The following is a 47,804-nucleotide window of genomic DNA, read 5'->3' on the forward strand; positions in this document are numbered from 1 at the left end:
CGCGAGGGTGACGGCGACCAGGCCGCCGACCAGCAGCACCAGCAGCGGCACCACCCACAGCAGCGCCCGTCGGCGTCGGGCTCGGGCCTCGTCCGGCGTCTCATCGATCACCCGTCGACTGTACGGGACGGCGGAGGGCGTGCCCCCGGCGCCCCCGGGGCGCCCGATAAACTCGACCCCATGACCCTGGACTCCGCTACCTCCGGCGCGCCCGAGAACTCCCCCGGCCCCGACTCCGAGGCCGAGCACCGCCGGGGAGCCGAGTGGTGGCGCACCGCCGTCATCTACCAGATCTACCCGCGCTCCTTCGCGGACGCGGACGGCGACGGCATCGGCGACCTGCCCGGCATCGCCTCGCGCCTCGAGAGCCTCGCCGAGCTCGGCGTCGACGCGATCTGGCTCTCGCCCTTCATGACCTCGCCGCAGAAGGACGCGGGCTACGACGTCGCCGACTACTGCGACGTCGATCCGCTCTTCGGCACCCTCGCCGACTTCGACGCGATGCTCGCCCGCGCTCACGCCCTGGGCATCCGCATCATCGTCGACCTCGTCCCCAACCACTCCTCCAGCGCCCACCGCTGGTTCCAGGAGGCGCTCGCCGCTCCCGCGGGCAGCGCCGAGCGGGCGCGCTACCTGTTCCGCGACGGCCGGGGCGAGTCGGGCGAGCTGCCCCCGAACAACTGGGAATCGGTCTTCGGCGGCCCCGCGTGGACCCGCGTCATGGAGCCCGACGGCTCGGCCGGCCAGTGGTACCTGCACCTCTTCGACACCTCGCAGCCCGACTTCGACTGGACGAACGAGTGGGTGCGCGAGCGCTTCCGGGAGGTCCTCCGATTCTGGCTCGACCGCGGCGTCGACGGCTTCCGCGTCGACGTGGCGCACGGGATGATCAAGGCCGAGGGGCTGCCCGACTACACGCCGCCCGCCGACAGCGGGTCGATGGGCGGAGTCGCTCCCGCCGACGGCGAGGAGCCCGCCACCGCCCCCTACTGGGCGCAGGACGGCGTGCACGAGATCTACCGCGACTGGCACTCCCTGCTCGCCGAGTACCCGGACGACCGCGTGCTCTGCGCCGAGGCGTGGGTGCAGCCGCTCTCCAAGCTCGCCCGCTGGGTCCGCCCCGACGAGATGCACCAGGCCTTCAACTTCGCCTACCTCGAGACCCCGTGGAGCGCACCCGCCCTCCGCGACATCATCGACTCCTCCGTCGAGGCCTTCGCCGCCGTCGGCGCCCCGTCGACCTGGGTGCTGTCGAACCACGACGTCGTGCGCCACGCGAGCCGCCTGGCACTGACGTCCGACAACCCGCAGGGCTACGGCATCGGCCCGCGCACGCCGGGACTCCCCGACCCCGTCCTGGGGCTGCGCCGCGCTCGTGCCGCGACCGCCCTCATGCTCGCGCTCCCCGGCTCCGCCTACGTCTACCAGGGCGAGGAGCTCGGGCTCCCCGAGGCGATCGACCTGCCGGACTCGGCGCGTCAGGACCCGACCTGGTTCCGCACGGGCGGCGAGCGCTACGGCCGTGACGGCTGCCGGGTGCCGATCCCGTGGGAGGCGGACGCACCCGCGTACGGCTTCAGCGGCACCGGCGACTCCTGGCTGCCGCAGCCCGGCGACTGGGCGCCGCTCGCGCGCGACCGCCAGCGCGGTGTCGCGGGCTCGACGCTCGAGCTGTACCGGTCCCTGCTCGCGGTGCGCCGCGCCGAGGACCTGGGCTCCGGCGCCGTCGAATGGCTCGAGGGCTACCCGGAGGACGTCGTGGCGTTCCGCAGCGGAGCCGTCACGGTGATCGCGAACCTCGGCGAGGCTCCGGTCGAGCTGCCCGTCGGCTCCGTGGTGCTGTCCTCGGAGGAGCTGCACGAGCCGGCGCTGCCCGCCGACACCACGGTCTGGCTGCGCGCGGAGTAGCGGGCCGCTGGGTCCGCCCGGCGGCGCCCGCGTCCCGCCGCCGGTTCAGCGCCCGGCGTTGGCCTTGAGCCAGAGGTAGGAGTCGACCTTCGTCACGCCGTCGAGGCGGATCTCGAAGTGCAGGTGCGGGCCGGTCGACATGCCGGTCGTGCCCACCAGGCCGAGGATCTGACCGACCTTCACCGGGTCGCCCTCGGACACGGCCGCCGAGCCGTGCTGCATGTGCGCGTACACGCTCGAGACGAGCTGCCCGTCGATCTCGTGGTCGACGATCACGTGCACGCCGAGCGAGCCCTCGCCGTCGATGACCGTGCGCACGATGCCGTCGGCGATCGCCTGGATGGGCGAGCCGTCGCCCGGGTTGAAGTCGGTGCCGCCGTGGTTCACCGAGCAGCCCGCGCAGTTGCGGTAGCCGAAGCGGTCGCCCACCGGCACGCCGACGGCGAAGGGCCACTGGATGGACGCGTTCGGGTCGTTCGTGAAACCGGTGTCGGAGGTGCGGACGATGTCGGCGACGTTGGTCTGCGTCTTGCGCTCCTGCACGCCGAACCCGTCGCGGGCGACCGTCTCGGCGCTGACCTCGCCGGCGACGAACGACTGCGCGCCGCGGCGGGCGTCGGCGCCGAAGGGGGTCGAGAGGCTCTGCGCCTGCACGTCCTCCGCGGTCAGGAGCGATGTGGCCGGCAGAGAGGTCGCCGCCACGATGGCCGCGACGAAGGAGAGGGCGACGAGTCCGCCGACCCGGGCCCGGCGCACGGGCCGGAGCGGCGTCGCGCGCGGTGCGGGGACGGGGGCCGGGGCGCTGCGGATCGAGGCGACGCGGCGCTCCGCTTCGCGCAGCTGCTCCGCCGTCGGAGCCGCGAGGAGGTCGTCGGAGCCGCTCGCCAGCGAGACGTCGGAGGCGAGGGCCAGAGCGCGCTCGCGCTCGCGGAGCTCGCGACGGGAGAGGGGTGGAGTCGATTCGCCGGGGGTCGATGCAGGGGCAGCGGGGGCGGGCGAATCGGGGCTCACGAAATCGATGTCTTCCGTCGGGGGCAGGGGACGAGCGGGCCTCCAGGGAGAGGCACCGCTCGGCTCCGTGAGCGCAGCCTGTGCGAACATCACGAATTCATAAAGGATAACCACGGCCGGCGGGATCCGGCCAGAGGCCGCCGCGCACAGGCGCGATCGGGGCACGACGCGCGGCGAGCCCCGGCGGGATCCTGCGCCGATCCGCCTCTCGGCGCACGGAATCCGTGTCGGCTCGGCCTGGGAGAGCGGTTACACCTCGTCCGCGCGCAGGCGGCGCAGCAGATCCTCCAGCTCGGCGAAGAGAGGATCCGGTGCCGCGATGAGCAGCCCGGAGCCGAAGGATGCGCCGTCGAGTCCCGCGACCCGCGCACCCGCCTCCTCGGCGATGAGGGCGCCCGCAGCGAGGTCCCACGGGTTCAAGCCCCGCTCGTAGTACGCGTTCAGCTGCCCGGTGGCCACCGAGCACAGGTCGAGCGCCGCCGAGCCGATGCGGCGGATGTCGCGGACCGAGCCCAGGAGCTCCTGCACCACGGCGCCCTGACGCATCCGGCGGCCCGCGTCGTAGCCGAAGCCGGTGCCGACCAGCGCGAGCGAGAGGGAGGAGGGAGCCGAGACCTGCAGCGCGACTCCGTCCCGCTCGGCTCCCCCGCCTCGGCTGGCCGTGGTCACCTCACCCGTCGCTCCGTTCACGACCGCGCCGGCGAGCGCGGTCCAGGTCGCGGGATCCGGCTCCCCCTCCACCACAGCGATGCTGACCGCGTAGGAGGGGATGCCGTAGAGGTAGTTGACGGTCCCGTCGATCGGATCGACGACCCAGGTCAGCCCGCTCGTGCCGCCCCCCGACCCCGACTCCTCGCCGAGGAAGCCGTCGTCCGGACGCGCCTCGGCCAGGCGCCTGCGGATCAGCTCCTCGACCTCCCGGTCCGCGGCCGTCACCACGTCCTCCGGGGACGACTTCGACGCGGCGATCTCGACACCGTCCTGCCGCCGCTGGCGGGCGAGGTGCGCCGCCTCGACGGCGATCGAGCGGGCGATGGCGAGGAGGGGGGCGTTGTCGCTCATGGCCCCAGCCTAGGGATCGGGCCCATCATGGGGGGATGAGCACCCCTATCGCCCTCACGGGAGCCACCGGAGCCGTGGGCGGTCGCGTCGCGCGCGAGCTCGCCGACGCCGGTCACGCCCTCCGCCTGCTGGTCCGCGACCCGTCCCGCGCGCCCGAGCTCCCCGGGGCCGAGGTGGTGCGCTCCTCCTTCGCCGACGCGGGCGACTCGCTCGAGGGCGTGCGCCTCCTCCTGATGGTCTCCGCCTCCGAGAACGAGGAGCGCCGCGCCGAGCACCTCGCGTTCGTCGGCGCAGCCGCCGCCGCGGGTGTCGAGCACGTCGTCTACACCTCCTTCGCCGGAGCCGCACCCGACGCGGTCTTCACCCTCGCCCGAGACCACGCGGCCACCGAGGACGCGATCCGCCGCTCGGGCATGGGCTGGACGTTCCTCCGCGACAACCTCTACCTCGACTTCCTGCCCGCGATGCTCGGCGACGACGGCGCGATCCGCGGACCCGCGGGATCGGGCCGTGCCGCCGTCGTCGCGCGCGAGGACGTGGCCCGCGCCGCCGCCGCGGTCCTCCGCTCCCCCTCCGAGCACCGCGGAGCCGCCTACGAGCTGACCGGGCCCGAGGCCCTCACCCTCGACGAGGTCGCGGCGACCCTGACGGCGGCGGGCCGCCCCGCCGTGTACGTCGACGAGACCCTCGAGGAGGCGTACGCGTCACGCCGCCGCTGGAACGCACCGGACTGGCAGCTGGACGCCTGGGTCAGCACCTACTCCGCGATCGCCGCCGGACAGCTGGAGCACGTCTCGTCCGACGTCGAGCGGCTGACCGGACGGCCGCCGCTCTCCCTCGCAGCGTTCCTGGAGCAGGAGGCGCGGGGCTGAGGCGACGGCGCGGGCCGGGCCGACGGCGCGCGAGGTGCGACGGGACGAAGAGGCCGGGTCCGGCGATCCGCCGGACCGGTGCTCCCCCGGAAAGGCACTCCCCCGGAAAGGCACTCCGCCGAAAGGGCGATCCCCCGACATGCGGAACGCCCCGCGCATCTCGTGATGCCGGGGCGTCTGCTGGATGTTCCTGCTCGGTGGCGAGTGAGGGATTCGAACCCCCGAAGGCTACGCCGTCTGATTTACAGTCAGATCCCTTTGGCCGCTAGGGTAACTCGCCGTGGCGCACCCGACCGCGTGTTCACAACCGGAGGCGCTCAGCAAGGATACCCACGCGACCGGCGGATCGGAAATCGGTGCCGCGCGGCCTCAGTCCGCCTCCGCCGCGTAGCGGGACGCCGCCTCCGCGACCTTCCCCGCGTAGCTCCCGGCCGGGTTGTAGGCCGCGATCGCCGCCCGCCATCCCGACTCCGTCGAGAGGTCGCCGCCGGCGTCGCAGAGGTACCGGGCGGCGGTCACCGCCTGCTGGTCCACGTTCTGCGGATCCCATCCGCTCGACGCCCACGCCATCCACGTCGCCGGGATGATCTGCAGCGGACCCATCGCCCGGTCGACCTCGGCGTCGCCGTCCAGAGCCCCGCCGTCGTTGTCGGGGACCCGGTCGAAGCGCGTTCCGTCCAGGCGCGGACCGTAGATCGGCTCCGTCGGCCGCCCGTCCTCGCCCAGCTCGCCGCCGTCGATCGTGCCGTGCCTGCTCTCGACGTAGCCGATGCCGGCCAGGGTCGCCCAGTCCAACCGGCAGTCGGGGTCGACCGACGCCGTGAGGAGGGCCGTGCCCGCGTAGGCGGTGAGCGCACGCAGCGGGATGCCGCTCCCCTCGGACGCCGTGCCCAGCCACGCCTCGTCGGCGAGCAGTCGCACCGGCGTCGCCGCGGCCTGCTCGGGATCCTCCAGCACGACGGGGTCGGCCGCGACGGGAGCGGTCGCCGCGGGAGGGACGGTGGACAGGCCCTCCTCGACCGTCAGCGCGGGCGGCCGCTGGCCGCAGCCGGCCAGGAGGAGGCCGGCGAGCGGGACGAGGACGAGAACGGGGAGGCGGCGCACCCCTCAGAGGTACCAGCCGCGCCTGGGGCCGGGCTCCGCCACGCCTGAAAGCTAAACTCGGAGCCATGGCAGATTCAACGTTCGACGTCGTCAGCAAGATCGACAAGATGGAGGCGGACAACGCCCTGAACCAGGCCCACAAGGAGGTCGAGCAGCGCTACGACTTCAAGAACGTCGGCGCCTCGATCGCCTGGAGCGGCGAGAAGATCCTGATCAAGGCCAACACCGAGGAGCGGGCGAACGCCATCCTCGACGTCTTCCAGTCGAAGCTGATCAAGCGCGGCATCAGCCTCAAGAGCCTCGACGCGGGCGAGCCCTTCGCGTCCGGCAAGGAGTACCGGATCGAGGCCACCCTCAAGGAGGGCATCGACCAGGAGCACGCGAAGAAGATCAACAAGCTCATCCGCGACGAGGCGCCGAAGTCGGTCAAGTCGCAGATCCAGGGCGACGAGCTCCGCGTCTCCTCGAAGAGCCGCGACGACCTCCAGGCGACCATGGCGCTCCTGCGCGGGGCCGACCTCGAGCTCGACCTCCAGTTCGTCAACTTCCGCTGAGGAATGACGCACACGGGAGCACGCGCGTGATCGCCGGCATCGACGAGCCCGACCGGCGGGGCCGCACCGGACTCGACCGGGAGGGCCTCGACCTCGTCGGGAACCCCGACGTGGTCGTGAAGGAGGTCACCCTCCTCTCGAGCGACTGGTACGTCCTCCGCACCACCCGCTTCGACTACCGGCACCGCGACGGCAGCTGGACCAGCGAGCAGCGCGAGACGTACGACCGGGGGAACGGCGCGGCGGTCCTGCTCTACGACGCCGACGCGCGCACCGTCGTCCTGATCCGGCAGTTCCGCTACCCCGCGTACGTGAACGGCGACCTCGACGGGATGCTCCTCGAAGTGCCCGCCGGTCTCCTGGACGAGGACGGGCCCGAGGAGGGCGCCCGCCGCGAGGCGTCCGAGGAGACCGGACTCGAGGTCGGCCGGCTCGAGCACGTGTTCGACGCGTTCATGAGCCCCGGCTCGGTCACCGAGAAGCTGCACTTCTACGCCGGGCGCTACCGTGCGGGCACCCGCAGCGGAGCATTCGCGGGACTCGCCGACGAGGGCGAGGACATCGAGGTCCTCGAGCTCTCGTTCGACGAGGCGCTGACCCAGATCGGCGTGCAGATCGTCGACGCGAAGACGATCATGCTCCTGCAGTGGGCGGCCTTGTCCGGCCCGTTCTCGCGCTGACGCGCGAGCGTCGCGGCTGCGGACGCATCAGCGCGCGTACTCGGCGAGGGCGCGTCCGGTCAGCGTGTCCGCCGCCGCGAGCCCGACCGGAGTCCCCTCGAAGACGATCGTCCCTCCGTCGTGCCCGGCTCCGGGCCCCACGTCGATGATCCAGTCCGCGTGCGCCATCAGGGCGCGGTGGTGCTCGATCACCACGACCGAGTTCCCGGAGTCGACCAGCCGGTCGAGCAGTCCGAGCAGCGTGTCGACGTCCGCGAGGTGCAGGCCCGTGGTCGGCTCGTCGAGCAGGTAGACGGATCCGGACGAGGCCATGTTGATCGCGAGCTTGAGGCGCTGACGCTCGCCCCCGGACAGCGTGTTCAGCGGCTGTCCGAGCGTGAGGTAGCCGAGACCGACGTCGACGAGACGGGCGAGCACCGTGTGCGCCGGTCCGCTCGCGAAGAACTCCGCGGCGTCGACGATCGGCATCGAGAGCACCTCGTGGATGTTCCTCCCGCGGAGGCGGTACTCGAGCACCTCAGCGGTGAACCGCTTGCCGTCGCACTCCTCGCAGACCGACGAGACCGTCGCGGCGGGGCCCAGCTCGGTGAAGATCATCCCGGCCCCCTTGCAGACGGGGCAGGCGCCTGCCGAGTTCGCGCTGAAGAGCGCCGGTCTCACACCGTTCGCCTTCGCGAAGGCCGCCCGGATCGCGTCGAGGACCCCGGTGTAGGTCGCCGGATTGCTGCGCCGCGAGCCGCGGATCGGCGACTGGTCGGCCACCACCACGCCCGGCCGACCCGCGAGCGAGCCGTGCAGGAGCGACGACTTGCCCGAGCCGGCGACTCCGGTGACGACGGTCAGCACGCCCAGCGGGACGTCCACGTCGACGCCGCGGAGGTTGTGCGTGGAGGCCCCGCGGATCTCCACCGCCCCGGTCGGACGGCGCACGGCCTCCTTCAGCGGGACGCGGTGACCGAGATGACGGCCCGTCAGGGTGTCGGACGTGCGCAGCTGCGCCACCGTCCCCTCGAACCGCAGCTCGCCGCCGTGCGCACCGGCCCTCGGACCGAGGTCGACCACGTGATCGGCGATCTCGATGATCTCCGGCTTGTGCTCGACCACCAGGACGGTGTTGCCCTTGTCCCGCAGGCGGCGCAGCAGCTCGATCATCCGCGAGACGTCGTGCGGATGCAGACCCGCCGTCGGCTCGTCGAAGACGTACGTGACGTCCGTGAGGCTCGATCCCAGATGCCGCACCATCTTGACCCGCTGCGCCTCACCGCCCGAGAGGGTGCTCGACTCCCGATCGAGCGACAGGTAGCCCAGCCCGACCTGGACGAGGGCGTCGAGCGTCCCGAGGAGGGTCTCGACGATAGGAGCGACGGACGGCGCCTGCAGCCCGCGGAGCCACGCGGCGAGGTCGGTCGCCTGCAGCGCGGCGCACTCGGCGATGTTCCGGCCCCCGATGCGCGACTCCAGTGCCGCGCGGGTGAGCCGGCCGCCTCCGCACTCGGGACAGGCGGCGAAGGTGGCCACCCGCTCGGCGAAGGCGCGGATGTGCGGCTGCGCCGCCTCCTTCGCCAGGTAGAGGCGGGTGACCTTCACCAGGAGGCCCTCGTAGGTCATCGTCATCCCGGCGATGGCCATCTTCGTGGCCGGACGGTGGAGGAACGCGTCCATCTGCTCGGGCGTGAAGTCGGCGATCGGCACATCGGCCGGATAGAGGCCCGACTCGGCGAGGCCCTTCCAGTACCAGCCGCCGACGACGAAGTTGGGGATCGCGTCGAGAGCGCCGCCCTCGAGCGACTTCGAGCGGTCGATCAGCGCGTCGAGGTCGATGCTCGACACCCGGCCCGTCCCCTCGCACCGCGGGCACATCCCCTCCGGCAGGTTGAAGGAGAACGCACCGCTCGTGCCCGCGTGCGGATCGCCGATCCGGCTGAAGAGGATCCGCAGCATCGTGTACGCGTCGGTCGCCGTGCCGACCGTGGACCGGCCGTTCGACCCCATCCGCTCCTGGTCGACGACGATCGTGGCCGACAGTCCGTCGAGCGACTCCACGTCCGGGCGGGCCGGCGACCCCATGAACTGCTGCACGAAGGCGGAGTAGGTCTCGTTGATGAGGCGCTGGGACTCGGCCGCGATGGTGCCGAAGACGAGCGACGACTTGCCGGAGCCCGAGACCCCGGTGAACACGGTGATCCTCCGCTTCGGAATGTCGACGTCGATCCCCCGGAGGTTGTTCTGGCGCGCACCGCGCACCCGGATGACGTCGTGGGGCGCGGCCGTGGTCATGCTGTCTCCGTCCAGAGCGGTGCCCGAATCCTAGAGGAGGCGCAAGGCGTCCACGCCGGAACGACGAACGGCCCTCCGGACTGCACCGGAGGGCCGTTCGGAGACCACGCGTCAGAGCGCGGCCGGCTCCGCCCGCGAGATCGCGATCATGTCCTCGCGGGGAACGACCTTCACCCGCGCACGGCCCTCGGGCTCGCCGAGCGCCATCTCGTGCTCGTCCAGCCGGTGCCAGCCGTCGAGATCCGTGTAGGCGATCTCCCGCTCCTCGAGCAGGGCGACCACGGCCGCCTCCTCGGGGTGCTCGGGCGTCCACCAGGACGCCTGGTCGTTGAGCACGTGCGCGACGGTCTCCATGGCGTCGGACTTGGTGTGCCCGATGAGGCCCACCGGTCCGCGCTTGATCCAGCCGGTCGCGTACACGCCGTGGACCTGCTGGTCCTCGTCGTCCAGGACCTGGCCCTCGCGGTTCGGGATCACGCCGCGCATCTCGTCGAACGGGAGGCCATCGAGCGGCGAGCCGAAGTAGCCGACCGCGCGGTACACGGCCTGGACCGGGACCTCGCGGATCTCACCCGTGCCGCGCACTCCGCCCTCGCCGTCCGGCTCGGTGCGCTCGTACCGGATCGCGCCGACCCGACCGGATCCGTCGTCCACGAACTCGAGCGGCTTCGCCCAGAAGTGCAGGTGGAGACGACGCGAGGCGCTCCCGACCTCGCGGGTGCGCCACTGGTTGAGCACCCGGTTGATGACCATGACCTGCTTGTTGGTCGCGATGGCGGCCTCCGAAGCGGGATCGAGGTCGAAGTCCTCGTCGGCGACGATCATGTCGACGTCGCGCAGCTCGCCCAGCTCGCGCAGCTCCAGCGGCGTGAACTTCACCTGAGCGGGACCGCGGCGCCCGAAGACGTGCACGTCGGTGACAGGAGACGCCTTCAGCCCCTCGTAGACGTTCGGCGGGACCTCGGTGGGCAGGAGGTCCTCGGCGTGCTTCGCCAGCATCCGCGAGACGTCGAGCGCCACGTTGCCGTTGCCGATGACGGCGACGGAGGACGCCTCCAGCGGCCAGGTGCGCGACACGTCGGGGTGGCCGTCGAACCAGCTGACGAAGTCGGCCGCACCGTAGGAGCCCTGGAGCTCGACACCCGGGACGTCGAGCGGAGCGTCGCGGACGGCGCCGGTCGCGAAGATCACGGCGTGGTAGTGCCGCTTGAGATCCTCGAGCGTGATGTCGGTCCCGAAGTGCACGTTGCCGAAGATGCGGATGTCGCCCCGGTCGAGCACCTCCCGCAGCGCGGTGATGATCCCCTTGATGCGCGGGTGATCGGGCGCGACGCCGTAGCGGACCAGACCGTAGGGCGCGGGCAGGTGCTCGAACAGATCGATCGAGACGTCGTACTTCTTCTCGGCCTTGATCATGAGGTCGGCGGCGTAGATGCCCGCGGGACCCGCGCCGACGATGGCCAGCCTGAGCTTGGTCATTGCGTTCCTCCTGCCGGGGCGCCGCAGCGCACAACCGGTCTCATTCCTGCGGCGCAGGGCGCGCCGCGACGATCGGGGTCAGCCGTTGCGCTCGACGACGGTGTCGGCGAAGCGCGTCAGCGCCTTGCGGACGGAGCCGTCGGGCAGCGGAGCGAGGGCGGCGACGGCCTCGTCGGCCCACCGGTGGGCCTCGGCGAGGGTCTGCGCGGTGACGTCGTGATCGCGCAGCTGAGCGATGGCGTCCGAGATGTCGGCGCTCTGCTCCTCCGTGTGCGCGATGGCGTCGTTCGAGCGGCTCACATAGCTCTCGATGCGGGCGAGGAGAGCCGCGGCGTCCCTATCGGAGGAGGCGCGCTCGCGCAGGCGCAGGATCGGCAGCGTCGACACGCCGGCGCGGATGTCCGTGCCGGGGTTCTTGCCGGTCTCCTCCGGCTGGGGAGAGAGGTCGATGACGTCGTCGACGATCTGGAAGGCGACGCCGATCTTCTCGCCGAAGACGCGCATGGCCTCCTCGTACTCCTCCGGAGCCTCCGAGAACGCGACTCCCGTGCGGCCCGCCGCGGCGATCAGGGACCCGGTCTTGTCGGCCAGGACGGACAGGTAGTGCTCGACCGGGTCCTCGCCGTCGGTCGGGCCGACCGTCTCGTGCAGCTGCCCGAGGACGAGCCGCTCGAACGTGTCGGCCTGGAGCCGGATCGCCTTGTCTCCGAGCTCGACCATCAGCTGGTTCGCGCGGGCGAAGAGCAGATCGCCCGTCAGGATGGCCACGTTGTTGCCCCACACGGTCTGCGCCGACGGGACGCCGCGGCGCTTCTCCGCCTCGTCCATGACGTCGTCGTGGTAGAGCGATGCGAGATGCGTGATCTCGATCGCCTGCGCACCGAGCAGGACCTGCGGCGTGTTGCCGCGGCCCAGCGACGCGGCCAGGAGGGTGAGCATCGGGCGCACACGCTTGCCGCCCGCCTCGAGGAGGTACCGGGTGGAGACATCGGCCACAGCGTCCGCGAAGGACAGCTGCCGGACGAGACCCTCCTCGACCTGCTCCAGACCCGCGTCGATCGCGCGGGCGAGAGCCCGGTCCGACGAGGAGGAGAAGATGCGCTCGGAGAGGCCGAGCTGCGCCGTCAGAGACGGGCTGCGACGGGCGACGGGCGCAGTGGCGTTCACAGGGAAACCCTAACGTCTCGGCCTGTGCGGACCCCGGTCGTCATCGGGTCGCCGCGATCGGCTTGACGCCGCGGTGCAGCGCCACGATGCCAGCGGTCAGATCGCGGTAGGCCACGCGCTCGAAGCCCGCCGCGCGGAGCCAGGCGGCGACGACGCTCTGCTCCGGCCAGGCCCGGATGGAATCGCCGAGATAGTCGTACGCAAAATTGTTCGACGACGCGAGGCGCACGACGGCGGGCATGACCGTCGACAGGTAGAAGTCGTACGCGGCGGCCAGCGGAGCGATCGGCGGAGTCGAGAACTCGCAGATCACGACCCGGCCGCCGGGCTTCAGCACACGCAGGAACTCGGCGAGCGCCGTCCTCGGCTCGGCCACGTTGCGCAGACCGAAGGAGATGGTCACGGCGTCGAACGACTCGTCCTCGAACGGGAGGTCCATCGCGTCGGCCTGGACGAACTCGATCCGGTCGTTGCCCGCCTGGCGGCGACGGCCGACGGCGATCATCCCCGGGGAGAAGTCGGCTGCCACGACCTGGGCGCCCGACCGCGCCAGCGACGCGCTCGACGTTCCGGTGCCGGCCGCGATGTCGAGAATGCGCTCACCGGGAGCAGGGTTGACGGCTCGAGTCGTCGCGATCCGCCAGAGCCGGTCGTTCCCCACCGAGAGGAGTCCGTTCACCAGGTCGTAGGCGGGAGCCACGGTGTCGAACATCGAGGCGACCTCGTCGGGCCGTTTGGTGAGGTCTGCCTTCGTCACGATCCGCAAGTCTACGGCGAGACGAGGGACGGCGGCTGTGCATCCGCCGTCCCGCGCCCGGTCGGCGCGCTCCCCCCTGGGGAAGCGCCGGGACCGCCCCGCTCCGCCTCGCGCGGCGGCCCCGGACCGGGTCACGGTAGCAACGGAGCCCTGCGCCCCGAGCCCCGCGGCATGGGACGTCCCATCCTCTGGCGCGGGCGTACCCTGCTGAGGTGACGCTCATCGGCGCTGGAACCCCCCTGCTGCGTGCGGAGACGACTCCACTGGACTCTCCGCCGTCGCTCCTCTCCCACTCCGACCCGAGGCGGCCCCTCCTCTGGCAGCGCGACGGCGCCGGGCTCAGCGGACGCGGCGAGGCCCTGCGCCTCGAGTTCTCGGGCCCGGAACGGCTGCGGGAGGCGGCGGCAACCTGGCGTCGGCTCTGCGACGCGGCGACGGTGGAGGACCGGGTCGGACTGCCCGGGACGGGGCTGGTCGCGTTCGGGACCTTCGCTTTCTCGAGCCGATCCGAGGCGACGAGCGTGCTGATCGTGCCGCGCACCGTGATCGGGACGCGCGACGGCCGGTCATGGCTGACGCGGATCACGATCGGCGAGGCGGAGAGACCGTATACGCCGAGCGAGGAGCCACTGGGGGCGGAGTACCACGTGCCGCTCTCGCCCGGTGCGCTGCCGCCGGACGGGTACCGCGCGGCGGTCGCTGCCGCGGTGGAGACGATCCGGGCGGGTGAGCTGTCCAAGGTCGTGATCGCGCGCGATCTGCAGGGGCGGCTCCCGCCGGGGGCGGACCTGCGTCGGATGCTGGGTGCGCTCACCGAGCGGTACCCGGACTGCTGGGGCTTCGCCGTGGACGGATTCCTCGGCGCCAGTCCGGAGACGCTGGTCGCGGTCGATCGGGGCGAGATCTCGGCGAGGGTGTTGGCCGGCACGGCCGCACGAGGCGAGGATCCCCTCGCCGACGCGGACGTGGAGGCCGCTCTGCTCGAGAGTCCGAAGGACCGCTCGGAGCACGCTTTCGCTCTCGCCAGTCTGGTCCGGGAACTCGAGCCCCACATACGGGAGCTGACGGCGGGCGCCGCCCCGTTCACGCTCCGCCTGCCGAATCTCTGGCACCTCGCGACGGACGTGCGAGGAATTCTGGGCGACTCCTCCAGCGCGCTCGATCTCGTCGATGCTCTTCACCCGACCGCCGCAGTGGCCGGCACTCCGACCGCCGACGCCCTTGCGCTCATCGAGCACCTGGAGCCCTTCGACCGCGGTCGGTACGCAGGACCCGTCGGCTGGATCGACGGCAACGGCGACGGCGAGTGGGCTGTCGGACTCCGCAGCGCCGAGGTCACGGCCGAGGGCGCGGTCACGGCCTGGGCGGGCGCCGGCATCGTGGCCGACAGCGTTCCCGAGTCCGAGCTCGCCGAGACCCGCATGAAGTTCCGCCCGATCACCGACGCGCTGGCCTGACGCACGTCGGGAGTCGCTGAAGCCGTCGGCTACCCGCCGCTTACCCCGCCGGGTCCCCGTCGAGCCGGGGAGACCCCGGCCGTCGTCCTGCGCCCACCGGCGGACGCCCGGGCAGCGCCGGCGGCCGGGTCGTCACGCGACGGCCGGTCGGTGTGGTCCAGTCCGCTGTGCCGTCCGGATGGAGCAGATACGTCCACCGGTCGCCGTGGCGTACGTGGTGGTGGGCGACGCACAGGGAGGCGAGGTTGTCGGGAGTCGTCTCTCCCCCGTTCCGCCATTCGACGCTGTGGTCGGTCTCCGTCGAGGACGCCGGCCGGGTGCAGCCCGGGAAGCGGCAGGTCTGGTCGCGGAGGCGGACCAGCAGCCTCATCCTCGGCGGTGGGAGCCGGTGGCGGCGCCCGACGGAGACGACCGCGCCGGTCTCCTCGTCGGTCAGCACGGGAGTGAAGGCGGCGTCGTCGTCGATGAGCGCTCGCACCGTCTCGGCAGGGATCGGCCCGTAGCCGTCGAGCTCGGCGGCCGCCTCGTCGTCACCCGCGGCGGTGCTCGCCGCCACGGTGACTCTCACCTCGGCCCGCGGCCCGGTCGAGGGCGCCGCGGCTCCCTCCGGAGTGGTCCACGCCACGTCCCCGTGGCAGAGCAGGTCGGCCCACGCGTCGGCGCGGAGCTGCGCCAGCGTCCGCAGATCGCGGTCCCCTTCGGCGCCGTTTCGCAGATCCCTCGCGATGCGGTCGAGCCGGGCGAGCGCTCCGACGGCCTCGGGCGCGGGGACGTGCGCGCACACCGTCGCCATGCCGTCGATCCCGGCTGTCATCCACACCCGGCGGTCCTCGCGGGCGCGAGCGTGCCGCTCGGCGAGGGGCTCGTCGTGCAGCTCCTCCCGCACCCGCGCGAGGGCGTGGCGCAGCTGCCCCGGGGTCAGCGTCTCCGCGAGGTCGACGGCCCGGTCGTCGTAGGCCGCGCGCGCCTCTGCCGGGAGGGTCGCCGCGACGGAGCAGACGAGCTGGCCGGCCTCCCAGCGCATCCTGGCGTCGGCGAGCGCGGAGCGGGTCCGCGGCAGCTCCTCCATCAGGAGCGAGGCGTGCAGCAGCTCCCTGGCGGCGGTGCGCTCGGAGACCCCGAGGGCGACGGCGAACTCCGCTCGGATCGACCGTTCGACGAGGTCCGTCGCATCCTTGCTGTCCGTCGAGGAGCCTCGGGCGAACGCGTCGGGACAGGTCAGCGCCGCGCGGTGTCCCGCGTGCAGCGCCTCCGCCGCGGTCAGGAGCACCGGGGAGGCGCTCCTCGCGAGCGCCGCCGCCCGGTCGCCGAGGGCGAGGACCTCTCCTCGCACCGTCTCCGCATCAGCCATGCCTCCAGCGAAGCAGCAGCAGACGAGCTGCGGAGCTCGAACGAGGCGTCCCCGGGAGAACAGCGTCCGACGACGACCTGTGGAGGACCGTCCGACCGGACCCGCGCGGACTCAGCGCTCGAGCCGGATCTCCACGATGCCCGGCCCGTCACCCGGCGAGGTCAGCGCCTGCTCCAGCTCGCCGCGCGTCGCCGCACGACGGTGGCCCCACCCGTAGGCGCGCGCGAGAGCCTCCAGATCGGCGTTCTGCGGAGTGAACTGCACGCGGTCGAACGCATCGGGATGCGAGCTCGACGCGACCTCGAGTCCGTCGAAGATCGTGCCGCCCCCGTCGTTCACGACGACGAGCTGCACGCGCGGGCGCCGTTCTCCCGGCGGGAGGAGGAGGCCGCCGGCCTCGTGGAGCAGAGTGAGATCGCCGAGGACCGCGCGGGTGACTCCGCCGGCTCCCTGCTCGGTCGCCTGCGAAGCCACCGCGATCCCGAGAGCCGTCGAGATCGTGCCGTCGATGCCGGCGAGGCCGCGGTTCGCCAGGACGGATATCCGCTTGCCCGGCAGGGTCCCGTCGGCGACGCGGATCAGCCGCGACGCTCCGAACAGCAGCCGGTCGTGCGGCCAGGTGACCTTCCAGACCGCGGCGACGACGAAGTCGCGGGTGAGCGGTGCCCTGATCGCGGCGAGGGCGTTGCGCGCGTAGCCGCGGCGGTCCTCGACCGACATCGACCCGGCGTCGGGGACCTCGTCCAGCTCGTCGGGGTCGACCGTCAGGGCGCGGCTCGCGGACACCCAGGATCCGGCCCAGGCGCGCTCGCCGCGCTCGGGACGCGGCGCCCCCTCGGGGCGGACCACGTCGACGCCTCCGACGCGGCGGGCGCGCCGGCCGGGGTTGTAGAACTGCTCGCGCACGGCGTCCACGACGATCACCTCGACGTCCTCGCGCCGCAGCAGCTCGGGGACCTCGCGGGAGAGCGTCGGGTGTCCGAGCACGATCGCCCGGCGGATGCGTCCGCCGAAGTCGGGCTCGCCGAGCAGGCGACGCCAGGCGACGACGAGCTGCGGTCCGAAGCGGGCGCCGGAGGAGACCTCGGCCAGCAGCGGCCAGTCGCCAGCGCGAGCGATCTCCTCGGCCGCGGCGCCCGCCTTGTCCCCGGCGATGACGACCGTGAGCGGCTCACCAGGGCCGGCGGTCACGACGGCACCCGGGATCCCGGATCCGACAGCGGGCGACGAGACCGGTCCGATCCGCTCCATGTCGGGCAGAGCGGAGGAGAGCGGGTCGCGGAAGGAGAGGTTCAGGTGGACCGGCCCGCGTCGCGCCGCGGTGACGGCACGATCGGCGAGCGCCCGCGCGTCCTCGGGCCGGGAGCCGTCGTCCGGAGCAGCGACGTCCTCGAACAGCCGCACGGCACGCCCGTACAGCTCGCGTTGCTCGGCCGTCTGGTTCGAGCGGATGCCGCGCAGCTCGTCGGGCCGGTCGGCGGTCAGCACGATCATCGGCACGTCCGAGGCGTCCGCCTCGAGCACGGCCGGGTGCAGGTTCGCGGTCGCCGTGCCGGAGGTCGTGATCACGAGCGCCGGCATCCGGGATTCGAGGGCGAGGCCCAGGGCCAGGAACCCCGCGGAGCGCTCGTCGATCCGCACGTGCAGCCGGATGTCGCCGCGGGTCTCGAGCTCGGCCGCAACCAGGGCGAGCGCCTGCGAGCGGGAGCCCGGAGCGACGACGACGTCGCGGACGCCGAGCGCGACGAAGCGGGTGAGGAGGTCGACCGCGAATCGGGTGGAGGGGGCGACCGGCCGGTGCTCAGGCATCCCGGCGGCCGGGGCCGTCGGCCTCGCCCTGCTCGTCCATCTCGGCGAGGTCGCGCTCGAGCTGGGCGATGCGCTCTGCCTGCAGGCGCTCCTCCTCGGGGTCGCGCTCGGTGCGGAGGGTGCCGAGGAAGTCGGGGTCGTCGTCCGGAGCGGTGTAGCGGCGGCCGGCGGCGCGCTGCTTGCGGGGACGGCCGATCCAGAACCACAGTCCCGCACCGATGACCGGGAGGATCAGCACCACCAGGATCCAGGACCACTTCGGGATCGCCCGCACGGCGTGACGGTTGCTCATCGCGACGTCGATCACGGTGTAGACCGTGAAGACGGCGAGGGCCACGAGCAGGCCGATGACGAGGCGGATCATGGACACGAGTCTACGTCCGGCACCCTTGTCGGGGAGGGTCCGCACGGACGCTGGACAGGAGGCTCCCACGGTGCTCACGGAAGCGCGTGCAGGGGCCGACGTACACTGTCCCGGTGAAACTGAGCCGCGCGGTCGTCGTCTACTCGCTCCTGCGCCTGGCGATGTTCGCCGGCGTCTTCGTGCTGGTGTACCTGCCGGCGCGCACCTTCGTCGACTCGGAGCTGACGGCAGCGGTCACCGCGGGCTTCGTCGCCGCGATCGCGAGCCTGTCACTCTCCTACATCCTGCTGAGGAAGCCCCGCGAGCGCATCGCGGAGGCGATCTACGAGCGCCGCAAGGACGTCCCGCGCGCCCCGACCGACGACGACGTCGAGGACGCCGCGGTCGACGCGACCCGCGACGACCGCTGAGCCGGGCGCTCCCGCCGGCGAGGCCTCCCCTCTGACGCGCTGACCCCGCTCGCACCAGGCCCGGCCCGCAACAGCCGATCTCACCCGAATCCGGCCCACCCGAGCCCGCCTCGTGCGAGCCGCCGCTCTAGAACGCCAGCGCCGCCCCGAGGATGACCGCGTAGGCGAGCCCGCCCAGGCTGGTCAACTGCAGCGCCAGGATGAGCTCCTTCGCCGTCTTCGCCGTCAGGGTGATCAGGATGGCCGGCAGGATCATCAGAAGCACGAAGAGCGTCAGCCACGCCAGCGGGTAGAACAGCGCGAGGATCACCGCGATGCCGAACGGGATCAGCACGAAGCCCGTGTAGATCGCCCGGGACACGGCCGGTCCTGCGAGCACCGCGAGGGTCCGCTTGCCCGAGAGGCGGTCGGTCGGGATGTCGCGGATGTTGTTGACCATGAGCACGGCGCAGGCGAACAGGCCCGCCGCCACGGCGCCGAGCCACGACTCCTGGTTGGTGCGGCCGATCTGCACGAACGTGGTGCCGACGGTGGCGACCAGGCCGAAGAACACGAAGACGAAGAGCTCGCCGAGCCCGAGGTAGCCGTAGGGGCGGCGTCCGCCGGTGTAGAACCAGCCCGCCGCGATCGCCGCCGCGCCGACGATCAGGAACCACCACTGCCCCGAGAGGGCGGTGAGCACGAGGCCGGCGACGGCCGCGATCCCGAAGAAGACCAGGGCGACGGTGAGCACCTGGCGGGGCTTCGCCGCTCCGGAGCCGGTCAGCCGCGAGGGTCCGACGCGGTTGGCGTCGGTGCCGCGCACGCCGTCGGAGTAGTCGTTGGCGTAGTTGACGGCGATCTGCAGGGCGAGCGAGACGGCCAGGCAGAGCAGGGCGCGCACCCAGTGCCAGCCCTCGTCGACGACCTGGGTCGCTCCGGTGCCGATGAGCACGGGGGCGACGGCCAGCGGGAGGGTGCGGAGGCGGGCGCCGGCGATCCACTCGCGGGGACCGGCGGGCTTCACGACGACCGTTCGCGGGCTGCCCCCGGGGCGGCCGCTGGAGGACTTCTTCTTGCGACTCGTACTCGACACGGAGGGAATCCTACCCACCGGCCCGTCGACGGTCGGAGCCGGTCAGCCCTGCTCGGCGAGCACCTCGAGGGCGCGGCGGTCGGGCTTCCCGGAGGCGAGGAGGGGGATGCGGCCGACGGGCAGCACGACCGCAGGAGCGGCGGCGCGCCCGAGGCGGTCGGCGATCAGGGTGCGCAGGTCGGTGAGCGCGGGAGCCTCCTCCGCCGTGACGACGACCGGGACCTCGCCCCACTGCTCGTCCGCCCGCCGCACGACGACCGCGTCGGGGACGGGCCCCTCGCGGAGCACGGCCTCGACGGCGTCGAGCGACACCTTCTCCCCGCCCGACACGATCACGCGGTCGAGCCGACCGGTCACCCGGAGGCGCCCGTCGACGATCGACCCCGCGTCGCCCGTGCGGTACCAGCGCTCCCCGTCGAGCTCGAGGAAGGCGGAGGCGCTGCGCTCGTGGTCGATCGCGCCGTCGGCGTCGAGGTAGCACTCCGCGAGGGTCGGGCCGCCGAGCAGCACCTGCCCGTTCTCGACGCGCATCCGCACGTCGTGGAGCGGGACGCCGTCGTAGACGCAGCCGCCGGACGTCTCGCTCGATCCGTAGGTCAGGCGGATGCGCGCACCGAGGGCGGCGGCGCGGTCCCGCAACGGCTGCGGCGTCGCCTGGCCGCCGATCAGGAGCGCGTCGAACGAGCGGAGCGCCTCGGCCGCGGCCGGATCGCGCTCGGCGAGGTCCAGCAGCCGCGCGAGCTGCACGGGGACCAGCGAGGAGTACCGCCGCTCCCCCGCCGGCATCGTCCGAGCGAGAGCGAGGAAGGCCGCCGCGTCGAAGCCGCCGGCCGGGAGGACGACCGGGTCGGCCTCCGCGGTCAGCGAGCGGACGAGCACCTGCAGTCCCGCGACGTAGTGCGTCGGCAGGCAGAGCAGCCAGCGTCCCGGCCCGCCGAGCTCGGCGAGGGTCGTGGAGGCGCTGGTGAGCAGGGCCGCTGTCGAGAGCGCGACCCGCTTGGGCGGCCCCGACGAGCCCGAGGTCTCGACGACGGCGGCGACGCGCTGCGGCACGACGGCATCCTCGGAGGCGGTCGCAGCGCCGGGGGCGGAGACGCGGATCGCCGGGCCGCTGCCGTCCAGGGCCGCGCGAAGAGCGAGGAGGACGGCCTCGACCGTCGCGTCGACACCGGCGAGCGGGCGGGTCACCTGCGTGCCCTCCGGCTCAGAACTGCCACGGGAACGGCGACCAGTCGGGCTCGCGCTTCTCGAGGAAGGAGTCTCGTCCCTCGACGGCCTCGTCGGTGCCGTAGGCGAGGCGCGTGGTCTCGCCCGCGAAGAGCTGCTGGCCCACGAGGCCGTCGTCCACGGCGTTGAACGCGTACTTCAGCATCCGGATGGCCGTGGGCGACTTGGTGAGGATCGTCTCGGCCCACTCCACCGCGGTCGTCTCGAGCTCGGCGTGCGGGACGACCGCGTTCACGGCGCCCATCTCGTAGGCGCGCTGCGCGGAGTACTCCCGCGCGAGGAAGAACACCTCGCGCGCGGCCTTCTGCCCGATCTGGCGGGCGAAGTACGCGGAGCCGTAGCCCGCGTCGAAGGAGCCGACGTCGGCGTCCGTCTGCTTGAAGCGCCCGTGCTCGGCGGAGGCGAGGGTGAGGTCGCAGACCACGTGGAGCGAGTGCCCGCCTCCTGCGGCCCAGCCGGGGACGGCCGCGATGACGACCTTCGGCATGAAGCGGATGAGGCGCTGCACCTCGAGGATGTGCAGGCGGCCGTTCCGCGCGGAGTCGATGCCCTCGGCGGTCTCGCCGTCGGAGTACCGGTAGCCGTCGCGGCCGCGGATCCGCTGGTCTCCCCCGGAGCAGAAGGCCCAGCCTCCGTCGCGCGGGCTCGGGCCGTTGCCGGTGAGGATGACGACGCCGATGCGCGGGTTCGTCCGGGCGTCCTCGAGGGCGCGGAACAGCTCGTCGACCGTGCGCGGCCGGAACGCGTTGCGGACCTCGGGCCGGTCGAACGCGACGCGCGCGATGCGGCCGGAGCGGTCGTGGTGGTAGGTGATGTCCTCGAGTGCGTCGAAGCCGTCGACGGCCGCCCAGCGGTGGGCGTCGAACAGTTCGGAGACCTGCGTGCTCATGCCACGACCCTACTGATCCGGACTGCACGGCGACTCGACACCGCCCGGGCAGACGGAAGGGGACCCCGCTGACGCGGAGTCCCCTTCCGGTGCTCGCCCCTACTTGGCGGCGGAGGTGGTGCGGTTCTCGGCCGACACCATCCAGGCGTACTGCTCGAGGCTCTGGATGATCGCGTGGAGGAGATCCGCGCTGGTCGGGTCCTCCTCGTCCACCTGGTCGTGGACCTCGCGCATGGTGGCGGCGGTGTTCTCGAGGCGGATCGTGACCAGGTCGACGGTCTCGGCCGTGTCGATCTCGCCGTGCGGGTACTCGGGGAGGGTGGTGGTCGCGGCGACGGTGTCGCTGCGGCCGTCCGGGATCCCGTGGAGGGCGCGCATGCGCTCGGCGATGTCGTCGCTGAACTCGCGCGCGGCCTCGATGATCTCGTCGAGCTGCAGGTGGAGGTCGCGGAAGTTCTTGCCGACGACGTTCCAGTGGGCCTGCTTGCCCTGGACGTGGAGCTCGATCAGGTCGACGAGGACGATCTGGAGGCTGTCGAGCAGCTCCTTGGAGGCCTTGAAGCCCTTCTCGGCGTTCTGACGGCGGCTGGTCTTGGCACCGGAGCCCGCGGGGGCTTCGACGTGGCGTTCGAGGGTGGTGGTCATGGACCGTTCCTTTCTCTTGCAGTGCCGGGTGCGGTGTCCCGCCCCGAGTCTGGCTTCTTCGGCTGGACGGCGCCCGCACGCGCGGGGTGCGCGCGCTGGGCGGGGCCCGTGGTTGCGGGGATCAGATCGTGGCGACGGATCCGGAGTCGACGCGGTAGTTCGAGCCGTTCACGAACGAGGCGCGGTCGGAGCAGAGGAAGGCGATCACGGCTGCGACCTCCTCGGCCTCGCCCCGGCGCTTCAGCTCCATGTACGGCCGCTCCTCGTCGAGGAAGGACGAGATCGCCTCGTCGACCGAGGTGCCCCTCTGCTCGGCGCGCTTGGACATCATCGCGTCGGTCATCGGAGTGCGGATGAACGCGGGCGAGACCGTGTTCACGAGCAGGCCCTCCTGCGCGTAGGAGCGCGAGAGGCCCTTGGCGAAGGCGAGGACGCCCGCCTTCGCGGCGCAGTAGGGCAGTTCGTCGTCGTAGGGCTGCACGGCGTCCTCGGAGGCGGTGAGCACGAGCCGGCCCCAGCCTCCGGTGCGGAGGTCGGGGAGGAACTCGCGCACGAGCCGCACAGGCCCGAGCAGATCGACCTCGAGGGTGCTGGTCCAGCCCTCGTCGTCGATCTCGTGGAAGAGGCCCTGCGCCCCCGTGACTCCGGCGCACTGCACGAGGATGTCGATCGCGCCGACCGCTCCGGCCACGCGGCGGTGCAGCTCGGCGAGCTGCTCCGTGCTGGTGACGTCGGCGGCGAAGGCGTGCAGGCGGCCCTCCGGAGCGTCGAGCCCGGCCGCGGCCCGGTCCAGCTCCGCCTGGTCCTCGTCGGTGATCACGACGGTCGCGCCCTCGGCGAGGAGGAGCTGCGCCGTGGCCAGGCCGATGCCGGAGTCGCCTCCGGTGACGAGGGCGGTGCGGCCGGTGATCCCGAGATCCATGCTGAGGTGCTCCTTGTGGGTGCGGTGCGAGGGGGTGGTACCGGTCTACGCCCCTCGGAGCCGGCCCTCAACGGGTTGCGCGGACGCCGTCGGCGGGGTTACGCGCGGCCGACCTTCTCCGGCGCCAGCTCCTCGATGGTGATGGCCGCGTTGATCAACGCGAGGTGGCTGAGCCCCTGCGGCAGGTTGCCCCAGAAGGCCAGGTCGTCGACCGCGATCATCTCGGACATGATCCCGACGTCGTTCGGGACCGTGGCGACGAGCTCGTCCATCAGGGCGACCGACTCGTCGTGCCGACCGACGCAGGCCAGGGCGGAGGCGAGCCAGAACGAGCAGGCCACGAACGGGTGCTCCTCGCCCTCCATGCCGGAGTAGCGGAACAGCAGCGCGCCGCGGCCGAGCTCCTTCACCAGGGCGTCGATGGTGGAGATCATCCGCTCACCGCGCTCGTAGCCGCTGGGCGCGTGCAGGAGCACCGAGGCGTCCAGCTCCTCGCTGCCCGGGTACATCACGTAGGAGCCGAGCTCCTCGGACCAGCAGTGCTCCTCGATCCACTCCCGGATGCGGTCGCGCTCGAAGCGCCAGCGGTCGGGGCTGCCCGCGACCTGGCCGAGCTCCGCCAGGTGCACGGCCGCGTCGAGCGCCTGCCAGCAGCCCATCTTCGAGGAGGTGTAGTGCTGCTCCTCCTCCAGCTCCCACATGCCCGCATCGCGGTTCCGCCACAGGTCGCAGGTGGTGTCGGCGACGCGGGCGAGGAGCCGGCCGGTCTGGATGTCGAGGACGTTGCCCTCGTCGACGTAGATGCGGCAGATGTCGAAGAGGTCGCCGAAGACGCCCAGCTGCAGCTGGCTCTGCGCTGCGTTGCCGGCGACGACCGGGCCGATGCCGGCGTAGCCCGGGACGTCGAACTCCTCCAGGACGGTCGGCATGGAGCCGTCGAGTCCGTAGAAGATGTGCAGGTCCGGCCCGTGCTCCTTGATCGTGCGGAGGAGCCAGGACAGCGCGGCGTGCGTCTCCTCGCGCAGGCCGAAGCGCACCAGCGCGTGCATCGTGTACGCGGCGTCGCGCACCCAGGCGAAGCGGTAGTCCCAGTTCTTGCCGCCGTTGGGCGACTCCGGGAGCGACGTGGTCGCGGCCGCGGCGATGGCTCCTGTGGGCGAGTAGATCAGCAGCTTGAGCGCGAGGGCGCTGCGCTGGACGGCCTCGGACCACGGGCCGTCGTAGGAGAACTCCTCCGACCAGTCCTGCCAGCTGCGGATGGTGCGGTCGATGCCGCGGTCGACGTTCTTCGCGACCGGGAAGTGCAGCGGCTCGTCGTGCGTGGCCGACACGACCAGGACGTGCCGCACGGCGTCCTTCCCCGCGGTCACGACGAAGGAGCCCGTCAGCTCGTCGCCGGCGCCGGAGGGCGCGTCGTCGCCGTCGGGCCCGTGCTCCTGGCCGGTGACGCCGATGGTGATGTCGCCGGCGCGGATGAGCGAGCGGCCGTCGGCGTTCTGGATCCACGGGGAGAACCGGCCGAGTCCCGTTCCGGGACGCACGGCCCACCGCATCCGCACCTCGCCGTCGACACCGTCCACGCGGCGCGCGAGCTCGGCCCACGGGAGGCGGCCCGCGATCCCGGTGACGAGCGCGTCCGTCACGCGGACGGTGCCCGACTCGGTGGTGAAGGTGGTCTCGAGGACGTTCGTGTCGCGGATGTAGGCGCGCGAGACCTCGGCGGGCTCCTCGGGGGCGAGCTCGACGCAGCCGCCGGACTCGGCGTCGATCAGGGCGGCGAAGGCGGGGGTGGAGCCGAGGTCCGGGACGGGCATCCAGTCGACGCTGCCGTCCTTCGCGATCAGGGCGACCGTGCGACCGTCTCCGATCGCGGCGTAGTCGCGCAGGGGCCTGGTCGAGCGGGGTGCAGCCATCCCCTCACCGTAGGGCGCGGGCGGTGCGCCGATTCGGGCTTGCGGGCGGACGGGCTTGCTTGTAGCGCCCGGTCAGGTCGCGGCGACTCCGCCGTACTCCTCGAGGCGGTCGGTGAACTCGCCGCGGTCCTCGTCCTGCAGGACCCCGTTCGCGTACCCGGCGAGGAACGCGCCCTGCGGGTCCGGCGAGAGGCCGACTCCGTCGAGCATGTCGGCGACCAGGCCGGTCGGATCGGCGTCGAGGTCGACGAGGCCCAGCTCGATCGCGGGCACGAGGTCGGCGGAGGAGCGGGCGGTGACGATCCAGAGCGCGGCCGAGGCCTCCTCGTCCGAGAGGTCGCCGTCGAGCTCGTAGCCCGCCTCCGACCACTCCTCGGGGGTGTCGGCCACCTCGACGTCGTCGAAGCCGAGGGGCGAGAGCGCTGCGGTGAAGCGGTCGACCGCCGCCTGCCTATCGGCGTCGGTCGAGACGTCGGCGGCGGCGTACTCGGTCGCCGAGATGTAGTCGTAGAGGAGGGAGGGCCCGCCGTAGGCGTTCTGCGACTGCTCGTAGTACTCGTCGTCGGCCGAGGTCCACTCCTCGGGGACGGCGCCCTCGACGGCCGCGACGGCCTGCTCGGCACTCGCGCGCACGTCCTCCGCGGACGGCTGGCCGAGGATCGTCGCGGCGTCGCCGTCCTGGTAGCCGGGGTAGTCGTAGAGCGGATCGGACGGGTCCCCGCTGCCGAACGGGTCGTCCGTCGGGTCGCCGAACGGCTCGGACGGAGCGCTCGTCGACGCGGTGCCGGCGGCGGAGTCGAGCGCGCCGCCCACTCCGACGGCGACGAGCGTGCCGAGCACGCCGGTGTAGACGACGCCCACGAGGAGGCTCGTGCCCAGCGCGATCCAGGCGCCCCTGCCGAGCGGGCGGCGGGAGGGGACGGAGCCCTGCGTCGGGCCCGGGGCGGGCGCGGGCGGCGGGCTCATCGGCATCTGGCTCATCGCACTCCTCCGGACTCCAACGGCAGCCTCGTCAGTCTGGCACCTCGGCGGGCGCTCGGAGGAGGGACCCCGGGGGCTTGCGCGCGCGTCGCCGACCTCCTGCGCCCGGGTGGCCGCCGCGTGGCCCCGGCCGGTGGACAATGGCCGGATGGACGACGTCGTGCCCGCCTCCCCGCTCCCCTCCCTCGGCGAGATCGACGCGGGACTCCGCGTCGTCGCTCTGCCGCTGCGCACCCGCTTCCGCGGTGTGGACCACCGCGAGATCGCGCTCGTGCGCGGCCCCGAGGGCTGGACCGAGTTCTCGCCCTTCCTCGAGTACGGCGCAGAGGAGTCGGCGGCGTGGCTCCGGGCGGCGATCGACTACGGCTGGAGCGAGCAGCCGGCACCGCTGCGCGACCGCATCCCGGTGAACGCGACCATCCCGGCCGTCGCACCGCACGAGGTCGCCGCCGTGCTCGCGAGCTACCACGGCTGCCGCACGGCGAAGGTGAAGGTCGCCGAGCGCGGCCAGACGCTGGCCGACGACGTGGCCCGGGTCGTCGAGGTCCGCCGCCTGCTCGGTCCGGAGGGCCGGATCCGCGTGGACGCGAACGGCGGCTGGAACCTCGACGAGGCCGAGCACGCCGTCCACGCCCTCGCGGAGTCCGACCTCGAGTACGTCGAGCAGCCGTGCGCGAGCGTCGACGAGCTGGCGGAGCTGCGCTACCGGGTGAAGTACATGGGCATCCCGATCGCCGCCGACGAGAGCGTCCGCAAGGCCGCCGATCCGCTCGCCGTCGCCCGGTCCGGAGCCGCGGACCTGCTGGTCGTGAAGGCCCAGCCGCTCGGCGGGACGCGCCGGGCGCTGGCGCTCGTCGCCGAGGCGGGGCTGCCGGCGGTGGTCTCGAGCGCGATCGACAGCTCGGTCGGACTCGCCATGGGCGCCGCCCTGGCCGCGGCGCTCCCCGAGCTGCCCTTCGACTGCGGACTCGGCACCGCGTCCCTCCTCGCCGCGGACGTCACGGAGCGGCCGCTGCGGCCGGTCGACGGCAGCATCCCCGTCGGCCGCGTGGAGGTCTCGGAGGAGCTCCTCTCCCGTCACGCCGTGTCGCCGGAGCGGCTCGCCTGGTGGCGGGCGCGGCTCCGCGACTCCTACGCGCTGCTCTGATCGTCGGCGGCGGGCGCCGCGTCCGAGGAGCGGCAGAATGGGAGCGTCGGCCGCCGGTGCCCGACGCATCCCCCACCCTCGAGCATCGGAGCACCGTGAGCGCATCGACCGTCCCCGTCTTCCTCGACTGCGACACCGGCATCGACGACTCGCTCGCCCTGGCGTACCTCCTCCGCTCGCCCCGGGCCCGCCTCGTCGGGATCAGCACGGTCAGCGGCAACACCGACGCCCGCCGGGCCGCCGTCAACAGCCTCGGCCTGCTCGCGCTGGCAGGCCGCGACGACGTGCCGGTCGCCGTGGGGGCGCACCACTTCCTCGAGGAGGACTACGCCGGCGGATCTCCGCACGTGCACGGCGACGACGGCATCGGCGGGGTCGCGCTGCCCGAGGGCGGCGAGCCGGTCGACGAGGATCCGGCCGACCTCCTCCTCCGTCTCGCTCGTGAGCACGAGGGCGAGCTGCGGCTGGTCGCGATCGGCCCGCTGACGAATCTCGCGCTCGCCCTCCGTGCACACCCGGAGATCGCGTCCCTCGTCCACTCGGTGACCGTGATGGGCGGAGCCGCGCTGGTCCCCGGCAACGTGACCGCCGTGGCGGAGGCCAACATCTGGCACGACCCTGCGGCCGCCGCCGAGGTCGTCGCGGCCGACTGGGATCTCACGCTCGTGCCCCTGGACGTGACCATGCGGCACCTGCTGTCGGAGGAGGATCGCGCCGTCCTGCTCGCGTCGCCCGATCCCCTCGCGCAGGCCATCGGGCAGGCGCTCGACTTCTACTTCGACTTCTACGTCGGCCACTTCGGCGAGCGCACCGCTGCGATGCACGACCCCATGGCCGCCGCGATCGCCGTCGACGCCGTCGCCCTCACCTCCGCCCCGCGCGTCCACGTCACTGTCGACGCCACCCACGGCCCCGGCCGCGGCCAGACCGTCGCCGACCTCCGCGGCATCTACCGCGGCGTCCATCCCTCCGACGCCCGCACCCGCATCGTCCTCGCCCTCGACGCCCCTTTCGCCCCCCACCTCATCGACATCGTCACCGCCGTCTGACCCGCGCGGGGCCACCCGAAGCCCGTCCGTGCCCCCGGCCGCGACACGCCCGTTCCTCGATCAGCACGCACCGACCCGGCGCTTCCGTACGCGGGAACTCGACAGGCTCGCTCCGAGCGTTCGTGTCAGGGGATCTCGATACTCGCGCTGCTCACTACTCGATCAGCATGTCCCGTCGACCGCCGTCCCCCCGTCCTCCCGCGAAGCGCAGCTCCCCAGAACCCGACCGCGCAGCGGAGCGCTCCCCCACGGCGACCGCACCCCCACGGCGATCGCGAAGCGGAGCCCACCCACCTCGGCGACCGCGGAGCCCACGCTGACCCGACCGCGAAGCGGAGTCCACCCACCACCGCGACCGCGAAGCGGAGCACTCCCCCGCGGCGAACGCGAAGCGGAGCCGTCCCCAGTGCGCGTCCTGGTGGGCGGTCGGCGGGGCCTGGTGGGGTCGATCGCAAGGCGGAGGGGTCGGGCGTAGCGGAGCTACGTTCGTCGCCGACAACGCCGCGAGGGGCCCCACCAGGCCCCGCCGACCCGATTACATGCCGGTGTCGAGGCCGGAGTAGGCATGGAGTCCCTTGAAGAACACGTTGACGACGCCGAAGTTGAACATGACGGCGGCGAAGCCGACGATGGCGAGCCAGGCGGAGGGGGTGCCGCGCCAGCCGCGGGTGGCGCGGGCGTGGATGTAGCCGGCGTAGATGGTCCAGATGATGAAGGTCCAGACCTCCTTGGTGTCCCAGCCCCAGTAGCGGCCCCAGGCCTTCTCGGCCCAGACGGCGCCGGCGATGAGCGTGAAGGTCCAGAGGATGAAGCCGAGGATCGTGACGCGGTAGGCGAGGTTCTCGAGGGTGAGGGAGCTGGGCAGGGTGCGCAGGAAGCGGAGGACCGAGCGGGGGCTGTCGCCGGAGGATTCGCGGCGGGCCTGGAGGAGTTGGGTGACCGAGAGCGCGAAGCCGAGGGCGAAGAACGCGGTGCCGAGGATCGCGACGAGCACGTGGATGACCAGCCAGTAGGACTGGAGTGCCGGCGGGAGCGGGACGACGGCGACGTAGTAGTTGACGGTCGCGATGCCGAGGAGCACCAGGACGAGGCCGGTGATGAACGCTCCGAGGAAGCGGAGGTCCCAGCGCAGCTGGACGGCGAGGAAGACGCCGATGATGATGAGCGTCCCGGTCATCGAGAACTCGTACATGTTCGCCCAGGGGACGCGGCCGGCGGCGACGCCGCGGAGGACGGTCGCGGCGAGGTGGAGCACGAAGCCGAGGAGCGTGAGCGAGAACCCGATGCGCATGGTCTTCGAGCGGGCGGGGGCGCGGTAGACCTCGTCCTCGACGCGGCTGCCGATGCGGGAGAGCGTCGCGGTGCGTCCGGAGCCTGCGGCGGCGACGGTGGCCTTGCCGCTGGCCGCGCGGTCGGCGGCGGCCGCGGAGGCGACGCGCTCCGCCTCCTGCACGACCTCGATCGACTCGCCGTCGGCCAGGGAGGCGCGGCGGGCGAGGTCGATCGCGAAGAAGACGAACGCCATGGCGTAGATGCCCATGGCGGAGGAGAGGCACAGCACCGAGTACTGCGAGAGGGTCGCGATCACCTCCTCAGGGTAATCGCTCGCCGCCCCGCCCGCCCCTTCGCGCTTGCACAGACTCGGCCCCTGCCCAGCCGGGCGACGGCTGTGGAGGGGCGTCCGGGAGCCGGGTCAGTCGAGCGGGGCGTGCCGGTCGGCGATCGTCCGAACGGCGCGCACCAGCTGCGGGTCCTCGCCGCGGGCGAGTCCCGCGTACTCGAGGAGCAGGCCGCCGTCGTCCTGAGCGGTCGCCTTCACCCATACGCGGCGCCGCGGAACGAACAGCGAGGTGAGGAGTCCGGCGAGCACGAGGATCGCGAAGAGCAGCACCCAGCCCTGGGTCGCGTCGTGGTGGATGTCGAACGAGGCGAAGCGCTTGACGCTGTCGGTGCCGATCCGCGTGGGGTCGGCACCCGTGTTGTCGAAGGTCACGCTGCCGAGCCCGTTCGGGAGCTCGGCCGTGTCGCCGGGCTTGAGGGTGATCGGCGCGACGCCGGTGGTGCCGCCGGTGAGCCGGGTCAGCGAGTCGGTGTTGAGCACGTAGACGGACGTGGGCACTCCCCCGTCGAGGCCGAGGTCGCCCGAGAAGACGTTCAGCGAGAGCACGGGGTACTGCAGGTCGGGGAAGATCGAGGTCGAGGCCCCGGAGGCCAGGGTGTCCTGCGTCGGGTAGAAGAAGCCGGTGAGGCCCAGCTGCTCGGAGAGCCCGTCCGGCACCTTGACGACGCCGACGGAGGTCAGGTTCGCGTCCTGCGGGAGGAAAGGCACCGAGTCGGTGAAGATCGCCCGGCCGGAGGGGTCGCGGACCGTGATCGTCGGGGCGTAGCCGTTGCCGAGGAGGTAGACGTTCGTGCCGCCGATCGCCAGCGGGTCGTTGACCTTGATCGTGCGGTCCTCGGTGCCCCCGCCGCGCTCGGAGGTCGTGACGTTCGCGGTGAAGTCGACGGGCTGGCCGAGCGCCGACTGGTTCTGCTCCTCGTACTTCACGTCGAGGCTGTCGAGGGTCAGCTGGTACGGGTCGAGCTGGCTGCTGTCGAAGAAGCGGCCGGGGTTGAAGGAGTCGTAGGCCGCGAGGTTGTTCGCGAACCCCTGGGAGCCCTCGACCAGCACGCGCTGCCCGCTGTAGCCGAACCCGCCCCCCACTCCGACGGCGACGAGGATGCCGACCAGGGCGGAGTGGAAGACCAGGTTGCCGGTCTCGCGGAGGTAGCCGCGCTCGGCCGAGACGCTCGACCAGCGGCCGCGCGGGTCGTCGTAGCGCTCGACGCGGTAGCCCGCCCGGCGCAGGACGGAGTGGGCGGAGGCGACGGCCTCCTCCTCCGTTGCGCCCTCGACCTCGCGGACGGTGTAGCCGGCGAGGCGCTGCAGGCGTGCCGGGGTGCGCGGCGGCCGCGATCGCATCGCCTGGAAGTGGTGACGCGTGCGCGGGACGATGCAGCCGATCAGGGAGATGAACAGCAGCAGGTAGATGCTCGAGAACCAGGCGGAGGTGTAGGTGTCGAACGCCTGCACCCTGTCGAGAAGGGGCGCGAGGTCGGGGTTGTCGACGAAGTACTGGGTCACGCCGTTGGGGTCGGAGGAGCGCTGCGGCACGAGCGATCCGGGGACCGCCGCGATCGCCAGCAGCAGCAGGAGGAACAGCGCCGTGCGCATGCTGGTGAGCTGGCGCCACATCCAGCGGAGCCAGCCGGTGAACCCGAGCGCCGGCTGCGTGACGGTGCCGTCGGAGTCGTAGTGGTCGGCGGGGCGGAAGGAGGCGTCCGTCCTCCGCTGCGCGGCCTCGTCGGGGCGGCGCGTGCTCTCCTCGGGCTCAGATCGCCGGCTGGAAGCCATCGATCACCGCCGAGAGGGATCCGTAGACGAGGGTGTTCCAGATGCCCGTGACCATCAGGACTCCGATCAGGACGAGGGCGGCGCCGCCGAGGATGTTGACCACGCGGATGTGGCGCTTCACGAAGGCGAGCGTGCTGGTCACCCAGCTGAAGCCGAAGGCGACGAGGAGGAAGGGGATGCCGAGGCCGAGGCAGTAGACCAGGGCGAGGAGGGCGCCGCGCCAGGGCGAGCCCACGCCGTAGCTGAGGGCGAGGATCGAGCTCAGCGTCGGGCCGAGGCAGGGCGTCCAGCCGACGCCGAAGACGATGCCGAGCAGCGGCGCTCCGATCAGCCCGGTGGCGGGACGGATCCCGGGCCGGAGCGTGCGCTGGAGGAACGAGAACTGGCCGATGAAGACGAGCCCCATCGCGATCACGACGAGCCCGAGGACGCGGGTGATCAGGTCGGTGTACTGGCGCAGCCAGAAGCCGACCGTGCCCGCCGCCGCCCCGTAGAGGACGAACACCAGCGAGAATCCGAGCACGAAGAGGAGGACCCCCAGCACGACCCGGCGGCGTCCGCGGGCCGCCCGCTCGTCGGCGTCGGTGAATCCGCCGACGTAGGCGAGGTAGCCGGGCACCAGCGGGAGCACGCAGGGCGACGCGAAGGACACGAGCCCGGCCAGGAGCGCGATCGGCACGGCCAGCAGGAGCTGACCGCTGACGACGATGTCGCCCACGCCGCTACTCCTCCTCGGCGAGCGTGTCGCCCACGAGGGTCGAGAGGATCGACGCCTCCTGGAGCTGGCCGAGGATGCGCGACGCGACGCGCCCCTCCCTGTCGAGGACGAGCGTCGTGGGCACGGCGTTCGGCGGGACGGTGCCGGTGAAGGCGAGCTGCACCGACGAGTCGGTGTCGACGATGGAGGGGTAGCCGAGCCCGAAGGTCTCGGCGAAGGCGGCCGCGGTGGGGGCCTGGTCGCGCACGTTGACGCCGACGAACGACACGCCCTTGTCGGCGAACTCCGTGTTCACCGTCTCGAGGTCAGCGGCCTCGGCGCGGCACGGGGCGCAGCTGGCGTACCAGAAGTTGACGACGACGACCTGCCCGGCGAGGTCGGCGGAGTCGATGGTGGCGCCGGTCTCGTCGGTGCCGGAGAAGACGATGGGGTCGTCCCGGTCGGCGGCGGCGATCTCGGTGACGGTGCCGTCCCCCGAGATGTAGCCCTTGTTGCTCCCGTTGCGGTACTGGTCGGCGAGCGGATCCTCGGAGCAGCCCGTCAGCGCGAGCGCGGCGGCCAGCGCGAGGACGCCCGCTGCGCGGAGCCGCCCCGTCCGGCGCATCAGACCGCTCCCACGTCGGTGGCCAGGCCCTGCAGGCCGGCGGCCGGGTCGGAGTAGCCGACCTCGACGAAGCCGTCCCCGCGCCGCTCGAGGGTCGTGATGCTCGAGAGGGCGCAGCGGCGCTTGCGCGGATCGTGGAAGAGGCGCTCTCCGGCGAGGGCGCGGTGGACCGTCCAGATGGGGAGCTGGTGGCTGACGATCGCGGCGTCGCCCTCCTCGGTGCTTTGCCACGCCGACTCGATCGCCGCGTACATCCGCGCCGAGATGGAGAGGTACGGCTCGCCCCAGCTGGGCTCGAAGGGGTTGCGGAGCCAGGGCCAGTGCTTGGGGTTCCGCAAGGTGGAGCTGCGCGCGGCGAGGGACTTCCCCTCGAAGCGGTTGCTCGGCTCGATCACCCGCTCATCGGTGCGGATCTCGAGCTCGAACGCCTGCGAGATCGGCTGCGCGGACTCCTGCGTGCGCTGGAGCGGCGACGCGATCAGCGCCGTGACGTGGCGCCGGCGCTCGAGCAGGTCGTCGGCGGCGGAGCGGGCCATGCGGTGGCCCAGATCCGAGAGCCGGAAGTTCGGGAGTCGTCCGTAGAGGACCCGGTCGGGGTTGAACACCTCGCCGTGCCGCACGAGATGGATCTGATCGGCAACCACGAGCGTCAAGTGTACGGAACGCGGCGTGGGGGAACGCCGGGAAAGGGTCGCCTGAGCCGGACCTGAGCAGAGCCTCAGCGGCGCGCCGAGACCGCCGCCGACAGCCGCCGCACGAGCGGTCCGGGCAGGTGCCGCACCACGGCCATCGGGACCCCGAAGCGCAGCGACGGCACCGAGACGACGGAGCCGCGCGCGACGTCGCGGAGGAACTCCTCCACCACCGCGTCCGCATCGAGCCAGAGGAAGGAGGGGATGGAGGAGGTGTCCATCGCCGCCCGCTCGTGGAACTCGGTGCGCACCCAGCCCGGGCAGAGCGCGGCCGAGCGGACGCCGGTGCCGCGCAGCTCGACGGCCAGCGACTGCGCGAAGGCGGTCGCCCACGCCTTCACCGCGGAGTAGGGGCCGAGGTGCACGAAGCCCGCGACGCTCGACACCGTGAGGATCGCGCCGCGGCCGCGGGTGGTCATCGCCTCCGCCGCCGCACCCGAGAGCACGGCGACCGAGCGCACCATCACCTCGAAGGCGTGGTCCTGAGCGGCGACGTCCGGCTCGGCGAAGGTCCCGTCGATCCCGAAGCCGGCGTTGTTGACGAGGACGCGGACGGGCCGGGCAGGATCGACGAGCCGCGCTCGCACCTGCTCGACCTGCTCGCGGTCGCCGAGGTCGGCGGGCAGGACCTCGACCGCCGCGGCGCCGAGGCCGCGCAGTCCGGGCGCCGCCTCCTGGAGGCGCTGCTCGCTGCGGGCGACGAGGACGAGGCTCCAGCCGCGGCGCGCGAACGCCCGGGCGAACGCGAGGCCGATGCCGGAGGACGCGCCGGTGATCAGTGCGGTGCTCATGCTCCGACGCTACCCGTCGCCGCCCGGCGGCCCCCGAGTAGACTCCCCTACCGTGACCGACGAGACCCGCCTCCCCCGAACCACTGTCAAGAAGCTCGCCGCGCTCGAGGACGGACCCGTCCGCGTGTCCGGCTGGGTCGAGACCGTGCGCGACCAGAAGAAGGTGCAGTTCGTCGTCCTGCGCGACGAGTCCGGTGCCGTGCAGCTGGTGAACCCGGCCGTGCGCGAGGCCGTCGAGGGCGACGACGCGTCGGCTGCGCGCCTCGCGATCACCGAGGAGATCTCCGGCCTCGCCCAGGGCTCCTTCATCACCGTCATCGGCGCGCTCAAGCACGACGAGCGCGTGAAGCTCGGCGGCATCGAGGTCAAGCTCGAGACGCTCGAGGTCGTCGCCGCGTCGATCCCGGAGGCGCCGATCGCGCCCGACTCCGGCATCGACAAGCGCATGGACTGGCGCTTCCTCGACCTGCGCCGTCCCGAGCAGAACCTCATCGCCCGTGTGCAGACCACGTTCGAGCACGCGCTGCGCACGTACTGGATCGAGCACGACTTCATCGAGATCCACACCCCGAAGCTCATGGCGAGCGCCTCGGAGTCGCGGGCCGAGCTCTTCGAGGTCGAGTACTTCGAGACGAAGGCCTACCTGGCGCAGAGCCCCCAGTTCTTCAAGCAGATGGCGCAGCCCGCCGGCTTCGGCAAGGTCTTCGAGGTCGGCCCCGCCTTCCGCGCCGACCCCAGCTTCACCTCGCGTCACGCGACCGAGTTCACGAGCGTCGACGCCGAGGTCTCCTGGATCGACTCGCACGAGGACGTCATGGAGCTGCACGAGCAGCTGATGGTCGCCGGCCTCACCGCCGTCGTCGAGAAGCACGGCGCCGAGGTCAAGGCGCTCTTCGACATCGACCTGACCGTCCCGACCACGCCGTTCCCGCGCATCCCGCTCGCCGAGGCCAAGCGCATCGTCGCCGAGCGCGGCTACGAGGTGCCCCGGGCCGACGACGACATGGACCCCGAGGGCGAGCGCCGCATCGCGGCCTACGTGCAGGAGGAGTTCGGGCACGACTTCGTGTTCCTCACCGACTACGCGTCGAGCATCCGGCCGTTCTACCACATGCGCCGCGAGGGCGACGGGACGATCACCAACAGCTACGACCTCATCTACAACGGCGTCGAGATCTCGACCGGAGCCCAGCGCGAGCACCGCGTCGACGTCCTCGTCGAGCAGGCCCGCGAGAAGGGCCTGGACCCGGAGGAGCTCGAGTTCTACCTCGACTTCTTCCGCTACGGCGTCCCGCCGCACGGCGGCTTCGGCATGGGGCTCTCGCGCGTGATCATGCTGATGCTGAACCAGGCGAACCTCCGCGAGGTCACCTACCTGTTCCGCGGCCCGACCCGCCTGCTGCCCTAGGCGCGGATCCCGGTCGCGGGAACCCCGGACCATCGAGACCGCCGCGGACGGCGGGTCCCCCTCGATGCGCCGGGGCTCCCTCGCGCCAGCCGCTAGGGAACCGGCAGCACCACGAGGTCGAGGTAGTCGGCCAGGCACGCCACCATGTCCACCGCGTCGCGCTCGAGCAGCCACTGCAGCTGCACGCCGTCCCAGAGCGCGATGATCGACGCCGCCACCCGCTCCGGATCGGACCCCTCGCGCAAGCGCCCGGCGGCCTGGAGCTCGCGCAGCTCGGCCGCGTACTCGCTGCGGAGGCGGCGGAACCGCGCGGCGAAGAAGTCGCGCCCCGGGTGCTCCTGCGTCGTCGACTCGCCGCAGAGCACGGCGTACAGCTCGATCACTCCGGGCGCCGTCTCGTTGTAGCGGGTCTGCCGCAGGATGCCGGCGACCAGCCCCTCCTCCGGGTCCGGCGGCGAGGAACCGTCGCCCGTGATCAGGTCGCGGTGCTCGAGGACCGCGAAGAGCAGGTCGGTCTTCGACGGGAAGTAGTGCAGGAGGCTCGTCTGGCTGAGCCCGACGCGGTCGGCGACCTCCTGGAGGGAGCCGCGGGCGTAGCCCCGCGCGGCGAAGACCTGGTGGGCGGCCTCGATGATGGCGCGGCGGCGCTCGGCCGATTTCGCGTACGGGCCGCGTCGCCTCGTCGCCTCCGCCATCGACCCCTCCTCAGCACTGGAGGCGCCTCGCCGTGCCCCTCGAACGGCCAGCGTAGCGGCGGCGGAGGAGCAGTGCCGCCAATTTCGAGTACCTACTCGAATTCGTGGTAGCGTCCCGATCATCGCCGGGTGAGACTCCCCGGCTCTCCACCACGACGAAGTGAGGGAAGATGCATCCGTTCACCCGGAGACAGCTCATCGCCGCCGGTCTCGGCACCGCGGCACTCGGGAGCCTGACGGCCTGCGCGACACCGGGCACCGTCTCGGTCAACACGGCGCCGACGATCGCGCCGGCCACCGGCCCGGTCCGCCTGCAGTACTGGGGCTGGCTGAAGGACCTGCAGAAGGTCTGCGACGTCTGGAACGCCTCGCACCCCGAGATCCAGGTCGAGGCCGTCTGGATCCCCGGCGGCAACGCGGGCGGGTACCAGAAGCTCTACTCGGCCCTCGCCGCGGGCGGCGGGCCGGACCTCGGCCAGGTCGAGATCCGCTCCGTCCCCGAGTTCATGCTCGTCAACGGCCTCGTCGACCTCACCCGGTACGGCGTCGAGCAGTACCGCGACCTGTACGACCCCACGCTCTGGGGCCAGGTCAGCTACACCGGCGGCGTCTACGGCATCCCGCAGGACAGCGGCCCGATGGCGCTCTTCTACCAGCCCGAGGTGTTCGGGAAGGTGGGTGCGGAGCCGCCGACGACCTGGGACGACTGGGCAGCGGTGGCGACGGAGCTGCGCGGAGCCGGCTCCTACATCGACTGCTTCCCCCTCGCCGACGCCTCGGTCTTCGCCGCGTTCGCGACGCAGGCCGGTGCGCAGTGGCTGCGCCCGGAGGAGGACGGCTGGGTCATCGACATGACCGACGACGCCACGACGCGCGTCGCCTCCTTCTTCGACACGGCCATCGACCAGGACCTGGTGCAGACCGGCTACGGCGCCTACTCCCCCGCGTGGTTCGCGGCCGCGGCGAAGGGCGGGATCGCCTCCTGCGCCACCGGCAGCTGGGGCGACGCCCTGATCGAGGGGGTCAGCGGAGGCGCGGGCAAGTGGCGCGCTGCTCCCATGCCGGTCTGGGGCGACACCGGCTTCGGCTCGAGCTTCCTCGGCGGATCGACCGCGGCGGTGTTCTCGAGCAGCAAGCACCCGGAGGAGGCGATCGAGTTCGCCGTCTGGATGACCACCACGCAGGAGGGCATCGACGCGATGATCGCCAACAGCGGCATCGGCTGGTCTCCCGCGGTCGGCGAGATCGGCACGGCCCGCAAGGGTCCGAGCGACTTCTTCAGCGGGCAGAACTACAACGAGGACGTCCTCGTGCCCGCATCGAAGGAGCAGAACCCGGACTGGTCCTGGTGGCCCGTCACGCAGCAGTCCTTCAACATCCTCAGCGACGGCTTCCGGAAGAAGGCGTCGGGGCTCTCGCTCGTGGACGCGGTCGCCGAGGCGGAGCAGCAGATCATCACGGTCTTCGAGAACAAGGGCCTGAGCATCAGGAGGGCCTCCGCATGACCACCACGACCTCCCCCGCCGACGCCGCGGTCGCGGCCACCACGCGGACGCCGGGCGCGCCCCGGCGCAGCCGCGCGGTCGCCCGCGCACCATGGATCCTCCTCGGACCCTTCCTGGCCCTGTTCGTCCTCACGTTCATCGTCCCGATCGTCGTCGCCGTCGGCTCCAGCTTCACGAAGGTGACGCGCTCCGGCCTCTTCGGCGAGGCCGGGGTCACCAGCGGGTTCGCGGGCTTCGACAACTACGCGCAGGCCCTCGCCGACGGCAACTTCATCGCCTCCATCGGGCGGATGTTCCTCTTCGGCATCGTCCAGGTGCCGGTGATGATCGCGCTCTGCACCGTCCTCGCGCTGATGCTCGAGTCGGCGTCGGCGAAGTTCCCCGGCTTCTTCCGGGCGGCCTACTTCCTCCCCTACGGAGTGCCCGGAGTGATCGCGACGATCCTGTGGTCGTTCCTCTACGTGCCCGGCCTCAGCCCGCTCATCGACGCGGCGAACGTGGTCGGGCTCCAGCCCGACTTCCTCGGTGCGGACACGGTGCTCTGGTCGATCGCGAACATCTCGCTCTGGAGCTACACCGGCTACAACATGCTGATCATCGTCGCCCAGCTCAAGGCGATCCCGGTCGAGCTCTACGAGGCGGCGAAGGTCGACGGCGCCTCCACCTGGCGCGTCGCCCGCAGCATCCAGCTGCCGCTCATCCGCCCCGCGCTGGTGCTGACGACGATCTTCTCGATCATCGGAACGCTCCAGCTGTTCGCCGAGGCGCAGGTGCTGAAGACGGTCGCTCCGGCGATCGACAGCCAGTACACGCCGAACCTCAGCGCGTACACCACGGCCTTCGCCTACAACGACTACAACGTCGCCGCCGCCCAGGCCGTCCTGATCGCGCTGGTCGCGTTCCTGCTCTCCTTCACGTTCCTCTCGATCTCGAACAGGAGGTCGTCATGAGCCGCACCGAGACCCCGCCGACCACGACCACCGGAGTCGTCACCGCCGACCGCCCCGTGAAGGCCGGACGCGGGCCCGACCGCTCGGCCGGCCGCAACCGCGCCTCGACCATCATCGTCACCGCGATCCTCGTCGTCGTGGCGGTCTACTTCCTCATCCCCGTCTACTGGGTCGTCGTCGCGGCGACCAAGACGACCGAGGACCTCTTCGCCACCTACGGCTTCTGGTTCGCCCCGACGTTCGCGCTCTGGGACAACCTGACGCAGGTGCTGACCTACGGCGACGGCATCTTCGTCCGCTGGTTCCTCAACTCCGTCCTCTACGCCGGAGTGGGCGCCCTGCTCGCGACCTACCTCGCCGCGGCGGGCGGCTACGCGCTGGCCAAGTACGAGTTCCGCGGCAGCAGGCTCGTGTTCGGGACGATCCTCGCGGGCGTCCTGGTGCCGGGCACCGCGACCGCTCTGCCGCTGTTCCTGCTCTTCAGCCAGATGGGCATCGCGAACACCTACTGGAGCGTGCTGATCCCCTCGCTCGTCTCGCCGTTCGGGCTGTTCCTCTGCCGGATCTACGCTCAGGCGACCGTGGACACCGCGATCATCGAGGCGGCGCGCATCGACGGCGCCGGGGAGCTGCGGATCTTCCACACGCTCGGGCTGCGCATCCTGACTCCCGCGCTGGTCACCGTGTTCCTCTTCCAGCTGGTCGGGATCTGGAACAACTACTTCCTGCCCCTGGTGATGCTCTCGGACACGAACCTGTTCCCGATCACACTGGGACTGAACAACTGGCTCGGACAGGTCGACCGCCTGCCCGAGTTCTACGAGCTCACGACCGGCGGCGTCCTGCTGTCGATCATCCCGCTCGCCATCGCCATGATCGTGCTGCAGCGCTTCTGGCGCGGCGGCCTGACGGAAGGCTCCGTGAAGTGACGACTCCCCCGACGACCTCCCACTACCTGACGGACACCGGACCGGGCTCCGGCCGCCGCCGGGCCCCCCGCTCATGGCTGCACACCGACGCCCCGGCGCTCCCGCTGGACGGGGAGTGGCGCTTCCGCCTGCTCCCCGCCGCTCCGGGGACCCCGGGCGGCGCCGGCGTGCTGCCGGAGGGCGAGGGCGTGGACGCCGTCGGGGACGAGTCGTTCGACGACTCCGGCTGGGACCTGATGCCGGTGCCCTCGCACTGGGTGCTGCAGGGCGACGGGCGCTACGGACTGCCGGCCTACACGAACGTGCAGTTCCCGTTCCCGACCGAGCCGCCGTTCGTTCCGGACGCGAACCCGACGGGCGACTACCGCCGCACTGTCGTGGTCCCGGAGGAGTGGGACTCCGCCGAGGCGGTCGTCCTGCGCTTCGACGGGGTCGAGTCGCGGTACCGCGTCTGGGTCAACGGCGTCGAGATCGGCATCGGCTCCGGCAGCCGGCTCGCGCAGGAGTTCGACGTCACCGGCGTCGTCCGCCCGGGCGAGAACCTCGTCGTGGTCCGCGTGCACCAGTGGTCGGCCTCGAGCTACGTGGAGGACCAGGACCAGTGGTGGCTGCCGGGTATCTTCCGCTCGGTGCACCTGCTCGCGCGCCCCGTCGGCGGGATCGAGGACGTGTGGCTGCGCTCCTCCTTCGCCGGCGGCGCGGGCCGGATCGAGGCGGAGGTGACCGCCGCGGCCGACGCGTTCCCGCTGACGCTGCGCGTGCCCGGGCTCGGGATCGAGACGGTCTGGGCCTCGGCGGAGGAGATCGCCGCGATCGAGGTCCCCGAGGTCGAGCCGTGGTCGGCGGAGGCTCCGCGCCTCTACGACGCGACGCTCGCCTCCGCCGGTGAGACGGTCTCGCTGCGGCTCGGCTTCCGCACGGTCGAGATCCGCGGCGACCGCTTCCTGGTCAACGGCGAGCGCGTCGTCTTCCACGGCGTCAACCGCCACGAGACGCACCCCGACCGCGGTCGAGCGTTCGACGAGGACTCCGCCCGCGAGGACCTCGCGATGATGAAGCGCTTCAACGTGAACGCCATCCGCACCAGCCACTACCCGCCGCATCCCCGTCTGCTCGATCTCGCCGACGAGCTCGGCTTCTGGGTGGTCCTCGAGTGCGATCTCGAGACCCACGGCTTCGAGCGGGTCGGCTGGGCGGGCAACCCCAGCGACGACCCCGCCTGGCGCGAGGCCTACCTCGACCGCATCGAGCGGACCGTCGAGCGCGACAAGAACCACCCGAGCATCGTGCTCTGGTCCCTCGGCAACGAGGCGGGCACCGGCGCGAACCTCGCCGCGATGTCCGCCTGGGTGCACGGCCGCGACCCCGAGCGCCCCGTCCACTACGAGGGCGACTACACCGGCGCGTACACCGACGTGTACTCGCGGATGTACTCCTCGATCCCCGAGACCGAGCGGATCGGCACCGACGGCTCGCTCACTCCGCTCCTCGGCTGCTCCCCCGGCGAGTCCGCTCGGCAGCGCTCCAAGCCCTTCCTGCTCTGCGAGTACGTGCACGCGATGGGCAACGGCCCGGGAGCGATCGACCAGTACGAGGACCTCGTCGACCGCTTCCCGCGGCTGCACGGCGGCTTCGTCTGGGAGTGGCGCGACCACGGCCTGCGGGCGCGCACGCCGGAGGGCGTCGAGTACTACGCGTACGGCGGCGACTTCGGCGAGGTGGTGCACGACGGCAACTTCGTGATGGACGGCATGGTGCTCTCCGACGGCACGCCCAGCCCGGGCCTGTTCGAGTGGAAGCAGATCGTCGCTCCGGTGCGCCTCACGGTCCGCGGCGACGGCGTCGTCATCGAGAACCGCCGGCACGACGCCTCCACCGCCGATCTGCGCTTCGCGTGGCGGGTCGAGCGGGACGGGCGGGTCACCGCGGAGGGAGTGCTCGACGCCCCGGTCATCGCGGCCGGCGACGCCGTGCACGTGGAGCTCCCCCCGCTCGAGGTGCGCCCCGGCGGCGAGACCTGGCTCACCGTCGACGCGGTCCTCGACGCCCCGACCGCCTGGGCGGAGGAGGGCCACGTGCTCTCCACCGGTCAGCACCTCCTCGCCGCGCCGTCGGCGGTGCCCGCGTGGACCCGCGCCGTCCGCTCGGCTCCGCCCCTCGAGGGCGGCGCGCTCGGAGTCGCGCGGTTCCGCGACGGCCGGCTCGCCTCCCTCGCCGGCCTGCCCGTCGACGGACCGCGCGCCGAGCTCTGGCGCGCCCCGACCGACAACGACGAGGGCGCGGGCTTCCCCGGCTACGTCACCGGCGACCCGTACGACGGCGACGGCCGCGGGCTGCCGGCCCCCTCCTCCGCCGCCCGCTGGCGCGAGGCCGGACTCGACCGCCTGGTCGGCCGCGTGCAGGAGGTGGACGCCTCCGCCGGGCTCCGCCGCGTGACCCGCTTCTCGGCCGCGGACCTCGACGCGGGACTCCTGATGGAGGAGCGCTGGAGCGTCGACGGGGAGAGCACGGTCCTCCGCGTCGACCTCGTGCCGACCCGGGGCTGGGACTCCGTCTGGCCGCGGCTGGGCATCCGGATCGACCTGTCCGCGTCGATCGACGGCGCGGAGTGGTTCGGCACCGGCCCGCTCGAGTCCTACCCCGACAGCCTCCGGGCCGCGCGGGTGGGGCGCTTCACGGCGGAGATGGACCGGCTGACGACTCCGTACGCCCGCCCGCAGGAGAGCGGTCACCGCAGCAGCGTGCGCGAGCTGACGCTGACGGAGGCGGGCTCGCCCCGGCTCCGCATCGAAGCCGCGCGCGACCTGCACGGGCGCCTTCCCGGCTTCACCCTGGCGCGGCACACGCCGCAGGAGATCACGGCCGCCGCGCACCCGCACGAGCTGCCGGAGTCGGAGCGCGCGGTCCTCGTGATCGACGCCGCCCAGCACGGCCTCGGCTCCCGCGCGTGCGGTCCGGACGTGTGGCCCGACTTCCAGCTGCGGCCGGAGGCACGGACGATCCTCCTCCGCTTCACCGCGGCCGGCTGAGCGCCGGGAGAGGACGAGGGAAGGCCCGCGGGATCGCGTCCCGCGGGCCTTCGCTCGTCCTCGGGACGCGTCAGTCGCTCTGCGTGCGCGGCAGCGGTCCGCCGATGAAGAGGTCCGTGTTCATGCGCCGGCGGCGCATCACGACCAGGACGGCCGCGCAGGCGACGAGCGACGCGGCGACCGCGCCGCCGCCGATCATCAGCGCGGTGGTCGGTGTGATGCCGGCCGGTCCCGCCGAGGCGGCCGTGCTGAGGAAGGCGGTGCGCGCGGCGCTGATCGCGGTGCCGCAGACCTGCTGCGCCTCCCACGGTGCGGCCGTGGTGTCGCTGTCACGGTAGGAGACGGTCACAGCTGCCGTGCGGTGCGACTCGCGGCCGAAGGCGACGACGCAGTAGACGGAGGGGTCGGGGTCGGCGATGACCGCGTCGCCCAGCGCCAGCTCGGCCCAGCCGATGGAGTCGGACTGCACGGCGACGTCGCCGGCGGCCAGGTCGGCGCGGGACCCGGAGGTCTCGAAGGCGCCCACGGCGACCTCCTCGTCGGCGTCGAAGCCCCAGACGGCGCCGCGGGGCGCCTCGGTGCTGCCGTCGCCGAGCTCGCGCGGCTCGAGCAGGAGGCCGTTGCCGGTGGAGGGCGCGAGCCGGAAGACGACCTTGGCGGCGGAGCCCTGGTCGCCCGTGAGGTCGACCGTGAAGGCGCCCGACTTGGTGATCAGCGCGGTCGGCACGGTCGCTGTGCCGCTCCCCGCCTCGAGGGTCAGCGGGGTCTTGGTGCCGTTCGGGTCGCGGAGGACCGCGGAGACGGCCTCGCCGCTGGCGAAGCCGGTGTACGAGAAGCCGACGCCGTAGAAGCGGGCGAGCTCGACGGTGAGCGCCTCCGGCTGCACGGCGAGCTCGCGGGTGAGGAAGACGTCCGCGGTCGCGGCACCGGCCGCCGGCTTCGCGCCCTCGGTCGAGGTGCCGAGCTCGGTGCGTCCGGGGGCCGACGCCGCCGGAGTGACGGCGCCCGCACCGGAGGAGCCGGCGCTGCCGGACGTGGTGGTGCCGGTTGTGGTGCCGCCGCCGGAGGTGCCGCCGGACGTCGCTCCGCCGGTGGTGCCGCCGCCGGAGCCGGAGCCGCCGGAGGACGATCCGCCGCCGGTGGAGGGCTGACCGCCGCCGGAGCCGCCCTGCTGGCCGCCGCCGGTCGAGCCGCCGCCGGTCGAGCCGCCGCCGGTCGAGCCGCCGCCGGTGGATCCGCCGCCGGTGGATCCGCCGCCGGTGGAGGGCTGGCTCGGCTGCTGGGGCGCGGGGTCGACCGGTGCCGGATCGACCGGCGCGGGGTCCACGGGCGCGGGGTCGACGGGAGCGGGCTGCTCGGGTTCTGCCGGCTCCTCGGGCACTCCGGGAACGGACGGCTCCTCGGGGACGCCGGGAACGGGGTCGGAGCCGCCGTCGCCCGGCTGCTCGGGATCCTCCGGCACGCCGGGGATGGTCGTCGCGGCCGGCTGCTCGACCGTGGTCGAGACCGTCGAGGCGGAGGGTGCCGCGACGGCCGCTCCGGGGAGGGCCAGGCCGAGCACGAGCGCCGCGAGAGCGGCGGCGGGCAGGGCGAGTCGGCGGGATGACGGCATGGCGGTTCCTTCCTCCACGGGCGACGATCTGCGTCCGCGCACGGAGGAGCGCACTCCCCCCTCACGAGGGTAAGGGCGAGAGGCGAGCTTTCGCGAGCCGTCCCGTCCCCCGTCAGAGGGACGTCGCGGTCGTGCTTCCGTCCGGACGGCCCGGTCGAAGCTCACCCGCGATCGAGGAGGGCCCGCCGGAGCCGCGCGGGATCGACCCGCCAGAAGGTGTGCACGCGCCCGTCGATCAGCACCACCGGGATCTCCTCGACGAAGCGCTCGTGCAGCTCGGGATCGTCGAGGATCGACACCTCCGAGACGGCGACCGACGCCTCGCCGCCCAGATCGGCGACCACCTGCTCGACCACGGTCCGCGCGTCGTCGCAGAGATGACAGCCCGGCTTGCCCACGAGCGTCAGCTCCACGTCCACCATGCGGTCAGTGTACGGCGGCCCCGGCGACGGGCGCCGAGACGGCGAGCGCCGCCGGGATGATCCGTGAACGCAGACGAGCGCCCGACCCCGGAAGGGCGGACGCTCGAGTGGGAAGAGGCGCGAGCCTACTTCTTGTTGCGACGCTGGTGGCGAGTCTTGCGAAGCAGCTTGCGGTGCTTCTTCTTCGCCATACGCTTGCGACGCTTCTTGATGACAGAACCCACGAAGACCTCACAACGTTCAGGGGGTCGACCGCCCGACGGGCGGCCGCTTACGAAAAACTGGCTCCCGCGAGCTTACACGACCCGGGGCTCCACCGTTTCCGGCTCCTCGGCGCCCCTCACTTGCGGATGCGCAGCGCCTCCGCCACCTTCGTCGCTCCCTCGCTGACGCCCCGCTGGATGTCCTGCACCACGGTGCTGACCTGGTGGGTGCGCTCGGCGAGCGCCCGACCCAGCGACTCCGCCCGGGCCGCGGTCGGAGCGTCGAGCAGGGCGCCGGCCGCCTCGTCCTCGGCGAGGAAGGGCAGCAGCCAGTCCTCGACCTCCGCCAGCGGCGCGTACTCGAGCGCGTAGAAGCGGTGCTGTCCGCTCTCGCGCACCGTGACGAGGCCGGTCTCGCGCAGCACCTTGAGGTGCTTCGAGACGGTCGGCTGGCTCAGCTCGAGGCGCGCCACGATCCGCGACACGCTCATGCCCTCGGCCGAGCCGTCCCGCCGCTGCTCGAGCAGCAGGGCGAGGATGTCCCGGCGGGTCCCGTCCGCGATCACCCCGAAGATGTCAGCCATGCGCCCAGGCTAGTCAGCGCCCCGGGGGCCCGGCACCGAGCGGGTAGCATGGCCGCGATCGAGTGGAGGATCCGCCGTGGTGGTTCGGCAGCAGTTCCGCAGCCCCGTGGGCGTCTCGCCCGTCTCCCCCTGGTCGGGGTTCGAGCGGGCCCGCGACCTCATCGACGACTTCGCCGGACGCTCGCCGTCCCGCTTCGCGATCCTCATCTTCTCGGCGCTCGTGCTCGTCTTCACCCTGCTGTTCTCGCTGCCGGTGTCGAGCACCACGGGCACCGTCACTCCGCTGCACGACGCCTTCTTCACCGCGATGTCGGTGATCTGCGTGACCGGCCTCGCGACGGTCGACATGGCGACGCACTGGTCGGCGTTCGGCCACTCGATCATCTTCGTCGGCGTGAACATCGGCGCTCTGGGAGTGCTGACGCTCGCCTCGATCATGGGCCTGGCGATCTCGCGCCGCCTCGGGCTCCGGGCGAAGCTCATGGTCGCCAGCGACTCGAACCCTCTGCGGATCCACTCCGGCCCCGTCGCCGAGGGCCAGGCCGTGCGCCTGGGCGAGATCGGCGGGCTGCTCGCCACCGTCGCGATCAGCGCCGCCGCGATCGAGATCATCGTCGCGCTCCTGCTGTTCCCGCGGATGCTGATCGACGGGATCCCGATCGGCGAAGCCGTCTGGCACTCCTTCTACTACTCCGCGATGGCGTTCACGAACACCGGCTTCGCCCCGAACGCCGCGGGACTCACCCCCTTCGAGGACGACTACTGGTTCCTCGGCATCCTGATGCTCGGCGTCTTCCTCGGCTCGATCGGCTTCCCCGTCATCTACGCCTTCTCCCGCGGCTGGCGGCGCCCGCGCAAGTGGTCGGTGCACGTGAAGCTGACGCTGGTCACCTCCGTGATCCTGCTCGTCGCCGGGGCCGTCCTCTACATCGTGCTCGAGTTCGACAATCCGAGGACCTTCGGCAGCCTCGATGCGGGAGACACCGTCTTCCAGTCCTTCTTCCTCTCGACGATGACGCGGTCGGGCGGCTTCTCGACGATCTCGGTCCCCGACCTCAACGGCTCGAGCCTGCTCGTGACGGACATGCTGATGTTCATCGGCGGAGGATCGGCCTCCACGGCCGGCGGGATCAAGGTCACGACCCTCGCGATCCTGTTCCTGGCCGCCTTCGCCGAGGCCCGCGGCAACAACGACATGGAGGCGTTCGGCCGCCGGATCCCGAACGACGTCCTCCGCCTGGCCGTCTCGGTCGTGCTGTGGGGCGCGACGACGGTCGCCGTGTCGAGCGTCCTGATCCTGCACATCACCAAGGCCTCGCTCGACCACGTGCTCTTCGACGTGATCTCGGCCTTCGCGACCTCCGGGCTCTCGACGGGGCTCACCGCGGAGCTGCCGCCGTCCGGGGTCTACATCCTGGCGCTGACGATGTTCATGGGCCGCGTTGGTACCGTGACTCTCGCCGCCGCGCTCGCCGCGAGCCAGCGGAGGCAGTTGTTCAGACGACCGGAAGAGAGGCCCATCGTTGGTTGACCGCATCAGGTACGACGCCCCGGTGCTGGTGATCGGCCTCGGGCGCTTCGGAGCCGCCACGGCCGGCCAGCTCGACCGCCTCGACCGCGAGGTCCTCGCCATCGACGCCGACGCCGGTCTCGTGCAGAAGTGGTCGGAGCGGGTCACCCACGCGGTGCAGGCCGACGCCCGCTCGCTCGACGCCCTCGCGCAGATCGGCGCGCAGGACTTCCAGGTCGCCGTCGTCGCGGTCGGCTCCTCCATCGAGGCGTCCGTGCTGATCACCGCGAACCTCGTCGACCTCAAGATCCCGCAGATCTGGGCGAAGGCGATCTCGCGCTCGCACGGCAAGATCCTCGAGCGGATCGGCGCGAACCACGTGATCTACCCCGAGGCGGAGGCGGGCGAGCGCGTCGCGCACCTGGTCTCGGGCCGCATGCTCGACTTCATCGAGTTCGACGACGACTTCGTGCTCGCGAAGATGTACCCGCCCAAGCCGATCCGGGGGCTGACGCTCACGGAGTCGGGCGTGCGCCGCAAGCACCGCGTGACCGTCGTCGGCGTCAAGAGCCCGGGCAAGCCCTTCACCTACGCGACCGAGCAGACCGTCGTCTCGAACCACGACCTCATCGTGGTCAGCGGCACCCC

The 47,804-nt window shown here is 72.3% G+C and carries 44 protein-coding genes and 1 tRNA gene (1 of these 45 cut by a window edge); 15 read left to right on the forward strand and 30 right to left on the reverse strand.

Features of this window, described 5'->3' with window-relative positions; all coding sequences use genetic code 11:
- Positions 1-111, reverse strand: partial view of a hypothetical protein gene (locus tag C5C33_RS18365; protein ID WP_159939698.1) — the 5' portion only. Its footprint begins 66 nt before the window's first position; only the first 111 of its 177 coding nucleotides appear in the window; the start codon lies at positions 109-111; its stop codon lies off the left edge, out of view.
- Between the two features lie 69 nt (positions 112-180).
- On the opposite strand from C5C33_RS18365, the gene C5C33_RS03775 reads away from it, so the two are divergent.
- Positions 181-1,908 carry a glycoside hydrolase family 13 protein gene (locus C5C33_RS03775; RefSeq protein ID WP_104260454.1) on the forward strand — a complete coding sequence of 576 codons (1,728 nt, stop codon included), beginning with the start codon at positions 181-183 and terminating at the stop codon, positions 1,906-1,908.
- A 45-nt stretch (positions 1,909-1,953) separates the two neighbouring features.
- Here C5C33_RS03775 and C5C33_RS03780 read toward each other — a convergent pair whose 3' ends face one another.
- A complete protein-coding gene (locus C5C33_RS03780) occupies positions 1,954-2,919 on the reverse strand; it encodes a M23 family metallopeptidase (RefSeq protein WP_181136183.1) in 966 nt (321 codons plus the stop codon).
- Positions 2,920-3,168: 249 nt separating this feature from the next.
- Positions 3,169-3,981, reverse strand: coding sequence for an inositol monophosphatase family protein (locus C5C33_RS03785; protein ID WP_104260456.1), 813 nt, complete (start codon positions 3,979-3,981; stop codon positions 3,169-3,171).
- Positions 3,982-4,016: 35 nt separating this feature from the next.
- Between C5C33_RS03785 and C5C33_RS03790 the strand changes: the two genes are divergently transcribed.
- Positions 4,017-4,853 carry an NAD(P)H-binding protein gene (locus C5C33_RS03790; RefSeq protein WP_104260457.1) on the forward strand — a complete coding sequence of 279 codons (837 nt, stop codon included), beginning with the start codon at positions 4,017-4,019 and terminating at the stop codon, positions 4,851-4,853.
- 198 nt (positions 4,854-5,051) lie between these two features.
- On the opposite strand, the gene C5C33_RS03795 is transcribed toward C5C33_RS03790, so the two are convergent.
- Together C5C33_RS03795 and C5C33_RS03800 are read right to left on the reverse strand one after the other, a co-directional pair.
- A tRNA-Tyr gene (locus C5C33_RS03795) sits at positions 5,052-5,133 on the reverse strand.
- A gap of 89 nt (positions 5,134-5,222) precedes the next feature.
- Entirely contained in the window at positions 5,223-5,957 is a 735-nt protein-coding gene (locus C5C33_RS03800) for a hypothetical protein (RefSeq protein WP_104247936.1), read from the reverse strand.
- A 65-nt stretch (positions 5,958-6,022) separates the two neighbouring features.
- Here C5C33_RS03800 and C5C33_RS03805 point away from each other — a divergent pair, with 65 nt between their 5' ends.
- Both C5C33_RS03805 and C5C33_RS03810 read left to right on the forward strand, forming a co-directional pair.
- Positions 6,023-6,511: a YajQ family cyclic di-GMP-binding protein gene (locus C5C33_RS03805; RefSeq protein WP_104223606.1), complete on the forward strand. Its 489-nt coding sequence runs from the start codon at positions 6,023-6,025 to the stop codon at positions 6,509-6,511.
- Positions 6,512-6,537: 26 nt separating this feature from the next.
- A complete protein-coding gene (locus C5C33_RS03810; RefSeq protein WP_104260458.1) occupies positions 6,538-7,191 on the forward strand; it encodes an NUDIX domain-containing protein in 654 nt (217 codons plus the stop codon).
- A 27-nt stretch (positions 7,192-7,218) separates the two neighbouring features.
- Here C5C33_RS03810 and C5C33_RS03815 read toward each other — a convergent pair whose 3' ends face one another.
- From C5C33_RS03815 to ubiE, 4 genes are all read right to left on the reverse strand, one after another.
- On the reverse strand, positions 7,219-9,468 hold the full coding sequence (locus tag C5C33_RS03815) for an excinuclease ABC subunit UvrA (RefSeq protein WP_104260459.1): 2,250 nt from the start codon (positions 9,466-9,468) through the stop codon (positions 7,219-7,221).
- A gap of 111 nt (positions 9,469-9,579) precedes the next feature.
- Positions 9,580-10,947, reverse strand: a complete 1,368-nt coding sequence (locus C5C33_RS03820; RefSeq protein WP_104225904.1) for an FAD-dependent oxidoreductase — start codon at positions 10,945-10,947, stop codon at positions 9,580-9,582.
- Between the two features lie 78 nt (positions 10,948-11,025).
- Positions 11,026-12,114: a polyprenyl synthetase family protein gene (locus C5C33_RS03825; RefSeq protein ID WP_104223602.1), complete on the reverse strand. Its 1,089-nt coding sequence runs from the start codon at positions 12,112-12,114 to the stop codon at positions 11,026-11,028.
- Between the two features lie 40 nt (positions 12,115-12,154).
- Positions 12,155-12,871, reverse strand: coding sequence for a bifunctional demethylmenaquinone methyltransferase/2-methoxy-6-polyprenyl-1,4-benzoquinol methylase UbiE (gene ubiE / locus C5C33_RS03830; protein WP_104260470.1), 717 nt, complete (start codon positions 12,869-12,871; stop codon positions 12,155-12,157).
- A 212-nt stretch (positions 12,872-13,083) separates the two neighbouring features.
- Between ubiE and C5C33_RS03835 the strand changes: the two genes are divergently transcribed.
- A complete protein-coding gene (locus C5C33_RS03835; protein ID WP_374953818.1) occupies positions 13,084-14,328 on the forward strand; it encodes an isochorismate synthase MenF in 1,245 nt (414 codons plus the stop codon).
- Positions 14,329-14,368: 40 nt separating this feature from the next.
- Here C5C33_RS03835 and C5C33_RS03840 read toward each other — a convergent pair whose 3' ends face one another.
- From C5C33_RS03840 to C5C33_RS03850, 3 genes are all read right to left on the reverse strand, one after another.
- Entirely contained in the window at positions 14,369-15,679 is a 1,311-nt protein-coding gene (locus C5C33_RS03840) for an HNH endonuclease signature motif containing protein (protein ID WP_104260460.1), read from the reverse strand.
- A gap of 111 nt (positions 15,680-15,790) precedes the next feature.
- Positions 15,791-17,488 (reverse strand): 2-succinyl-5-enolpyruvyl-6-hydroxy-3-cyclohexene-1-carboxylic-acid synthase, encoded by a 1,698-nt coding sequence (menD, locus tag C5C33_RS03845; RefSeq protein ID WP_104260461.1) that lies wholly within the window; start codon positions 17,486-17,488, stop codon positions 15,791-15,793.
- Positions 17,481-17,852 carry a PLD nuclease N-terminal domain-containing protein gene (locus C5C33_RS03850; RefSeq protein ID WP_104223654.1) on the reverse strand — a complete coding sequence of 124 codons (372 nt, stop codon included), beginning with the start codon at positions 17,850-17,852 and terminating at the stop codon, positions 17,481-17,483. The genes menD and C5C33_RS03850 overlap by 8 nt, the downstream gene beginning before the upstream one ends.
- A 113-nt stretch (positions 17,853-17,965) precedes the next feature.
- Here C5C33_RS03850 and C5C33_RS03855 point away from each other — a divergent pair, with 113 nt between their 5' ends.
- Positions 17,966-18,262 carry a DUF4229 domain-containing protein gene (locus tag C5C33_RS03855; protein WP_104239140.1) on the forward strand — a complete coding sequence of 99 codons (297 nt, stop codon included), beginning with the start codon at positions 17,966-17,968 and terminating at the stop codon, positions 18,260-18,262.
- A gap of 127 nt (positions 18,263-18,389) precedes the next feature.
- Here the strand turns inward: C5C33_RS03855 and C5C33_RS03860 are convergent, their stop codons facing one another.
- The 7 genes from C5C33_RS03860 to C5C33_RS03890 all read right to left on the reverse strand — a co-directional run bounded on the left by C5C33_RS03860 (position 18,390) and on the right by C5C33_RS03890 (position 25,914).
- Positions 18,390-19,337, reverse strand: coding sequence for a 1,4-dihydroxy-2-naphthoate polyprenyltransferase (locus C5C33_RS03860; protein WP_374953789.1), 948 nt, complete (start codon positions 19,335-19,337; stop codon positions 18,390-18,392).
- Between the two features lie 42 nt (positions 19,338-19,379).
- Positions 19,380-20,525, reverse strand: coding sequence for an AMP-binding protein (locus tag C5C33_RS03865; protein ID WP_104260462.1), 1,146 nt, complete (start codon positions 20,523-20,525; stop codon positions 19,380-19,382).
- Between the two features lie 16 nt (positions 20,526-20,541).
- Positions 20,542-21,453, reverse strand: coding sequence for a 1,4-dihydroxy-2-naphthoyl-CoA synthase (locus C5C33_RS03870; RefSeq protein ID WP_068255374.1), 912 nt, complete (start codon positions 21,451-21,453; stop codon positions 20,542-20,544).
- A 99-nt stretch (positions 21,454-21,552) separates the two neighbouring features.
- A complete protein-coding gene (locus tag C5C33_RS03875; protein ID WP_104223596.1) occupies positions 21,553-22,098 on the reverse strand; it encodes a Dps family protein in 546 nt (181 codons plus the stop codon).
- A 121-nt stretch (positions 22,099-22,219) separates the two neighbouring features.
- Positions 22,220-23,020 carry an SDR family NAD(P)-dependent oxidoreductase gene (locus C5C33_RS03880; protein ID WP_104260463.1) on the reverse strand — a complete coding sequence of 267 codons (801 nt, stop codon included), beginning with the start codon at positions 23,018-23,020 and terminating at the stop codon, positions 22,220-22,222.
- Positions 23,021-23,118: 98 nt separating this feature from the next.
- A complete protein-coding gene (locus tag C5C33_RS03885) occupies positions 23,119-24,933 on the reverse strand; it encodes a glycoside hydrolase family 15 protein (RefSeq protein ID WP_104247930.1) in 1,815 nt (604 codons plus the stop codon).
- A 72-nt stretch (positions 24,934-25,005) separates the two neighbouring features.
- Positions 25,006-25,914 (reverse strand): hypothetical protein, encoded by a 909-nt coding sequence (locus tag C5C33_RS03890; protein WP_104260464.1) that lies wholly within the window; start codon positions 25,912-25,914, stop codon positions 25,006-25,008.
- Positions 25,915-26,062: 148 nt separating this feature from the next.
- Here C5C33_RS03890 and C5C33_RS03895 point away from each other — a divergent pair, with 148 nt between their 5' ends.
- Together C5C33_RS03895 and C5C33_RS03900 are read left to right on the forward strand one after the other, a co-directional pair.
- Positions 26,063-27,061: an o-succinylbenzoate synthase gene (locus tag C5C33_RS03895; protein WP_104260465.1), complete on the forward strand. Its 999-nt coding sequence runs from the start codon at positions 26,063-26,065 to the stop codon at positions 27,059-27,061.
- A gap of 95 nt (positions 27,062-27,156) precedes the next feature.
- The gene (locus C5C33_RS03900; RefSeq protein ID WP_104260472.1) at positions 27,157-28,110 is read left to right on the forward strand and encodes a nucleoside hydrolase; all 954 of its coding nucleotides are present in this window, start codon (positions 27,157-27,159) and stop codon (positions 28,108-28,110) included.
- A 535-nt stretch (positions 28,111-28,645) separates the two neighbouring features.
- Here C5C33_RS03900 and ccsB read toward each other — a convergent pair.
- The 6 genes from ccsB to C5C33_RS03930 all read right to left on the reverse strand — a co-directional run bounded on the left by ccsB (position 28,646) and on the right by C5C33_RS03930 (position 34,309).
- Positions 28,646-29,650 carry a c-type cytochrome biogenesis protein CcsB gene (gene ccsB, locus C5C33_RS03905; RefSeq protein ID WP_104249832.1) on the reverse strand — a complete coding sequence of 335 codons (1,005 nt, stop codon included), beginning with the start codon at positions 29,648-29,650 and terminating at the stop codon, positions 28,646-28,648.
- 153 nt (positions 29,651-29,803) lie between these two features.
- The gene (locus C5C33_RS03910) at positions 29,804-31,504 is read right to left on the reverse strand and encodes a cytochrome c biogenesis protein ResB (RefSeq protein ID WP_104260466.1); all 1,701 of its coding nucleotides are present in this window, start codon (positions 31,502-31,504) and stop codon (positions 29,804-29,806) included.
- Positions 31,482-32,222 (reverse strand): cytochrome c biogenesis CcdA family protein, encoded by a 741-nt coding sequence (locus C5C33_RS03915; RefSeq protein WP_244230512.1) that lies wholly within the window; start codon positions 32,220-32,222, stop codon positions 31,482-31,484. Before C5C33_RS03915 ends, C5C33_RS03910 begins: the two co-directional genes overlap by 23 nt.
- A 4-nt stretch (positions 32,223-32,226) precedes the next feature.
- Positions 32,227-32,826, reverse strand: a complete 600-nt coding sequence (locus C5C33_RS03920) for a TlpA disulfide reductase family protein (RefSeq protein WP_104224865.1) — start codon at positions 32,824-32,826, stop codon at positions 32,227-32,229.
- Positions 32,826-33,470 (reverse strand): histidine phosphatase family protein, encoded by a 645-nt coding sequence (locus C5C33_RS03925; RefSeq protein WP_104260467.1) that lies wholly within the window; start codon positions 33,468-33,470, stop codon positions 32,826-32,828. Before C5C33_RS03925 ends, C5C33_RS03920 begins: the two co-directional genes overlap by 1 nt.
- 74 nt (positions 33,471-33,544) lie before the next feature.
- Positions 33,545-34,309, reverse strand: a complete 765-nt coding sequence (locus tag C5C33_RS03930; protein ID WP_104260468.1) for an SDR family oxidoreductase — start codon at positions 34,307-34,309, stop codon at positions 33,545-33,547.
- A 52-nt stretch (positions 34,310-34,361) separates the two neighbouring features.
- Between C5C33_RS03930 and aspS the strand changes: the two genes are divergently transcribed.
- The gene (gene aspS, locus C5C33_RS03935) at positions 34,362-35,717 is read left to right on the forward strand and encodes an aspartate--tRNA(Asn) ligase (RefSeq protein WP_258069172.1); all 1,356 of its coding nucleotides are present in this window, start codon (positions 34,362-34,364) and stop codon (positions 35,715-35,717) included.
- Positions 35,718-35,809: 92 nt separating this feature from the next.
- Here aspS and C5C33_RS03940 read toward each other — a convergent pair whose 3' ends face one another.
- Positions 35,810-36,412 (reverse strand): TetR/AcrR family transcriptional regulator, encoded by a 603-nt coding sequence (locus tag C5C33_RS03940; RefSeq protein ID WP_258059340.1) that lies wholly within the window; start codon positions 36,410-36,412, stop codon positions 35,810-35,812.
- A gap of 170 nt (positions 36,413-36,582) precedes the next feature.
- Between C5C33_RS03940 and C5C33_RS03945 the strand changes: the two genes are divergently transcribed.
- Genes C5C33_RS03945 through C5C33_RS03960 form a run of 4 tightly spaced genes read left to right on the forward strand, consistent with a single transcriptional unit; the run spans position 36,583 to position 42,825 of the window.
- Positions 36,583-37,917, forward strand: a complete 1,335-nt coding sequence (locus C5C33_RS03945; RefSeq protein WP_104224859.1) for an ABC transporter substrate-binding protein — start codon at positions 36,583-36,585, stop codon at positions 37,915-37,917.
- Positions 37,914-38,867 carry a carbohydrate ABC transporter permease gene (locus C5C33_RS03950; protein WP_104224858.1) on the forward strand — a complete coding sequence of 318 codons (954 nt, stop codon included), beginning with the start codon at positions 37,914-37,916 and terminating at the stop codon, positions 38,865-38,867. The genes C5C33_RS03945 and C5C33_RS03950 overlap by 4 nt, the downstream gene beginning before the upstream one ends.
- Positions 38,864-39,796, forward strand: coding sequence for a carbohydrate ABC transporter permease (locus C5C33_RS03955; RefSeq protein ID WP_104225919.1), 933 nt, complete (start codon positions 38,864-38,866; stop codon positions 39,794-39,796). The genes C5C33_RS03950 and C5C33_RS03955 overlap by 4 nt, the downstream gene beginning before the upstream one ends.
- On the forward strand, positions 39,793-42,825 hold the full coding sequence (locus tag C5C33_RS03960) for a glycoside hydrolase family 2 TIM barrel-domain containing protein (RefSeq protein ID WP_219814936.1): 3,033 nt from the start codon (positions 39,793-39,795) through the stop codon (positions 42,823-42,825). Before C5C33_RS03955 ends, C5C33_RS03960 begins: the two co-directional genes overlap by 4 nt.
- A 70-nt stretch (positions 42,826-42,895) precedes the next feature.
- Here C5C33_RS03960 and C5C33_RS18370 read toward each other — a convergent pair whose 3' ends face one another.
- The 4 genes from C5C33_RS18370 to C5C33_RS03985 all read right to left on the reverse strand — a co-directional run bounded on the left by C5C33_RS18370 (position 42,896) and on the right by C5C33_RS03985 (position 45,646).
- Positions 42,896-44,437, reverse strand: a complete 1,542-nt coding sequence (locus C5C33_RS18370; protein ID WP_181136184.1) for a hypothetical protein — start codon at positions 44,435-44,437, stop codon at positions 42,896-42,898.
- Between the two features lie 161 nt (positions 44,438-44,598).
- Positions 44,599-44,859 (reverse strand): glutaredoxin family protein, encoded by a 261-nt coding sequence (locus C5C33_RS03975; RefSeq protein WP_104224855.1) that lies wholly within the window; start codon positions 44,857-44,859, stop codon positions 44,599-44,601.
- A 125-nt stretch (positions 44,860-44,984) separates the two neighbouring features.
- Entirely contained in the window at positions 44,985-45,083 is a 99-nt protein-coding gene (locus C5C33_RS03980; protein WP_003792170.1) for a 30S ribosomal protein bS22, read from the reverse strand.
- Between the two features lie 116 nt (positions 45,084-45,199).
- Positions 45,200-45,646, reverse strand: coding sequence for a helix-turn-helix transcriptional regulator (locus C5C33_RS03985; protein WP_104224854.1), 447 nt, complete (start codon positions 45,644-45,646; stop codon positions 45,200-45,202).
- Positions 45,647-45,806: 160 nt separating this feature from the next.
- On the opposite strand from C5C33_RS03985, the gene C5C33_RS03990 reads away from it, so the two are divergent.
- Both C5C33_RS03990 and C5C33_RS03995 read left to right on the forward strand, forming a co-directional pair.
- Positions 45,807-47,177: a TrkH family potassium uptake protein gene (locus tag C5C33_RS03990; RefSeq protein ID WP_244229642.1), complete on the forward strand. Its 1,371-nt coding sequence runs from the start codon at positions 45,807-45,809 to the stop codon at positions 47,175-47,177.
- On the forward strand, positions 47,170-47,804 hold a 635-nt coding region (locus C5C33_RS03995), incomplete at its 3' end, for a TrkA family potassium uptake protein (RefSeq protein ID WP_104260475.1). The genes C5C33_RS03990 and C5C33_RS03995, both read left to right, overlap by 8 nt.

The organism is Rathayibacter sp. AY1H3 (assembly GCF_002932015.1).

Excerpts from the sequence above, each read along its gene's own strand:
- C5C33_RS03785 (WP_104260456.1), bottom strand. The coding sequence starts at position 3,981 with ATGAGCGACAACGCCCCCCTCCTCGCCATCGCCCGCTCGATCGCCGTC.
- C5C33_RS03950 (WP_104224858.1), top strand. The coding sequence starts at position 37,914 with ATGACCACCACGACCTCCCCCGCCGACGCCGCGGTCGCGGCCACCACG.
- C5C33_RS03945 (WP_104224859.1), top strand. The coding sequence starts at position 36,583 with ATGCATCCGTTCACCCGGAGACAGCTCATCGCCGCCGGTCTCGGCACC.
- C5C33_RS03840 (WP_104260460.1), bottom strand. The coding sequence starts at position 15,679 with ATGGCTGATGCGGAGACGGTGCGAGGAGAGGTCCTCGCCCTCGGCGAC.
- menD (WP_104260461.1), bottom strand. The coding sequence starts at position 17,488 with ATGCCTGAGCACCGGCCGGTCGCCCCCTCCACCCGATTCGCGGTCGAC.
- C5C33_RS18370 (WP_181136184.1), bottom strand. The coding sequence starts at position 44,437 with ATGCCGTCATCCCGCCGACTCGCCCTGCCCGCCGCCGCTCTCGCGGCG.
- ccsB (WP_104249832.1), bottom strand. The coding sequence starts at position 29,650 with ATGGGCATCTACGCCATGGCGTTCGTCTTCTTCGCGATCGACCTCGCC.
- C5C33_RS03955 (WP_104225919.1), top strand. The coding sequence starts at position 38,864 with ATGAGCCGCACCGAGACCCCGCCGACCACGACCACCGGAGTCGTCACC.
- C5C33_RS03930 (WP_104260468.1), bottom strand. The coding sequence starts at position 34,309 with ATGAGCACCGCACTGATCACCGGCGCGTCCTCCGGCATCGGCCTCGCG.
- C5C33_RS03875 (WP_104223596.1), bottom strand. The coding sequence starts at position 22,098 with ATGACCACCACCCTCGAACGCCACGTCGAAGCCCCCGCGGGCTCCGGT.
- C5C33_RS03805 (WP_104223606.1), top strand. The coding sequence starts at position 6,023 with ATGGCAGATTCAACGTTCGACGTCGTCAGCAAGATCGACAAGATGGAG.
- C5C33_RS03870 (WP_068255374.1), bottom strand. The coding sequence starts at position 21,453 with ATGAGCACGCAGGTCTCCGAACTGTTCGACGCCCACCGCTGGGCGGCC.
- C5C33_RS03895 (WP_104260465.1), top strand. The coding sequence starts at position 26,063 with ATGGACGACGTCGTGCCCGCCTCCCCGCTCCCCTCCCTCGGCGAGATC.
- C5C33_RS03775 (WP_104260454.1), top strand. The coding sequence starts at position 181 with ATGACCCTGGACTCCGCTACCTCCGGCGCGCCCGAGAACTCCCCCGGC.
- C5C33_RS03850 (WP_104223654.1), bottom strand. The coding sequence starts at position 17,852 with ATGATCCGCCTCGTCATCGGCCTGCTCGTGGCCCTCGCCGTCTTCACG.
- C5C33_RS03885 (WP_104247930.1), bottom strand. The coding sequence starts at position 24,933 with ATGGCTGCACCCCGCTCGACCAGGCCCCTGCGCGACTACGCCGCGATC.
- C5C33_RS03790 (WP_104260457.1), top strand. The coding sequence starts at position 4,017 with ATGAGCACCCCTATCGCCCTCACGGGAGCCACCGGAGCCGTGGGCGGT.
- C5C33_RS03820 (WP_104225904.1), bottom strand. The coding sequence starts at position 10,947 with ATGACCAAGCTCAGGCTGGCCATCGTCGGCGCGGGTCCCGCGGGCATC.
- C5C33_RS03815 (WP_104260459.1), bottom strand. The coding sequence starts at position 9,468 with ATGACCACGGCCGCGCCCCACGACGTCATCCGGGTGCGCGGTGCGCGC.
- C5C33_RS03910 (WP_104260466.1), bottom strand. The coding sequence starts at position 31,504 with ATGGCTTCCAGCCGGCGATCTGAGCCCGAGGAGAGCACGCGCCGCCCC.
- C5C33_RS03940 (WP_258059340.1), bottom strand. The coding sequence starts at position 36,412 with ATGGCGGAGGCGACGAGGCGACGCGGCCCGTACGCGAAATCGGCCGAG.
- C5C33_RS03880 (WP_104260463.1), bottom strand. The coding sequence starts at position 23,020 with ATGGATCTCGGGATCACCGGCCGCACCGCCCTCGTCACCGGAGGCGAC.
- C5C33_RS03890 (WP_104260464.1), bottom strand. The coding sequence starts at position 25,914 with ATGAGCCAGATGCCGATGAGCCCGCCGCCCGCGCCCGCCCCGGGCCCG.
- C5C33_RS03920 (WP_104224865.1), bottom strand. The coding sequence starts at position 32,826 with ATGCGCCGGACGGGGCGGCTCCGCGCAGCGGGCGTCCTCGCGCTGGCC.
- C5C33_RS03985 (WP_104224854.1), bottom strand. The coding sequence starts at position 45,646 with ATGGCTGACATCTTCGGGGTGATCGCGGACGGGACCCGCCGGGACATC.
- C5C33_RS03975 (WP_104224855.1), bottom strand. The coding sequence starts at position 44,859 with ATGGTGGACGTGGAGCTGACGCTCGTGGGCAAGCCGGGCTGTCATCTC.